Source organism: Microbacterium schleiferi (assembly GCF_020781975.1).
In the GTDB taxonomy this organism is placed as follows: Bacteria; Actinomycetota; Actinomycetes; order Actinomycetales; family Microbacteriaceae; genus Microbacterium.
On the sequence record NZ_JAJGNI010000011.1, the window covers coordinates 1 to 56,343 of the forward strand.

The 56,343-nt window shown below is 66.4% G+C and carries 58 protein-coding genes and 2 tRNA genes (1 of these 60 only partly in view); 27 read left to right on the forward strand and 33 right to left on the reverse strand.

Going from position 1 to position 56,343, the window contains the following annotated elements; genetic code table 11:
* Positions 1–326 precede the first annotated feature (326 nt).
* The 3 genes from LL236_RS12550 to LL236_RS12560 all read left to right on the forward strand — a co-directional run bounded on the left by LL236_RS12550 (position 327) and on the right by LL236_RS12560 (position 2,551).
* Positions 327–506 carry a LysE family transporter gene (locus LL236_RS12550; protein WP_005050722.1) on the forward strand — a complete coding sequence of 60 codons (180 nt, stop codon included), beginning with the start codon at positions 327–329 and terminating at the stop codon, positions 504–506.
* Between the two features lie 420 nt (positions 507–926).
* Positions 927–1,640: an alpha/beta fold hydrolase gene (locus tag LL236_RS12555; RefSeq protein WP_228179186.1), complete on the forward strand. Its 714-nt coding sequence runs from the start codon at positions 927–929 to the stop codon at positions 1,638–1,640.
* The gene (locus LL236_RS12560; RefSeq protein WP_005050725.1) at positions 1,637–2,551 is read left to right on the forward strand and encodes an alpha/beta hydrolase; all 915 of its coding nucleotides are present in this window, start codon (positions 1,637–1,639) and stop codon (positions 2,549–2,551) included. The genes LL236_RS12555 and LL236_RS12560 overlap by 4 nt, the downstream gene beginning before the upstream one ends.
* Positions 2,552–2,602: 51 nt before the next feature.
* Here LL236_RS12560 and LL236_RS12565 read toward each other — a convergent pair whose 3' ends face one another.
* The 8 genes from LL236_RS12565 to LL236_RS12600 all read right to left on the reverse strand — a co-directional run bounded on the left by LL236_RS12565 (position 2,603) and on the right by LL236_RS12600 (position 10,955).
* Positions 2,603–3,328 (reverse strand): class II aldolase/adducin family protein, encoded by a 726-nt coding sequence (locus LL236_RS12565; protein ID WP_228179187.1) that lies wholly within the window; start codon positions 3,326–3,328, stop codon positions 2,603–2,605.
* Between the two features lie 526 nt (positions 3,329–3,854).
* The gene (locus tag LL236_RS12570) at positions 3,855–4,244 is read right to left on the reverse strand and encodes a hypothetical protein (protein ID WP_175987719.1); all 390 of its coding nucleotides are present in this window, start codon (positions 4,242–4,244) and stop codon (positions 3,855–3,857) included.
* Positions 4,245–4,257: 13 nt separating this feature from the next.
* Positions 4,258–4,500 carry a hypothetical protein gene (locus LL236_RS12575; protein ID WP_228179188.1) on the reverse strand — a complete coding sequence of 81 codons (243 nt, stop codon included), beginning with the start codon at positions 4,498–4,500 and terminating at the stop codon, positions 4,258–4,260.
* Positions 4,497–6,587 (reverse strand): TniQ family protein, encoded by a 2,091-nt coding sequence (locus LL236_RS12580; RefSeq protein WP_138174602.1) that lies wholly within the window; start codon positions 6,585–6,587, stop codon positions 4,497–4,499. The genes LL236_RS12575 and LL236_RS12580 overlap by 4 nt, the downstream gene beginning before the upstream one ends.
* On the reverse strand, positions 6,584–7,741 hold the full coding sequence (locus LL236_RS12585) for an AAA family ATPase (RefSeq protein ID WP_138174604.1): 1,158 nt from the start codon (positions 7,739–7,741) through the stop codon (positions 6,584–6,586). The genes LL236_RS12580 and LL236_RS12585 overlap by 4 nt, the downstream gene beginning before the upstream one ends.
* Positions 7,738–9,873: a DDE-type integrase/transposase/recombinase gene (locus tag LL236_RS12590; protein ID WP_171024260.1), complete on the reverse strand. Its 2,136-nt coding sequence runs from the start codon at positions 9,871–9,873 to the stop codon at positions 7,738–7,740. Before LL236_RS12590 ends, LL236_RS12585 begins: the two co-directional genes overlap by 4 nt.
* A 60-nt stretch (positions 9,874–9,933) precedes the next feature.
* Positions 9,934–10,245, reverse strand: coding sequence for a hypothetical protein (locus tag LL236_RS12595; protein WP_138174608.1), 312 nt, complete (start codon positions 10,243–10,245; stop codon positions 9,934–9,936).
* Entirely contained in the window at positions 10,242–10,955 is a 714-nt protein-coding gene (locus LL236_RS12600) for a TnsA-like heteromeric transposase endonuclease subunit (protein ID WP_212743498.1), read from the reverse strand. The genes LL236_RS12595 and LL236_RS12600 overlap by 4 nt, the downstream gene beginning before the upstream one ends.
* Positions 10,956–11,245: 290 nt before the next feature.
* On the opposite strand from LL236_RS12600, the gene LL236_RS12605 reads away from it, so the two are divergent.
* The 3 genes from LL236_RS12605 (at position 11,246) to LL236_RS12615 (ending at position 12,701) form a co-directional block, all read left to right on the forward strand.
* Positions 11,246–11,569 carry a hypothetical protein gene (locus LL236_RS12605; protein WP_138174610.1) on the forward strand — a complete coding sequence of 108 codons (324 nt, stop codon included), beginning with the start codon at positions 11,246–11,248 and terminating at the stop codon, positions 11,567–11,569.
* Positions 11,570–11,746: 177 nt separating this feature from the next.
* Positions 11,747–12,073, forward strand: coding sequence for a MarR family transcriptional regulator (locus tag LL236_RS12610; protein ID WP_138174612.1), 327 nt, complete (start codon positions 11,747–11,749; stop codon positions 12,071–12,073).
* Between the two features lie 31 nt (positions 12,074–12,104).
* Complete coding sequence (locus tag LL236_RS12615; protein ID WP_138174614.1) at positions 12,105–12,701, forward strand: hypothetical protein; 597 nt, start codon at positions 12,105–12,107, stop codon at positions 12,699–12,701.
* Here the strand turns inward: LL236_RS12615 and LL236_RS12620 are convergent.
* The 11 genes from LL236_RS12620 to LL236_RS12670 form a co-directional block, all read right to left on the reverse strand.
* Positions 12,652–13,797, reverse strand: a complete 1,146-nt coding sequence (locus LL236_RS12620; RefSeq protein WP_138174616.1) for a hypothetical protein — start codon at positions 13,795–13,797, stop codon at positions 12,652–12,654. The two genes, LL236_RS12615 and LL236_RS12620, sit on opposite strands and share 50 nt — an antisense overlap.
* Positions 13,794–14,867 carry a helix-turn-helix domain-containing protein gene (locus LL236_RS12625; RefSeq protein WP_228179189.1) on the reverse strand — a complete coding sequence of 358 codons (1,074 nt, stop codon included), beginning with the start codon at positions 14,865–14,867 and terminating at the stop codon, positions 13,794–13,796. The genes LL236_RS12620 and LL236_RS12625 overlap by 4 nt, the downstream gene beginning before the upstream one ends.
* 199 nt (positions 14,868–15,066) lie before the next feature.
* Positions 15,067–16,440, reverse strand: coding sequence for a replicative DNA helicase (dnaB, locus tag LL236_RS12630; protein ID WP_228179190.1), 1,374 nt, complete (start codon positions 16,438–16,440; stop codon positions 15,067–15,069).
* A gap of 683 nt (positions 16,441–17,123) precedes the next feature.
* Positions 17,124–17,576, reverse strand: coding sequence for a 50S ribosomal protein L9 (rplI, locus tag LL236_RS12635; protein ID WP_228179191.1), 453 nt, complete (start codon positions 17,574–17,576; stop codon positions 17,124–17,126).
* Positions 17,577–17,585: 9 nt separating this feature from the next.
* The gene (gene rpsR, locus LL236_RS12640) at positions 17,586–17,840 is read right to left on the reverse strand and encodes a 30S ribosomal protein S18 (protein ID WP_195692622.1); all 255 of its coding nucleotides are present in this window, start codon (positions 17,838–17,840) and stop codon (positions 17,586–17,588) included.
* Between the two features lie 44 nt (positions 17,841–17,884).
* Positions 17,885–18,379: a single-stranded DNA-binding protein gene (locus LL236_RS12645; protein WP_228179192.1), complete on the reverse strand. Its 495-nt coding sequence runs from the start codon at positions 18,377–18,379 to the stop codon at positions 17,885–17,887.
* A gap of 5 nt (positions 18,380–18,384) precedes the next feature.
* The gene (gene rpsF, locus LL236_RS12650) at positions 18,385–18,741 is read right to left on the reverse strand and encodes a 30S ribosomal protein S6 (RefSeq protein ID WP_228179254.1); all 357 of its coding nucleotides are present in this window, start codon (positions 18,739–18,741) and stop codon (positions 18,385–18,387) included.
* 201 nt (positions 18,742–18,942) lie between these two features.
* Positions 18,943–19,605, reverse strand: a complete 663-nt coding sequence (locus LL236_RS12655) for a TMEM175 family protein (protein ID WP_228179193.1) — start codon at positions 19,603–19,605, stop codon at positions 18,943–18,945.
* Positions 19,606–19,665: 60 nt separating this feature from the next.
* The gene (locus LL236_RS12660) at positions 19,666–20,064 is read right to left on the reverse strand and encodes a DUF779 domain-containing protein (protein WP_228179194.1); all 399 of its coding nucleotides are present in this window, start codon (positions 20,062–20,064) and stop codon (positions 19,666–19,668) included.
* A 144-nt stretch (positions 20,065–20,208) separates the two neighbouring features.
* A complete protein-coding gene (exaC, locus tag LL236_RS12665; protein WP_228179195.1) occupies positions 20,209–21,759 on the reverse strand; it encodes an acetaldehyde dehydrogenase ExaC in 1,551 nt (516 codons plus the stop codon).
* A 224-nt stretch (positions 21,760–21,983) separates the two neighbouring features.
* On the reverse strand, positions 21,984–23,348 hold the full coding sequence (locus tag LL236_RS12670) for a GAF domain-containing protein (RefSeq protein ID WP_228179196.1): 1,365 nt from the start codon (positions 23,346–23,348) through the stop codon (positions 21,984–21,986).
* 106 nt (positions 23,349–23,454) lie between these two features.
* Between LL236_RS12670 and cofD the strand changes: the two genes are divergently transcribed.
* Positions 23,455–24,447, forward strand: a complete 993-nt coding sequence (cofD, locus tag LL236_RS12675; RefSeq protein ID WP_228179197.1) for a 2-phospho-L-lactate transferase — start codon at positions 23,455–23,457, stop codon at positions 24,445–24,447.
* A gap of 222 nt (positions 24,448–24,669) precedes the next feature.
* Here the strand turns inward: cofD and LL236_RS12680 are convergent, their stop codons facing one another.
* Together LL236_RS12680 and LL236_RS12685 are read right to left on the reverse strand one after the other, a co-directional pair.
* Complete coding sequence (locus tag LL236_RS12680; RefSeq protein ID WP_228179198.1) at positions 24,670–26,112, reverse strand: CCA tRNA nucleotidyltransferase; 1,443 nt, start codon at positions 26,110–26,112, stop codon at positions 24,670–24,672.
* A gap of 353 nt (positions 26,113–26,465) precedes the next feature.
* Complete coding sequence (locus LL236_RS12685) at positions 26,466–28,010, reverse strand: DUF7059 domain-containing protein (RefSeq protein WP_228179255.1); 1,545 nt, start codon at positions 28,008–28,010, stop codon at positions 26,466–26,468.
* A 105-nt stretch (positions 28,011–28,115) separates the two neighbouring features.
* On the opposite strand from LL236_RS12685, the gene LL236_RS12690 reads away from it, so the two are divergent.
* From LL236_RS12690 to trxA, 4 genes are all read left to right on the forward strand, one after another.
* Positions 28,116–30,362 (forward strand): DUF6049 family protein, encoded by a 2,247-nt coding sequence (locus LL236_RS12690; protein WP_228179199.1) that lies wholly within the window; start codon positions 28,116–28,118, stop codon positions 30,360–30,362.
* Positions 30,359–31,957 carry a murein biosynthesis integral membrane protein MurJ gene (gene murJ, locus LL236_RS12695; protein WP_228179200.1) on the forward strand — a complete coding sequence of 533 codons (1,599 nt, stop codon included), beginning with the start codon at positions 30,359–30,361 and terminating at the stop codon, positions 31,955–31,957. The genes LL236_RS12690 and murJ overlap by 4 nt, the downstream gene beginning before the upstream one ends.
* A gap of 106 nt (positions 31,958–32,063) precedes the next feature.
* On the forward strand, positions 32,064–33,047 hold the full coding sequence (gene trxB, locus LL236_RS12700) for a thioredoxin-disulfide reductase (protein WP_228179201.1): 984 nt from the start codon (positions 32,064–32,066) through the stop codon (positions 33,045–33,047).
* A gap of 75 nt (positions 33,048–33,122) precedes the next feature.
* Entirely contained in the window at positions 33,123–33,446 is a 324-nt protein-coding gene (gene trxA / locus LL236_RS12705) for a thioredoxin (RefSeq protein WP_228179202.1), read from the forward strand.
* A 109-nt stretch (positions 33,447–33,555) separates the two neighbouring features.
* Here the strand turns inward: trxA and LL236_RS12710 are convergent, their stop codons facing one another.
* From LL236_RS12710 to rpmH, 9 genes are all read right to left on the reverse strand, one after another.
* Complete coding sequence (locus tag LL236_RS12710) at positions 33,556–33,894, reverse strand: tryptophan synthase subunit alpha (RefSeq protein ID WP_228179203.1); 339 nt, start codon at positions 33,892–33,894, stop codon at positions 33,556–33,558.
* Between the two features lie 48 nt (positions 33,895–33,942).
* Positions 33,943–34,872 (reverse strand): ParB/RepB/Spo0J family partition protein, encoded by a 930-nt coding sequence (locus LL236_RS12715; RefSeq protein WP_228179204.1) that lies wholly within the window; start codon positions 34,870–34,872, stop codon positions 33,943–33,945.
* The gene (locus tag LL236_RS12720; RefSeq protein ID WP_308017280.1) at positions 34,872–35,840 is read right to left on the reverse strand and encodes a ParA family protein; all 969 of its coding nucleotides are present in this window, start codon (positions 35,838–35,840) and stop codon (positions 34,872–34,874) included. The genes LL236_RS12715 and LL236_RS12720 overlap by 1 nt, the downstream gene beginning before the upstream one ends.
* Before the next feature lie 129 nt (positions 35,841–35,969).
* A complete protein-coding gene (rsmG, locus tag LL236_RS12725) occupies positions 35,970–36,596 on the reverse strand; it encodes a 16S rRNA (guanine(527)-N(7))-methyltransferase RsmG (protein WP_228179205.1) in 627 nt (208 codons plus the stop codon).
* 24 nt (positions 36,597–36,620) lie between these two features.
* Positions 36,621–37,133 (reverse strand): Jag family protein, encoded by a 513-nt coding sequence (locus LL236_RS12730; RefSeq protein ID WP_228179206.1) that lies wholly within the window; start codon positions 37,131–37,133, stop codon positions 36,621–36,623.
* A gap of 16 nt (positions 37,134–37,149) precedes the next feature.
* Entirely contained in the window at positions 37,150–38,307 is a 1,158-nt protein-coding gene (gene yidC / locus LL236_RS12735; protein WP_374198033.1) for a membrane protein insertase YidC, read from the reverse strand.
* A gap of 6 nt (positions 38,308–38,313) precedes the next feature.
* Positions 38,314–38,664 (reverse strand): membrane protein insertion efficiency factor YidD, encoded by a 351-nt coding sequence (gene yidD, locus LL236_RS12740; RefSeq protein ID WP_228179208.1) that lies wholly within the window; start codon positions 38,662–38,664, stop codon positions 38,314–38,316.
* Positions 38,661–38,996 carry a ribonuclease P protein component gene (gene rnpA, locus LL236_RS12745; RefSeq protein ID WP_228179209.1) on the reverse strand — a complete coding sequence of 112 codons (336 nt, stop codon included), beginning with the start codon at positions 38,994–38,996 and terminating at the stop codon, positions 38,661–38,663. Before rnpA ends, yidD begins: the two co-directional genes overlap by 4 nt.
* 7 nt (positions 38,997–39,003) lie before the next feature.
* Positions 39,004–39,141: a 50S ribosomal protein L34 gene (gene rpmH, locus LL236_RS12750; RefSeq protein ID WP_193597422.1), complete on the reverse strand. Its 138-nt coding sequence runs from the start codon at positions 39,139–39,141 to the stop codon at positions 39,004–39,006.
* A gap of 296 nt (positions 39,142–39,437) precedes the next feature.
* On the opposite strand from rpmH, the gene dnaA reads away from it, so the two are divergent.
* The 7 genes from dnaA (at position 39,438) to LL236_RS12785 (ending at position 49,334) form a co-directional block, all read left to right on the forward strand.
* Positions 39,438–40,856: a chromosomal replication initiator protein DnaA gene (gene dnaA, locus LL236_RS12755; protein ID WP_374198032.1), complete on the forward strand. Its 1,419-nt coding sequence runs from the start codon at positions 39,438–39,440 to the stop codon at positions 40,854–40,856.
* A gap of 451 nt (positions 40,857–41,307) precedes the next feature.
* Positions 41,308–42,459 (forward strand): DNA polymerase III subunit beta, encoded by a 1,152-nt coding sequence (gene dnaN, locus LL236_RS12760; RefSeq protein WP_228179210.1) that lies wholly within the window; start codon positions 41,308–41,310, stop codon positions 42,457–42,459.
* Positions 42,460–42,505: 46 nt separating this feature from the next.
* Positions 42,506–43,675, forward strand: a complete 1,170-nt coding sequence (gene recF, locus LL236_RS12765) for a DNA replication/repair protein RecF (protein ID WP_228179211.1) — start codon at positions 42,506–42,508, stop codon at positions 43,673–43,675.
* Complete coding sequence (locus tag LL236_RS12770) at positions 43,672–44,169, forward strand: DUF721 domain-containing protein (RefSeq protein ID WP_228179212.1); 498 nt, start codon at positions 43,672–43,674, stop codon at positions 44,167–44,169. Before recF ends, LL236_RS12770 begins: the two co-directional genes overlap by 4 nt.
* Positions 44,170–44,290: 121 nt before the next feature.
* Positions 44,291–46,330 (forward strand): DNA topoisomerase (ATP-hydrolyzing) subunit B, encoded by a 2,040-nt coding sequence (gene gyrB, locus LL236_RS12775; RefSeq protein WP_228179213.1) that lies wholly within the window; start codon positions 44,291–44,293, stop codon positions 46,328–46,330.
* 38 nt (positions 46,331–46,368) lie between these two features.
* Entirely contained in the window at positions 46,369–48,936 is a 2,568-nt protein-coding gene (gyrA, locus tag LL236_RS12780) for a DNA gyrase subunit A (RefSeq protein ID WP_228179214.1), read from the forward strand.
* On the forward strand, positions 48,933–49,334 hold the full coding sequence (locus tag LL236_RS12785; RefSeq protein WP_228179215.1) for a DUF3566 domain-containing protein: 402 nt from the start codon (positions 48,933–48,935) through the stop codon (positions 49,332–49,334). The genes gyrA and LL236_RS12785 overlap by 4 nt, the downstream gene beginning before the upstream one ends.
* A gap of 40 nt (positions 49,335–49,374) precedes the next feature.
* Here LL236_RS12785 and LL236_RS12790 read toward each other — a convergent pair whose 3' ends face one another.
* The gene (locus LL236_RS12790; protein WP_228179216.1) at positions 49,375–50,088 is read right to left on the reverse strand and encodes a VIT1/CCC1 transporter family protein; all 714 of its coding nucleotides are present in this window, start codon (positions 50,086–50,088) and stop codon (positions 49,375–49,377) included.
* Positions 50,089–50,269: 181 nt separating this feature from the next.
* Here LL236_RS12790 and LL236_RS12795 point away from each other — a divergent pair.
* The 4 genes from LL236_RS12795 to LL236_RS12810 all read left to right on the forward strand — a co-directional run bounded on the left by LL236_RS12795 (position 50,270) and on the right by LL236_RS12810 (position 52,333).
* Positions 50,270–50,343, forward strand: a tRNA-Ile gene (locus LL236_RS12795).
* 10 nt (positions 50,344–50,353) lie between these two features.
* Positions 50,354–50,426, forward strand: a tRNA-Ala gene (locus tag LL236_RS12800).
* A 109-nt stretch (positions 50,427–50,535) separates the two neighbouring features.
* A complete protein-coding gene (locus LL236_RS12805) occupies positions 50,536–51,891 on the forward strand; it encodes an NtaA/DmoA family FMN-dependent monooxygenase (protein WP_228179217.1) in 1,356 nt (451 codons plus the stop codon).
* A 4-nt stretch (positions 51,892–51,895) separates the two neighbouring features.
* Complete coding sequence (locus LL236_RS12810; protein WP_228179218.1) at positions 51,896–52,333, forward strand: NUDIX hydrolase; 438 nt, start codon at positions 51,896–51,898, stop codon at positions 52,331–52,333.
* Between the two features lie 63 nt (positions 52,334–52,396).
* Here LL236_RS12810 and LL236_RS12815 read toward each other — a convergent pair whose 3' ends face one another.
* Positions 52,397–52,981, reverse strand: coding sequence for a DNA helicase (locus LL236_RS12815; RefSeq protein WP_228179219.1), 585 nt, complete (start codon positions 52,979–52,981; stop codon positions 52,397–52,399).
* Between the two features lie 94 nt (positions 52,982–53,075).
* Between LL236_RS12815 and LL236_RS12820 the strand changes: the two genes are divergently transcribed.
* The gene (locus LL236_RS12820) at positions 53,076–53,648 is read left to right on the forward strand and encodes a peptidylprolyl isomerase (RefSeq protein ID WP_228179220.1); all 573 of its coding nucleotides are present in this window, start codon (positions 53,076–53,078) and stop codon (positions 53,646–53,648) included.
* A 19-nt stretch (positions 53,649–53,667) separates the two neighbouring features.
* On the forward strand, positions 53,668–54,531 hold the full coding sequence (locus LL236_RS12825) for a rhomboid family intramembrane serine protease (protein WP_228179221.1): 864 nt from the start codon (positions 53,668–53,670) through the stop codon (positions 54,529–54,531).
* A 72-nt stretch (positions 54,532–54,603) separates the two neighbouring features.
* On the opposite strand, the gene LL236_RS12830 is transcribed toward LL236_RS12825, so the two are convergent.
* Positions 54,604–54,843: a cell division protein CrgA gene (locus tag LL236_RS12830; RefSeq protein WP_228179222.1), complete on the reverse strand. Its 240-nt coding sequence runs from the start codon at positions 54,841–54,843 to the stop codon at positions 54,604–54,606.
* A 111-nt stretch (positions 54,844–54,954) separates the two neighbouring features.
* On the opposite strand from LL236_RS12830, the gene LL236_RS12835 reads away from it, so the two are divergent.
* The 3 genes in view from LL236_RS12835 to LL236_RS12845 are tightly spaced (each overlapping or abutting the next) and all read left to right on the forward strand, a layout consistent with a single transcriptional unit that may run on beyond the window.
* Entirely contained in the window at positions 54,955–55,752 is a 798-nt protein-coding gene (locus tag LL236_RS12835; RefSeq protein ID WP_228179223.1) for a class E sortase, read from the forward strand.
* Complete coding sequence (locus LL236_RS12840; protein WP_195692659.1) at positions 55,752–55,907, forward strand: hypothetical protein; 156 nt, start codon at positions 55,752–55,754, stop codon at positions 55,905–55,907. Before LL236_RS12835 ends, LL236_RS12840 begins: the two co-directional genes overlap by 1 nt.
* Positions 55,904–56,343, forward strand: partial view of an anthranilate synthase component II gene (locus tag LL236_RS12845; protein ID WP_228179224.1) — the 5' portion only. 223 nt of this gene lie beyond the right edge of the window; only the first 440 of its 663 coding nucleotides appear in the window; the start codon lies at positions 55,904–55,906; the stop codon falls past the right edge of the window. Before LL236_RS12840 ends, LL236_RS12845 begins: the two co-directional genes overlap by 4 nt.

The following is a 56,343-nucleotide window of genomic DNA, read 5'->3' on the forward strand; positions in this document are numbered from 1 at the left end:
TCAACGACGAGAACACGTTGCTCAGCGAGCGGTGCTCAACCGCAATACCGATGGTGCTCAGAGGACCGAATACTCATACAGTTGGTCCGACTCAACTCAGATGCCCGCTTGCGGCAGGCAGATCGACCTAGAGTGTGTTAACGAGTGAGCAGCCGCGCCGTTCAGAGGCGAGGGCGATCGCCGACGGGGCGGCTCACTCTTCTCCTCATCCCGGTGTTGCTCAGCGCGACCGGCGTCCTCGATCTCCGCATTCCTTGGCCGTGGCTCCATGGCGAGTCCGCGGGGGATCGTCCGGTCGAGCACTCACCCCTGAGAGCCCTGTCAAGGTGAGCTGGACCGGGACAGCCGCTGGAGTGCTCTATCTCGCGTGGCTGGCGTCCGCAACCCTGCGCCCCGGCGGCAACGGGCTATTCGAGACACAATCCCACGCGCGCGACTCCCGGTCGAAGCTGTTCCGGATGGGGCTCGTCACCAACCTGCTCAACCCCAAGGCCGCTGTCATGTAACTCGCGATCATCCCGCAGTTCATAGATCACGGGCAGGGAAACACGACCGCTCAGGGATTCGTTCTCGGCGGAGTTCAGATCATCGTCAGGATGATCGTCAACTCCCTCATCGTGCTGGGCGCCGGCACAATCTCCGGATTCGTGTCGACGCGACTCACATGGATCCGGCACCCCGCTCGGCGCAGTGGCGGTCACGCTGGCCAGAGAGGTCCCGCAATGCATCTCGCCCCTGAACCGGGCGATCATGCTGCAGGACCTCCGTGAGACGCCGCTCAGATAGACCGTCCTCCGGAAGCTCGACGAGTACGAATGACCCTTTCTGAAGGGATCGAGCAGGACTGTTGTTCTGCACAGACTCTGCTAGGTAGAGTGGGATTCCATCCGACGGAACCCGCCGTCGGTGAACAAAGGAGTTCCAGAATGCGCATCGTCTTGGTTCATGGAGGTTGGCAGGGTGGTTGGGCGTGGGACGGCGTTGTCGCTGAGCTCACGAAGGCAGGCCACGAGGTATGGGCCCCAACCTTGCAGGGTCACGGTGACAACGACGACCGTGCAGGTGTCACGCTCTCGACCATGGCGGACAATCTCATCGGCCGGATCGCCGACAAGGGGTGGGACCGGTTCGTCGTAGTCGGCCACAGTGGCGGCGGCCCGATCATCCAGCTCGTAGCTGAGGCGATGCCGGAGCAGGTGGAGCAGGCGATCTTCATCGACGCGTGGGTACTCGCCGACGGCGAGTCGATCAATGCGATCCTCCCCACCGAGTTGGCGAATTTCGCCCGTGGCACAGCCGCATCCTCGCCCGACCAGAGCGTGCCGATCCCGCCGCAGCTATTCATGACGGCTTTCTTGCAGGACGGATCGGAGGAGCTTCACGCGCAGGTCGAGCCCCGTCTGGTGCCGTCGCCTGGCGGTTGGCTCGACGAGCCGATCCGTCTTCGGACGGCCGGCACCGGTGACGTGCCGAGCGGCTACATCTTCCTGCAAGAGGATCGGGCTGTGCCGCAGGAGTTGTACCGCGCATCAGCAGACCGGCTCACGAACCCGACGACCGCGAGCTCGCCGGGGAGCCATCAGGCCATGTTGACGCGCCCGGTGGAGCTGGCAGCAGCCATCGTCTCCGTTATGTCGTGACGACGTTTCGCTCTTTCGCGACTTCCGCTGGGACCGTCGCTTACGCCGAATGGCTGCCCGGCGGCCCCGCCCGTGCGACGGTGCTGCTCGTTCACGGCGGGGGGGTGGGCCCCGGTGGCTGGAGTCGAGCGATCGGCGGGCGACCCGGGTGGGCACCCCGTCTCGCCGAAGCCGGATACCGCGCGGTCGTGATGACGTGGCCTGGGTTGTCGGCTGGCGGCGCATGGGACCCCGACACGCGGCTGGATGGGGCGGCGGTCGCCGGCGCGATCGTCGAGCTAATCGCTGCGCTCGGCGGCCCGGTCGTCCTCGTGGTCCACTCCATGTCCGCCGCTTTCGGCTATCGGGTCGCTTTCCACCATCGGGATTCACTGATCGCCCTAGTCGCGCTGGCACCCGCTCCCCCCGGGGACATCCAGCCCGAGCCCGCCGTGCTGGAAGAGGACGCCGATCACATCGTCGTCCAGGGACGCCCGCTCACCTGGAGGCTTCCCCGTCGCGGCTGGTGGCATCCCGGACCAGAGTTCATCGAGGCGAAGCTGGTCGGTGCAAGCGAGCAGTTCCCACCCGGTCACCTGGACGAGCTCCGTTCGCAGCTGGTGCCAATCCCAGCCGGGCTCCTCCTCGAGCGGCAGAACGTCCGCGGTGCGCAGGTCCATATCGGCGACAGGGAGTTGGACGGCCTACCGACCCTCGTGATGGTCGGTACCCACGACACCGATCATCCGATCGAGTCGGACCGCGCGACTGCTGACTGGCTCGCCGAGCGAGGCGGCGATGTCAGGTTCGTCGCGTTGACGGCAGCGAACGTGGCTGGCAACGGCCACATGCTGATGCAGGAGTCGAACAGCGATGCGGTACTCACCCTGGTGACGGAGTGGCTCGGTCCAAATGTGCGCCTGCGGCGGTGAGGATGGTGCAGTTGATCGCGACCCGGGCTCCGGACATCTGTGATGGCCCGACTACAGCAGGAGCCGTTGCTCAGCAAGTTCCTGCAGCAGGAATCGCCAGAGATGCCCGTCGTTGAATGCGTCACCCAGGTCGGGCAGGTCGGCGAGGTCGTTGTCATCGATCGGTATAGGCTCGGCCCCTGCCTGCAGAACGGCGAGGTGCACGCGAGCGAGGCTGTCGACATTGATCGCGCGGATGACGGCCTGCGGGACGCTCTCGCCGACGGCCGTGAGGCCGTGACCGCGCAGGATGCCGACCGGCCGCGTGCCGAAATCGTCCGCCATGGCCGTCGCGCGTGCGTGGTTGCGGATCAGCGCAGACGAGGGGTGCGCGGGGATGCCGTCGCGCGCCATCCGCATAGCGGGGATGTTGAAGGCACCGACAATCGGTAGCAGTGTCCGTCCGGTTAGCGAGAACGCGACGACAGCCGGCGGATGCGCGTGGACGACGGATCGGGCCGCAGGATTGCGGCGCAGCAGCTCAAGATGCAGAGACAGCTCGTTCGGCGCCCGGTACCCGCCGGCGAGCTCGAACGATCCCTCGAGGGGCACGGCGAGGATGTCGTCGGCGGTGGTGAAACGCAGCCCCCGCTCCTGCGGTCCGCGGGCTCGGATGAGGACGGTGTCGTCGTCGACCCGCAGGCTGACGTGCCCGAGGATGTCGTCCACGAGCCCCCGGACCGCGAGCACGCGGCAAGCATTGGCGACGAGCATGCGTTCGTCGACGTAGTCGTTCATCATCCACTTCTCCGGCGACGCAGTCGAAGAAGGCGATCGAACGGTTCGCGGCGCTCTACGAAGCGGCCGGTTGGACGATTCTGCCGGAGGTCATCGAAGGCACCCGACGCGGGTATCGGATCCTCGCTTCTCACTACCCATACAAGGGCGACTCGCAGGAGTCGGATCGGCACACCACCCATCGACCGCGCTGGGACGACGGGATCCCACTCCTACACGGCCACACCCACGCCCGCGACCACGGACCGAACGGGCACCAGTTCCACGTCGGCGTCGACGCCCACGGCTACACGCCCGTCCCCTTCACCGAAATCGACGCGTGGATCCGCGGCCTCCCAGACGCCGAACCATGGCTCGACATCGCAATCCGTGAGGCCCGCCAGACCATTACCGACCTCGACGGCAGCGAAACCTCAAACTCCGACGCGCTGTTCTACACGATGGGCTACAACGAGCTACGGGTCGCGCTGGAAGAACTCCTCGGCGCGTTCGACTCCGCCCACCCCGACTCGCCCCCGGGGACTGTCTAGGCGCGGGACTTCCGCGTCGGCGTATACCGCGTGGGCCCGAGTGTAAACAGTTCGCCTGCCGCGGGACCTGATCGGAGGGTACGCGGTTCCCGTCGGAAGCGGATCCATCCGCGACGCCGCCAGTGCACCATCGTCAGGTACCGCACCGACGCCGAAGACCACGCCTCCTGACGCTCCGCGGCGTCGGGGTCGTGGGCGGCGAGCTCCGCGAACACCTCACGGAAGGTCGGCGGCTGACCACGCTCGCGGGTGTGGCGGTGGATGAACCTCACGGCGCGGCGCGCCCACACCGGCGCTGTCTCATCAGCGGTGAGTTCAGTGAACAGCGGCACGAGGTGCGGTGCCGACCACGGCTTCTCGTACACTTCACCGTCGTTCGACACCACCCTGCAGCTCCCCTCAGCGGTCATCCCAGATATACCGCCGCCGAGCCCAGCCAGGGGCGCGGGCGTCGTCAGAAGGATGATCCTCGCCAGGGGAGGATGTCAGTGTCTCGCGTGGGGCGGTCGGCGAGGATGTGCTCGGCAACGGCGCCGCATCGATGAGTGCTTGCAGTGCCGTGGTGTACTTCTCTCCGGTCGCCTTCATGCGTTCCCTGGCGGCTTGCTGCAGCCGACGGGAGGTTCGCTTCTCAGTTGTCATGACGTCCCTGCTTTCCCGCGGGGGCGGACGGTGATGCCGGCGGCGTGCAGGTGCCGGTTGATGGTCATCTCGCTGCATCCGGCAAGGTGCGCGATCTGTGCCATAGTCCTCCCTTGCGTCTCATAGTGGTCGCGTAGCCAATCGGAATCGAGGGTGAAGGTGGGGGGTCGTCCGCGACGCGACTTGGTGCCCGTGTCGGCGAGGATGCGGCCCACGGTCTGCCGGGACACGTTCACGTCCGCGGCGATCTCGTACGTCGACGCCCCCGCCGCATACGCCCGCGCTAACACATCGGGAGGCATCACGTCCGCGGCCGTTGATCGTGCTGGGCGGCTCCGCGCCCACGCCGCAGGCGCGTCCGGGACACCGTCCGAAGGCTCGGGTGTCCATGTGACGGGCTCATCGATGCCGTTGACGAGAAGGAAGTCCGCGGCGAGCTGGTCGAGTCCCGTCCGCACCGCTGACGGCAGTCCATCGGCGAAGCGGGCGACGGCCGGCGCGGTCACCCCTGCCTGATCCCACTCCGGCGGGATCGAATGGATCGGATTCCCCGACAGTGTCCGGTGCAGGAGCGCCCGGGCCAAACGCCATCGTCGTCCACCCCCAGCCGATACCCCCGCCACCCGGCACACCTCCTGCCACTGGGATTCGAGGAGGATCCCGCTGTAGTCGAGGGCGCGACGTCGGGCGTAGTCAACGGGCACGTCATGCGTATCGAGGAACGCGGCCAGCCGGAGGATCGCGTGCAGGGTGCCCACGTCATGAGAGCTGCGACCGAGGTCACGCATCACATGGGTCACCTGGCGGGCCGGCGCCTGCGGATCGAGCAATGCAAGAGCGGCGGAGTGTGTGAGCCTCGTGCCCGTGAACACCACCGCCGCCGCCAACGCCGACGCCACCACCTCACTGCCGACCCGTTGCGGCGCGTACCGGGTGATCCACTCGCCCCACAACTGTGCCGGTACCTTTCGCGCTCGTTCGACCGGGCTGACCCCTGACGGTGGTGCGGACTGCAGGAACACCGTCGGCCGGCGACGACGCCCCAGCGCGGCCGCGATCAGGGTCTGCAGTTGCGGCGTGTGCGCCGTGTACGACGAACTCTGAGCCAGCCGCCCCTGCAGCAGCGCGGCGACACTGCCCGGCTTCGCCAGTGCGGTGACGGCGAGGGTGGTGCCGACGGCGGCCCCGACGGCAGAATCCGGTCGTGCCCGTACTGCCGTCGTCCAATCCTCGCTCGCCCTAAACAGCGCCACGAGCTCCTCACCAAGCGGACTGATGTCGAGGCGATCGCCGGCGGCAATCGCGTGCCGGGCGGTACGGGACAGCAACCGAGTGTCTTCCAGCACCGCGACCGCCGGCTGCGGCGCCTCCGCATAGATCCCGAACCCTGCCCCGCCGGTGGAAACGATCCGCATCAACGCCCGCTGCGCATCCAGGACCGCCCGCGACACTGGAGTGCGGGTCGGGTCGGCCGTGAGGTCGGCCCGACACCGGTTCGCTTGCGGGCCCCGTCCCGGCCCTTGGACGGGATTGTGGCACCGGCCAGGAACGGGAACAAGCGCGAGCGGGTGGGCACGGTACCGGGCAGGACGATCACACACGGGGCACCGGTCCACGAGCAGGCGGCGGTGGCGAAAACAGGCGAACCCGAACGGGAACTGCCACGACATCCGCCACCGGCCACCCGAATCGACCAGGCACTCCGGGCAGTAGCGTCCCGCGGTCCCCGCCGCCGGGCATTGCGAACTGATCCGCCCCCGCCGGGTGTACCGGATCGCATGGTGCGCGAACCGCATTCTCGTCATCTCCTGGAACTGATCCGCCGGAATGCCCGTCGACGCCTCGAGCCGCGACGCCTGCTCATCAGTCAGCGCGGTGGCCCAACTGTCCGCCATCCACGCGGTCGCCGACACCGCCACACCCTCCTGCTGCTCGATGAGGCCGAGCGCGCAGGCCATCTCGTTCATCGTCGCCCCATAGGTGGCCGCCATCTTCTCCAGCCAAGAGTCGAACGGCTCATCAGGCAGCGGCCGCACCCGAAACGGCAGCACCCGCACCTCATAGGAAATCGTCGACGTCGTGGTCATGCGGCGGCCGCCTCGCCGTCCTGGTTCTTGCGGCGGCGTGCCTGGTGGTTTCGCAGCTGCTGATCCAGCTTCGCCTCAAGCTCGCGGCGCTCCGTCTCCGCGCCCTCATCGATGCGGATGTCGTCGAGCAGTTCCCGATCGATGACCTCCCGCCCTGTGCGGATCGCGCGGGACGCGCCGCGACGGATCAGGTCCATGAGGGATCCGATGTTGCCGGTGGTGCGGGCGAACAGGTACCGGGACAGGTCGACCAGCATCCCGGGGCGAGCACCGGTGAGGACGAGAGCTTGTTCGACGCCGAATAGCAGCCGGTCCCACTCCTCCCTGCCCCTCTTGTGGGTAAGCGTGAAGGGGCTGAGCCCGAGGACGGTCCATCGGCGGAAGGTCTGCGCCATCGCCGCCTCCCGGCCGGTCTCCCCTTCACCCACCAGGCCGCGGGCGCGGAGGGCGACGCCGGCGAACAAGAACGTCGCGTTGTATTCGTTTGCGAGCCACTTCAGCTGGTTGGCGACTTCGACCCCGTCGCGGGTGCGCATGTTCAAGAAGTGCAGGTCGTCAACGATCACCAGCCGGGTGTCATGCCGTTCGATGCACTCCGCCGCCGCCCGGGCCAGGTCCCGGCCGGCCATGGAGCGGTGCAGGATGCCGGCGGTGGCGGGGTGGGCGTAGAAGCCGAGGATCATCATGTGCAGGCCCTTGATCGTCAGCCGCCCCGTCAGCGTCACATGACACACCGGCAGGTGCCGCACGTCCCTGTCCGCGTCCAGCCATCCCCCGGCCTCCGCGATCCGCTGCTGGTGGAACACGCGGCCGAAGTTGTTCACCACGGTCGACTTCCCGAGCGCCGGCGGGGCGTCGATCGCTGCGGCTGACTTCACCCGGTCGGAGTCCTGCAGGTTGGAGTCGAGGATGTCCGCCAGCTGCAGTTCGATGTCCTCTACCTGCCGTGTGCGCAGCAGGATGTTCGCGTGCCACACCCGCCGCTCCAAGTCGTAGACGACGCGATCGCGAGCAGGCAACGACTCCAGCTGGGCGCGCGAGAGCTCCTCAGGGCGAGCGCGGGGAGGCCGTTCGGCGAAGTCTGTCCAGCCCTCGTAGGTGGAGAGGCTCCGTTGGCGGGGCGGCTGCTGCGGGGCGCTCGTCGGGCTGGTCATCGGAGCATCTCCATCGGTTCGAAGTGGTAGTCGCCGCGGATGGTGGGCTCGTCGATGTCGTCCTCGTCGTCATCATCACCGGTCTCGGGCGTGTCGACGCGTCGGCGCGGGTCGCGGACGGAGCCGGTGAGCTCGGTTCCGAGATCAGACGAGGCGGTCAGTTCCGCGTCGAGCATCCGTTGCACGGTGCGTAGCGACCACACCCCGTCCGGGTCCGGTTCCTTGTCGTTCAGCTGTGCGGCCATCCGGGCGCTCATCCGCCGCTCCGATGGCGTCAGACCACGGCCGGCGCCCCAGTCCTCCAGCAGCTGCGCGGCGACGTCGTCAACCTGGGAGGGGCGACCCTGCCGGATTGCGATCTTCTTCGCGTACTCCAACGCGTCCAGGCTGAACGGGGTGTCGAAGCTGCCCTTGTGCTCCCATTCGAGGGTGTGCCAGGTGTGGTCCTCGGGGTCGTGGAAGTAGATTCTGGTGAGGTCGTCGGGGTTGACGAAGAATGGCCACTCCGTACCCTTGTCGCGGTGGATCGACCGGGCCCGGTTGCGGTACTTCGCGACCGACTCGCCGGTGTAGCGGAGTTTGTGGATCTCCACCCCGTAGTGGTTGAACTGCCGCTTCACCACCGGCAGCAGCTCCAGCAGCACGTTCCGGTCGGTGGGCAGACGCAGCTGTCCCGCGACAGCCAGGCCCTGTTCGTATCGTTGCGCGGGGCTGAGCTTTACCCCGGGCAGGTTTGGATCCTCCAACGAACTGTGGGGACGAAGGTGGTAGACGGTGGCTACCCATTCCCGGATGATCTGCTCCAGCTGCGGCACCGTGTAGACGGCCTCTGCTTCGGGGTCCTCGCCGCGTCCGGCGACGTCCGCGCCCTTGTAGCCGGGCAGCTCTTGCAGCAGGTCGTCGAGGGTGCGGAAGAATCGTTCCACGGGGCTCTTGTCGGTGGGCTGGTAGATCCGGGCGGGTTGGATCGAGATCCCCAACCGGGCGCACCCGCTGGTGAGATGCTCCGACAGGTAGGCGGCGCCGTGGTCGACGACCAGCGTCTCCGGCAGGATGCCGGCGCGGGTGAACCGGGACACCTTCGTACGGGTCGGGTCTACCAGCAGCGTGTCGGGCAGACCGTGGTACGGCCAGCGAGCGGACGTGCCCCAATCCGTGGGCGTATCAAACGGTTGCAGCGCCTCCATCAGCACGCCGGCGACGTCGATCGATTTCGTCGAACCCGGCGTGAGCCGCAGTCCGAGGATGCACCGCGAGTACAGGTCCATCGCGATCGTGAGATCCGCTGACACCCATTTCCCGGTCACCGGGGCGACGGCGAACACGTTCAGCGGCGTGGTGTCCATCAGCACGTACTCGCCCGGCCGGACCGCCGACAACCGCCCGTAGGGTGCGGAGGGTCGGTTCGCGGTCGACCGTTTGCGTTTGGTGGGGCCGGTGAATGTGGCCCGGCCTCGATCCAGCTCAGCCAGCGCGTTGTACGCGCTCGCGCGCGAGGGGCGCTTCACTGTCCCCGGGCCGTGGACGCGCTCGGTGCGTGCATTGATCCGGTCGATGATGATCTTCTTGGAGACCTTCGCTTCGGGGGTCTGCTCATCCAGGACCGTCTGCGCGGTAGCGATCCACCGCGGGTCGAACCCGGTCAGCGCGTTTCCGGCTTGGGAGGACCGGTAGTCCATCAGGCCCGCCTCCCCGGACTCCCGGTACTGCGCCACCCAGCGGCGCACGGTCCGTTCGCCCTTCCCGAGTTCGGTCGCCTTCGCCGCAGTCCGCTGTCGCAGACTGTGCTGCGGGTGGTATTCCAGGCGCGGCTCACCCTCCCGCGGGATCTGCGGAGTGCCGGACTTGTATCCGGTGAGCACCTCGCGGACGTGGTCGGCGCGCTCCATGGTGCGTGCCTTCGCGGAGTCGGTAGCGTCCGCCCACAGCACCCCCAGCGGAGTAGCATCCCTTTCCCGCGTGTGGCCAGGGATGTGGGCCTTGCCGCCCTCGGCGGCGGGGCGCAGCACGTCGACCATCCGGAGTCGGCGGTGCCGGCCCGTGCGGTCGCGGATGATCACCGCCCCGTCAGCGATCTCCGCGACCGTGCACGCCTCCCCGTCGTAGACGAAGTCCATCCCAGGTCGCAGCATCCAGCTATCCATCATCATGCTTCCTCTCAAAGTGAGTAGTCGGGGATCGGGTGCCGGGACTCAGGCCGTGTCACGGAGGGATGAGCCGCTCTCCGCCGTCACGCGAAGATGCCGCGCCGGTGGCTGCACGACGCGCGTACCGAGCACTTGCCGCAGGTACTCCTCAACGGCGCGCAGCAGCTGGGCTGCCGCTTCCTTGTCCGCTCTCGGTGACTGCGGGGGCACCGGCAGGGCCACGGGGATGCCCAGCGCCTCGCATGCTCGCGCCGTGTCGGCCTCGCGGTCGCGCTCCGATCTCGTCGACCGCTCCGGGCCAGCCTCCTCGAAGAGCAGGGAGGGAGTGCCAGGTCGAAGGTCGTCTCGTGCGCTCATGTCAGCTCCAATACGCTCGTCGTGCTCAACAGGTGGGACAGGTCCGTGCGCAAACGCTGTGTCCACAGCAGGTGCAGCACGAGGGAACGGGCGAACCGCTGCTCTCCCGCGATCGGAGTCACGGCACGCACCGCTTCCCCGAACGTCACAGCGGCTCCCAGCACGGTCGCCGCGGCATCGACCTGCCCGGGATCGAACTGGAAGCTGCGCCGGTACCCGGCGAGGAACTGCACATTCGCCAGCAGCACCGGATCGGGCTCGGAGCACACCCGGTACTCCCAGCCATGCGCCTCGACCTCCCGCCGCGTCCAGTCCAGCGAGTCCCGCACCGCCGGGACCTGCAGCTTCGCCGCCGGCTTCACATCGACAACGCACACCAACCGGTCTGTGTGCGAGATCAGATAGTCCGGGATGTGCCTGCGGGTCGTGCCGTGATCGTCGCCCTCCATCAGGAACGGCTGGGACAGGATCCAGTCCACTCGCGGGTCGAAGTCGCACAGCAGCAGGTTCGCGTACTCCAGCCGCGACTCGTACCCCACGGGCGCCTGCATCGTCGCGGACCAGTACGAGCCGGAGAAGTGACGCTGCTTGCGGTACCAGCGGAACTCACGCCACGGCACCGCCGCCGCGAACACCCCCAACCGGGCATCCGGCAGCGAAACGACGTCGACGTGATCCTGCATCATACGGATCCGGATCGTCGACGCCACCGCGATCATCCCCGACCCGGCTCCCCGGCCCGCAGCTCACCATCGCCCGTGTCCCCGGTCGGAACCTGACAGCGGTGCGTGCGCATGAACACATGCTGTTGCCCCGCGACCGCGCAGCGGAACTCACCGACGCCACAGAAAGAAGTGAGCAGCTTTGTACTAAATCACTAAACAGCTAATCACTAGTAAATGTCACATTCACTACCAAGCTCGATGTTGCGCCTGTCAGATACACAACAAACCTCCGCCGACCAGTCGGCGGCGTCCGACGCATATGAGACACTCGGAGCATGACGGCGATCCACCCGATTGCCCCCGAAGACTCCAAAGCGCTCTTCGGGAACAGCTACATGCACACCGTGCTGGTCGAGATCACCCGGCACGGCGATGAACCGTTCTCCCCGAAGCAGATCATCGACGCCACCGGACTGCCCGGCGGGATCATCCACCCGCTCATCAAGAGGCTGAAGTCCAGGCATTTCATCGAGTACCTGGGCCGTGTGCCCGGGGAGAAGACCACGCTGTACCAGGTCCGCGACAACCCCTACATGCGCGCCGCCCGCGAGTACGCCGAAGCTGCGCCCGAGATCCCGCAGCATCGAGCCGCCAGCTAACCCACGGCGCCCCGGATCGACCCACAGCTCGGTCGCGACGACCGGTGAGCGACGTGTTCGACGTGCGTCGCGCCACCACGTGCCACCGCTGCCGAATTCGCAAGGTGCGGCGTCCAGAGCACACACTGGTGCGTTCTCCATGTTTCATGAATCTTGAATTTGATCTAGACTGGGTAGGTGCCAACCCTTGCCCGCGCGGCCGAGCTGTCGAAGGCGGTCTTCGGCAGCGAGCACATGCTTTCCGTGATGTGGCAGATCTCGCAGGCACCGGACGCAACGTTCAACGCTCCCGCCATCGAACGGGCCACGGGCCTGGCCGGGAGCATCGTGCACGGCATGCTCGCACGACTCAAACGCGCCGGCCTCATCGAGGTCGTGGGCCATCTCGAGGGAGAACGCACCCTCGCCTACCAGCGTCGCGACCATCTCGTATGGCAGGCGGCATCTCAACTCACGTCCGAGGTGACTGACACCCTGGGCATCGGAGGCCCCTATGACAGCTAGCCCCTCCACGACCGTCGCCGGGACGTCCGGGGTGAGTTGGCAAACCGGTGCCCATCGCGTCCACGTCGACCTCGAGCTTCACCTCCCGGAGATCCAGCGCCGCCGCGCCACAAACGCGGCGGGGTCTGTACAAGACCTGGACACTCTGCGGTTCCTGCTGACGCTCCCCGTCGATCAGCCCACCGCCCTCGCGGGCCTCGATGCGTACGAGCGGCGCCTGGCTCGGCGAGCCGTCCGCTGCGGGTTCGCCGAAGAGCGCGCCGTCGCCCGCAGCCAGTCCACTCTCATCCGAAGAGCGGAGCCTCCCGTGACGGTGCGGCTGATATCGGTGTTCGGCCCGTTCCGTCGCAGCACCCTGCAGTTGGCGACGACATTCGCCCCCTACGGGCGTCGTCGACTCGTCGTCCCCTCTGGACGGCTCGACGAGATATTGTTGCTCGAAGCAACCTTCTACGGTGTCGGCGTTACGGTGGCCGACGCCAACGGCGAGCGGACCGTCGCCGCGTCGGCGCCCTTCCAGCCCGCCCGGTTCACTGGCGCCTCCTGGCTGTTCGCTGAGCGCATCTACGGCCAGGCGCTCAGCTCAGCGACCGCCACCGGGCAAGTGTCGGCGGCATCGAGATCATGACACCCGTGTGCTGGGCGAGCCGAACATGCTCCGCTTCAGCCTCCGCCAGACGCTGATTCCACCACCGTGCCACTTGAGAGGTCCCCATCGAGGTGACGATACCTGCGATCTCGTCCAGCGCGGCCAGATTGTGCAGGTGAGCCCGGAGCCGATCCTCATCGGAGCCGGTGAACGAGTCCACCGCGCGTCCCTCACAGTGGCGACACGGGCACGGCCACGGAGTCGCGCTGGCGAACCACTTCAGGTGCATCTCGCTGGACCGGGCGAATCGCATCAGCTCCGGCATCAGCACGTGCGGCGTGCGATCACCAGGGCGACTCGAGTACGGTCGGCTGCCCGGCACCGGCAGGCGCCGCAGGCTCGGGATCTGCCCGATCACGGCCGCGCGAGCGCCGGACGCGAACGCATCGATGCCAGCGAAGTCCGCCCGCCACGGCACCGCACCCTTCACCTCGCCGAAGAACCGGCGATACGACTCCGGCGCCCCCTTGAGATTCAGAGGATCACCCGCCTTCGCTCCCAGCGCCAACGCCACCGGATGACGGCTCCGCGCGGCGACCGCGATCAACTGCGAGATGTGATCCGGCGTCGACCACTTCTGATGGACGGCCAACGGGAGGATCACGTCGTCGCGGTCGATATTGTCCGCAGCCGCGAGGACCGCCTTAAGCGCCCCCGGGTCTGCGACGTCCACAAACCCCGCTGGGATCACCGCGACCGCCGCGCCTGCATCGCGCTGCGCCTGGAGAGTCTCCTCCACCGTGGGCGCGATGAGCGCATCCACCGGTTCATCGATAATCAACGGGCGCTCGGCCGTCGCCGGAGCGAGCACCGAAGTCGGCTCGATAAGGAAAACCAAATCCTGATGCCGCGCCCGCAGGCGCCAGGCGGTCTGAAGAGCCGTCGGCCCCGACAACACCATGCCGCCGTGTTCCATGTTCACGTGCGGGGCGGTCTGCATCGTCTCACCGCCAGCCATCGTGAACACTCGCCCGCCCAAAGTGCGCTCGACCAGCGTGGCACCGGCGAGCGACTCACGCGTCGTCCGCGAAACCAGAGAGCTGTCGACCACCTCGATGTTGGCCCGATCGGTCATGCTGCGCTCCTCACGTAAAGGTCTTCGAACTCGTCCTGAACCAGGAACGCGTCGCGCGCGAGCTCTGCGACGCTCTCACCCTCATTCAGCCGCTGCTGCACCACCCGGTCGATCAGACCAGGATGTTCCTCGGCGATCGCTACCGGCTCTACGCTCCGATATCCGGCGCGGGAGAGCTCGATGTTCAACTGCCGGTAACGGCCCTCGCTGATCACATCCAGATCCACCGCACGCCGCAGCAGCGCCGCGATCGACACCCGCCACTTCGACTTCAACCGTGCCAAGCCCGGGATCGTCACCGGTGCCGCCGCCAGATCCATGCGCACATCCTGCGCCGGCATCAAGAACTCCGCCGCGAACCGATCCGCCTCAGACTCCTGCGTCTCCGACGGCACCTGATGCATCACCGCGTGCGCAAGCTCATGCGCCAGCGAGAACCGCTGCCGATCCGGCGGAATGTGATCTCCCAGCAGCACCACTGGTCGCTGTCCTTCCGGCCAGCTCACCATCGCATCGATCCGCTCCGACCCCAACGATCGCTTCACCACCACAACCCCGGCATCCTCCAGCGAGCGCACGAGGTCTTCCAGCGGACCGGACGCGATACCGATCGACGCACGCACCTCCTGCGCGATCTCCTCCGGAGTATCGAAGCCATCGGGCGGAAGCGGGTGCCGCACCAGCCGCACCGGCGTGTCTCCCGCGACGAGCCCCGTCACTTGCAAGTGCAGCAATTCCAGTTCTGCCCGCAACCGGTTCGCCACCGACAGGGGCAACGTGGAGCGCTTGCGATGGAACACATACGGCGCCGCTCCCTCATCCACCGGGACCGTCAGCAGCACCGGTGGAACACGCAGCACACCGCTCAGCTTCTCCAGGCGGTCGGGGTCCAACTCCACCAGCCCGGATTCCGCCTTCGACAGCACCGCTTGCGAGATCCCCGTGGCTTCGGACAACGCACCCTGCGTCCACCCACGCGCAACTCGGACCGTGCCGAGCATCACCCGGCCGGTCCGGCGATCAGAAGCAAACTCTGCCATGACTCCCATCTTAGTCAGCGCCTCCGACAATCGCGCGATCCATGTGCAGAAATATTCTCGCGTGTTGGATGTGAACAGCCCACTCTGACCGCGACCCCACGCCAGACCGGGTCGACGGAGATGAGCCGCCCGATCACGTCGATGCCAAATCCATCCACCGCACTTGGCCGAATGGCCAAGTGCGGGCCAAGTTGACACAGAAACGGCCATCTTCACGTGGAACCTACACCTATCCGAAGTCGCCGGGGGCCATGTCGGCGAAGCGCGAGTAATGGCCCTGGAATGCGACGGTGATCGTGTCGGTGGGTCCGTTACGGTGCTTGGCGACGATCAGGTCGGCCTCGCCAGCGCGGGGTGAGTCCTTCTCGTAGGCCGCTTCACGGTGCAGCAGCACGACCATGTCGGCATCCTGCTCGATCGAACCCGATTCACGCAGGTCAGACAGCGCCGGCTTCTTGTCGGCACGCTGCTCGGGACCACGGTTCAGCTGCGACAACGCGATCACGGGAACCCCGAGTTCCTTGGCGAGCAGCTTCAGCGCACGGGAGAATTCCGAGACCTCCTGCTGACGCGACTCGACCCGCTTGCCGCTTGTCATGAGCTGCAGGTAGTCGATGACGACCATCTTCAGGCCGGCGCGCTGCTTGAGTCGGCGGCACTTTGCCCGGATCTCGACGAGGGTCATGTTCGGGCTGTCGTCGATGTAGAGCGGTGCCTCATTGATGCGGCCTCGGGTGGCGGCGATCGTCGTCCAGTCGCGGGAGTCGAGCGTGCCCTTGCGCATGTTCTGCAGCGGCACGGCGCCCTCCGCACTCATGAGGCGCATGGCGATCTCGCTGCGCCCCATTTCGAGTGAGAAGAAGATCGTCGGCATGTTGTTCTTGATCGCCGCGGCTCGCGCGAAGTCGAGGGCGAGCGTCGACTTACCCATCGCGGGACGAGCGGCGATGATGATCATCTGCCCGGGGTGCAACCCGTTCGTGAGCTGATCGAGACCGCTGAAGCCCGTCGGGATGCCGGTCATCTTGCCATCGCGGCCACGCGCGGCCTCGATCTCTTCGAGTGCGGCATCGACCGCGGTCTCGAGCGGCACATAGTCTTCGGCTGCCTCGGCGCCGGTGACCGAGTAGATCTCCGCCTGCGCGGAGTTGACGAGGTCTACGGCTTCGCCCTGCCCGGCGTATCCCATTTGGACGATGCGGGTACCGGCCTCGACGAGACGACGCAGGAGCGCGCGCTCCGCGACGATCGACGCGTAATAGGCGGCGTTGGCGGCGGTAGGGACGATCGAGGTGAGCGTGTGCAGATAGTCGGCGCCGCCGGCGCGCTGCAGTTCACCCGTCTTGATGAGCTCGTCGGTGACCGTGATGACATCGGTCGGCTCACCGTGCGAGTAGAGCGTGAGGATCGCCTCGAAGATCAGTTCGTGCTTGGGGATGTAGAAGTCAGCGCCGCGCAGGGTCTCGATGACATCGGCGACGGCATCCTTCGACAGCAGCATGCCGCCGAGTGCGCTCTGCTCGGCGAGGATGTCGTGCGGCGGAGTGCGCTCGTGCTCACGGGGTCCGCCGAGCCGATCCTCCGAGATGTCCGCAATCGACATGTATCCCCCTTCACTGTGATGACGTCAACCGTCGTGCGTTCACTGCCCGCGACTCGCTGGGGCGAGCGTTCGGGCTGGTTGCCGAGGCCGTACAGCTATCCGGTTTTCGCGCCGAATGCGGATCGCCTCCCCACCGGGCAGGACCACGCTAGGGATGGGGTCCGACACCCGCAACACAGCCTGTGGATAACTTTGTGGAGAAGATGCGGGAAACGCCGTGGAGCTTGTGAGAAGTGCCTGTGGACAAAGCCTGGGGGTCTACGGAAATGGGCATGCGAATATCCACCTGATCTGGGTTTTGTTTTACGCACAGATTGTGGACAAGGTTGTGGTTGAACCTGGGATTGAAGGTTCGCTTCGGGACCGTCCACTGTGTACAAACGGCGGGGATTCTCCTACCAGGGACCCCGCGAACGTGCAAGTAGGACGAGCAAAGGGCGAAACGTCCTGCAGGGGCAAGGGGGATTGTGCTTCACGCGAATCGGCGTCTGATCCCGCGCAAATCGAGCGTTCAATGACCGGCTGTTCGGGGAGCGGAGGCGAACGATGGACACGCATCCTCAGCGGATGACGTCGGCGTCACCGCGACACTGGTCGCCCGACGCCCTGCACGCCGCTGACGCAGAAGGGCGGATGCTGCAGACTGCGTGTCTGCGGCATCCGCCCTTCGGGGCGTCTCGCGATTACTTCGCGGCGACGACCTGCAGCGTGATCACGGCGGTCACGTCGTCGCGCAGACGGATCGTGGCCTCGTGCTCGCCGACCGACTTGATCGGCGACGTGATGTGGATCTTGCGCTTGTCGAGGTCACCAAAACCGGCGGCCTTGACAGCGTCCGCGACATCCGCGGGCTTGACCGAACCGAACAGGCGGCCTTCGGCGCCAGCCTTGATGGCGAGCTTGACCTTGTTCGACTCGAGGTTCTGCTTGAGCGAAACAGCCTCTTCGTGGTCGTGGATCGCACGAGCCTCGCGTGCAGCGCGGATCGAGGCGACCTGCTTCTCGCCACCGCGGCTCCAGGCCACGGCGAATCCCTGCGGGATGAGGTAGTTACGGGCGTACCCGTCCTTGACCTCGACAACGTCACCGGCGCTACCGAGCCCGGCGACCTCGTTCGTGAGAATGAGCTTCGACATGGGGACTCCTTAGCGGCCAGCGCCGGCGTAAGGCAGGAGCGCCATTTCGCGCGCGTTCTTGATCGCGCGGGCGATCAGACGCTGCTCCTGCACCGAAACACCGGTGATACGACGGGCGCGGATCTTGCCGCGCTCCGAGATGAACTTGCGGAGGGTTGCGACATCCTTGTAGTCGATGACGCCGACCCGGATTGCCTTTGCCGGTGCTACCGGCTTGCCGCCCTTGCGCGGCTTGCGGCGATCGCCGCTTGACTTTCCAGCCATGGGATTTCCTTACGTGTGAACGGATGCCGCGGCATCCGTAGTGCTTAGAACGGGGTGTCGTCGCCGTAGCTGCCGGGGGCAGCCCAAGCGTCGGCGTTCGAGGAACCGGGGGTCGACCAGGGCTCGTCGGCAACCTGACCGCGGGACTGGCTACCGCCACCGCCGCCACCGCTGCTCGCGGCGCGCGTGACCTGAGCTGTCGCGTAACGCAGCGACGGGCCGATCTCGTCGACCTCCAGCTCGATGGCGGTGCGGTTGTTGCCTTCGCGGTCCTGGTAGCTGCGCTGCTTGAGGCGCCCGGTCGCGATGACGCGGGAGCCCTTGGTCAGCGAGCCGGCGACGTGCTCGGCGAAGTCACGCCAGACGCTCGCGCGAAGGAACAGCGCTTCGCCGTCCTTCCACTCATTGGCCTGACGGTCGAAAGTGCGCGGCGTCGATGCGATCGTGAAGTTCGCGACCGGAAGCCCGTTCTGCGTGTAGCGCAGCTCGGGATCAGCCGTGAGGTTGCCCACAACGGTGATGACGGTTTCGCCGGCCATGACGATTACGCCTTCGCAGCCCGAGCCGGTGCGGCAGCCTTGCGGGCAGCCTTCTCTTCGGCGCGCTTTGCCTCCGACGCGACCATCGCAATGGCCTCCTCGGCACGAAGCACCTTGGTGCGCATGATCTGCTCGTTCAGCTTGAGCTGACGGTCGAGCTCCTGCGCGGCATCGCTGGTCGAGGTGAAGTTGACGACGGCGTAGATGCCCTCGGTCTTCTTCTGGATCTCGTAAGCCAGGCGACGGCGGCCCCAGACATCGACGTTCTCGATCGAGCCACCATCGTTGGTGATGACTGCGAGGAACTTGTCGAGGGTCGTGGGGACCTGGCGCTCGTCGATCTCAGGGTTGATGATCACCATGAGTTCGTACTGGTGTGTGTGCGTCACTGACCCACCTCCTTCGGACTAGAACGGCTGTCGGGCATTTCCCGACAGCAGGAGGGTGTGTGCACGTGTCCGGACTGATTCCGCATGAGCGGATGCCGGACAACCTTCACAGTGTATCGGATGCGGCATCCGCGGCCCAACCGGCCGTTCTCCGCTGCCGGTGCGGCCCGGGTCTCAGGCGCGGCGTCCGGGCGTCTCGCCCCGCATCCGCATCACCAGTGCGTGCAGTGGGCTGGTCAGGAACAGCAGGAACATCCACCAGTAGTTGAGCGTCGGGACGATGAGCATCATGAGGAGCGCGACGGTGAAGAGCGCCGTGATGATGACACCGACGATCAGCCCTTCCCGGAGCCGCGACGGCTTCTCGCGGTGCAGCTCGGGGTGATGGATGAGGTAGACGCGCGTCAGGGTCAGCACCAGGCTCGTGACGATGAGCGAACCGACGTACAAGAGCTTTTCGATCGGGTCCGGCTCGAATGTGCTGGTGATCGCCGTGGCCACAGGGAGCCACACGATCGTGAACATCCACAGGATGGTCAGCCACAGCAGGGCCTGGTTCACACGCTCGACCTTCGCGAACATGCGGTGGTGGGTGATCCAGAAGTTGGCGATGAGCACGAAGCTCAGCATGAAGGTGAGCAGGCTCGGCCACTCCGCAGCCACCCAAGCTCCCGCCCCCGACTCGGTGGCGTCGGTCACACTGTCCATGAGCGGCAGGATCAGCAGCGTCATGGCGATCGCCACGACGGCATCCGTGAATGCCTTCAGCCGTTCGGCGGATGGCAGCTCGGCATCCGCCGACCGCTGCTCGTCCGCGCGAGACTCGGCATCCGTCATGCCGCCACCGTACTACCCCGCCGCACCGCCGTATCACCGAGCGGGGGTGGGGCGGCGGAGTCAGGCCGTGCGGCCGAGGCCAAAGTACTCGAGTTCGGCGTCGTTGAGCATCCGCGAACGAATGAGGAATCTCTTGCCGGTCGGACTCTCGACGCTGAATCCGGCACCCCGGCCTGGAACCACGTCCACGGTGAGATGCGTGTACTTCCAGTACTCGAACTGCGACTCCGACATGAAGAACTCGATCGGCTCGATCCCGTCGATGTCCAGGATGCCGAGCTTCACGTCACTCGGACCGGTCATGAACATCCCGACCGGGTAACACATGGGTGCGCTGCCGTCGCAGCATCCGCCCGACTGGTGGAACATGAGTGGTCCGTGCTGCCCTGCGAGTTCCCGCAGCAGCGCTGCCGCCTCCTCGGTGACCGCAACGCGTTCGTAGGTTCCAATGCTGACCATGGTGTCTCTCCCTTGAGCTAGCCGGTGCCGAATGCAGGATCACCAGGCGCCGGCTGGGTGATTCGCCGGCCGGACGGCGGTTTGATCCTGCATTCGGCACGCGGGGCGACATCCGTGACGGATGCCGCCCCGCGCTGCGTCGGTCTAGAAGAAGCCCATCGGGCCTTCGGCGTAGGAGACCAGGAGGTTCTTGGTCTGCTGGTAGTGGTCGAGCATCTTCAGGTGGTTCTCGCGACCGATGCCCGACTGCTTGTAGCCACCGAACGCGGCGTGCGCCGGGTACTGGTGGTACGTATTCGTCCACACGCGGCCGGCCTCGATTGCCCTGCCCGCACGGTAGGCGGTGTCGCCCGACCGGCTCCACACCCCGGCGCCCAGGCCGTAGAGCGTGTCGTTGGCGATGTGGATCGCGTCGTCGAACCCGTCGAAAGAGGTCACCGAGACGACCGGACCGAAGATCTCCTCCTGGAAGATCCGCATGTCGTTCGTGCCCTCGAACACGGTCGGGGCGACGTAGTAGCCACCGCTGAGGTCACCGCCGAGGTCGACCCGCTCGCCGCCGGCGAGGAGCTTGGCCCCGCCGTCCTTGCCGATCTGGATGTACGAGAGGATCTTCTCGAGTTGGTCGTTCGAGGCCTGCGCACCGATCATGGTGGCCGGGTCGAGGGGGTTGCCCTGCACGATCTTGCCGACGCGCTCGAGTCCGTCCCCGAGGAACTGGTCGTAGATCGAACGCTGGATGAGCGCGCGCGACGGGCAGGTGCACACCTCACCCTGGTTGAGCGCGAAGAACGTGAAGCCCTCGAGCGCCTTGTCGTAGTAGTCATCGTGGCGTACGCGCGCGACATCCTCGAAGAAGACGTTCGCGCTCTTGCCTCCGAGTTCGAGGGTCACCGGGATGAGGTTCTGCGACGCGTACTGCATGATCAGGCGCCCGGTGGTGGTCTCACCCGTGAAGGCGACCTTGCGGATGCCCTTGTGCTGCGCGAGCGGCGCCCCTGCCTCGATGCCGAAGCCGTTGACGATGTTGACGACGCCGGCGGGGAGCAGGTCGCCGATGAGGTCGAACAGGAACAGGATGGATGCGGGAGTCTGCTCGGCCGGCTTGAGCACGATGCAGTTGCCGGCGGCCAGCGCCGGCGCGAGCTTCCAGGTCGCCATGAGAATCGGGAAGTTCCAGGGGATGATCTGGCCGACCACACCGAGGGGCTCGTTGAAGTGGTAGGCGACGGTGTCTTCGTCGATCTGGCTCAGCGACCCTTCTTGGGCCCGAAGCACGCCCGCGAAATAGCGGAAGTGATCGATCGCGAGCGGGATGTCGGCGGCGAGAGTCTCGCGGACGGGCTTGCCGTTCTCCCACGTCTCGGCGACGGCGATGGCCTCGAGGTTCTGCTCCATCCGGTCGGCGATCTTGTTGAGGATGTTGGCTCGCTCGGCGGGAGTGGTGCGCTTCCAGCTCTGGAACGCCTTCCATGCGACATCCACCGCGCGGTCGATGTCTTCGACGGTGCCTCGCCCGACCTCGCAGAAGGGCTTGCCGGTAACGGGGGTGATGTTCTCGAAGTACTGGCCCTTGATCGGTTCGACGAACTCGCCGCCGATGTAGTGGCCGTATCGGGGACGGTAGGTGGCAACGGACCCGCGCTCGCCCGGCGCGGCGTAGACGCTCGAAACGCCCTCTTCGACGATGGTCATGCTGAGTCTCCTTCGACTGCGTCGCGACGGCCGTCGTCGCGATGGGTCGACGCTAGGTGAGGCAACGTTGCATTCCGTTGCACGGGGCTCACGGCATCCGTTGCACGTGAAACACCCCAGGCGAGTTGCACTTCATTCAGCCGAGTTGTCCCTTATCCAGCCGAGTTGTCCTGACCTGGGCACACCAACTCGGCAAGACGAACACCAACTCGGCGGGGAACGCGTCAGGGGTCGACGCGCTCAAGACGGTCGATGCGCGCGACCAAGCCGGCCCGCTTCGGAGACCTGGCAGGGAGCATGGACAGGCACAGGCGAAGCACCTCGACGTCGTCGGCTCCGGCATCCGTGTCAGCGAAGGCGAGGAGCACATCCAGGCTGGCCTCTGCCAGCATCGCTTCGCGCAGGGTCACCCGGACGGTATCGCGGAACTCCTCGACGCCGGGGGCCGCCGAGTCGGGGAGCACATCGCCGCGATAAGCCGCGAGCGCAACCCGGTGCGCGCCGCGATCAAGGAGCGAAAGCAGCTGATGCGCATCGGTCTCGAGCGGCACCGTGAGCCGGTAGGGCCGGGATTCCGGAGCGAGCGACGGCGCGATCCGCTCGAGAACCTTGCGCAGCCGAACCATCTCGGCCCGCAGCGTCGTTCCCGCATCAGGATCGCCGTACACGAGTTCACCGAGGGATTCGGCCGAGACGCCCTGGCGATGGGTCGCGAGGCACAGCAGGATCTCGGCGTGCCGCGTTGTCAGCTCACTCACCCGCAGGTGTCCGTCTGAGAGGGTCTCGAGCAGGGCGCGGTCTCGGCCGAGCACGCGAAGGGTCGCCACGACGGATGCCGAAGCCGGCCGGGCCCGCCGGGGTTTGGGTGTGTCGACCTCAACCCCGTCCGCGGCAGCGCGCGGGCCGGAAGCCCGCTCCCGCAGACGAGAGAGCAGCAGCTCACCCTCGACGGCACGGGCTGTCGCATCCACCAGCAGCTGCGCTTGGGCCGACGCGGCAGGGTCGCCTCCGGTCACGTCGATGACCCCGAGAAGGCGGCGGGTCTCGGGGTCGTGCACTGGCGCCGCGGTACATGACCAGGGCTGCACGAGCCGGTTGAAGTGCTCGGCGCCGCGGATCTGCACCGAACGATCCAGGGCGAGGGCGGTTCCCGGCGCCGCCGTGCCGACTGCCTTCTCCGACCAGTCGGCTCCGGGCACGAACCCCATATCGCCGGTGAGGGATCGCAACGTGCGGTCGCCCTCGACCCACAGCAGCCGTCCCGCGGCATCTCCGATCGCGACGATCACCCCCGATTCCTCGGCGGCTCCCGGGATCAGCAGTCCCCGGATCATGTCCATGACAGAACCGAGCGGATGCTGCGCCCGAAGCAGCTCGAGTTCTTCGGCGCTCAGGGCGAGCGGGGGAAGACCCTCGACGCCCACACGTCCGTCGCGCGAACGCCGCCAGCTCTCGCGCACGACGCCCCGCACGTCGCCGACCCGCGCATCAGTATCGTTGCCGAGCACGAACTCCTCGCGGGCGCGCTCGATGATCAGCCTCGAGGCGTCGGGGGTGGTACCCGACCCGGGGGACCACGGCGAGGGCATGGGGACTCCGATCGGCACTGATCGTGATGGGCGCGGGCGTCTGTGCGCGCCGGTGCGGTCCAGTGTAGGCGCGGCGGCGGCCGGTGTCGCCGGGTAGCGTGGCTGCGTGCGGATCACGGTACTTTCGGGCGGCGTCGGCGGGGCTCGTTTCGTGAGCGGAGTGCGCGGGTGGGCGCGGCGGGATGCCGCGGCGCAGGGCCTTCCCGACGACGACGCTCACGACATCCGCGTGGTCGTGAACACCGGAGACGACTGGTGGCTAGCGGGCCTGCGGATCGCCCCCGACCATGACTCTCTGCTGTACTCGCTGAGCGGACAGAACGACCAGGATCGGGGATGGGGTCGGCGCGACGAGACGGAGCGCGTCGCGTCAGAACTCCAAACCTGGGGTGTGACGCCAGAGTGGTTCACCCTCGGGGATCTCGACCTCGGTGTGCACATCGCGCGCACCGCCTGGCTTCGGGGCGGAGTGCCGCTCGGAGAGGTCTATCGCCGACTCGGCGCGCGCTGGCAACTCGGGGCGACCCTCGTTCCGGCGACCGAGGATGAAATCGATACCTACGTGCACACTGCCGACGGTCAGCGTATGCATTTTCAGGAATGGTGGACGCGGCACCGCGCGAGCATCCCGGCGGTGAGGTTCGAGAACGCCGACATCGAGAGGGCGCGGCCAGCCGGCGAGGCCCTCGACGCCGTCGCGGATGCCGACGTGATTCTTCTCGCGCCCTCGAACCCCGTCGTCTCGATCGGGCCGATCCTCGGTATCCCGGGGATGCGCGACGCGCTCCGCGCGGCATCCGCTCCCGTCGTCGGGGTCGCACCGGTCATCGGCGGTCGGGTCGTGCGGGGCATGGCTGACGCCTGCCTCACGGCGATCGGAGTCGATACGGATGCCGCCGCCATCGCCCGCCACTATGGCACCCGCCACGCGGGCGGCGTGCTCGATGGGTGGCTTGTCGCCGAAGAAGACGCGGCATCCGTCGCCGGGCTGACCGCGGACGGCATCGCGTCTCGCGCGGTTCCGCTGTGGATGCGGGATGCCGACACCTCGGCCACTCTCGCCGGCGACGCCATCGCGCTCGCGCAGAACCTGCGCTGAGGCTGGCGCCGCACTGCGGGGATCAGCTCACCCGCCCGGTCTTCTCTTGCCGCAACACGCCGTGTTCCTCTCCGAAGGCGCGGCGTGTCGCGACAAGTGTGCGGGGCAAGCGCCGGTCCCGCAGCGATTCACTTGCCCCAAACCGCGCAGTGCGCCAACGCTCCACGGCGTGTTGCGGCAAGCGAAGCCGTTGCGCCGAACCGACGGCGTGAGCCCGGGGGATCAGCCCCGGGCCGCCCACCAGTCCCGCAGGCGCTTCTCGGCCTCGGCCTCGCCGAGCACTCCCTCATCCAGCCGCAGGTCAAGCAAGAACCGGTAAGCCTCGCCAACCTCGCGGCCGGGACCGATACCCAGCACCTCCTGGATCCGGTTCCCGTCGAGCTCGGGGCGCATCGCGTCGAGCTCCTCCTGCGCGGCAAGTTCAGCGATCCGTCGCTCGATGTCGTCATACGCGGATGCCAGACGCGCTGCCTTGCGCTTGTTGCGGGTCGTGACATCGGCGCGGGTCAGGATGTGGAGGCGCTCCAGTTCGTCGCCGGCATCCCGCACATATCGCCGCACCGCGGAGTCGGTCCACGCCCCCTCCGCGTACCCGAAGAACCGCAGGTGCAGCTCGATGAGCGTCGTGATCGTGTCGATCGTCGCCGCATCGAACCGCAGCTCCTTCAGGCGCTTACGCGCCATCCGCGCACCCTTGATGTCGTGGTGGTGGAACGTCACACCGCCGCCCGGCTCCAGGCGGCGCGTAGCGGGCTTGCCGATGTCGTGCAGCAGCGCAGCAAGCCGCAGCGGCACGTCGGGCTCGGCATCCGGATGCCGCTCGTGCTCGAGCTCGATCGCCTGACGCACGACCGTCAGCGAGTGCTCGTAGACATCCTTGTGGTGGTGGTGTTCGTCGATCTCGAGCCGCAGCGCCGGAACCTCGGGCAGGAACTGCTCCATCAGCCCCGTCTCGACAAGCAGACGGATGCCGCGCAACGGGTCATCGGTCTGCATGAGACGCACGAGCTCGCCGTGGATCCGCTCAGCGCTGACGATCCGGATGCTCTCGCGCAACCGCTGCATCGCCGAAACCGTCTCGGAATCGACGTCGAACGACAGCTGGGACGCGAACCGGGCGGCGCGCAGCATCCGGAGCGGATCGTCGCCGAAACTCACCGCGGGATCGGCCGGAGTTCGCAGTCGCTGTGCGAGGAGATCCTCGACTCCGCCGGAAGGATCGACGAGCTTTTGCGACGGAACCCGCAGCGCCATGGCGTTCACAGTGAAGTCGCGGCGCACGAGATCACCTTCGAGCGTGTCACCGAATTCGACAGTCGGTTTGCGGGTAACCCCGTCATAACTGTCGGCCCGATAGGTCGTGATCTCGACCTGCTCGGCACCTCCACCGGGAAGCGCAATCCGCGCCCCGATCGTGCCGAAATCCCGCCCGATGTCCCAGTGCGCCGTGCTCAACGGCGCAACAATGCGCAGGATGTCGTCGGGTCGCGCGTTCGTCGTGAAGTCGAGATCGTGCGTGGTTCGGCCCAGCAGCGCATCGCGCACCGGACCGCCGACGATCGCGAGTTCGAAGCCCGCTTCCTCGAACGCCGCCGCAACTGCAGCGACGACGGGAGAGGTGGCGAGGGCGCCCAGGCGCGCGACACCCTCAGCCATGTTCAGCATGGGACCGAGCCTACCGGTGGGGGTCCGTGGACTCCGCTGCGCGTAACCCCCCCCCAGCCGAGTTGTCCCTCGTCCAGACGAGTTGCACTCCATTCAGTCGAGTTGCACCTCCCAACAAAGACCAACTCGGCGAAGCGAAGACCAACTCGACGAAACAAACACCAACTCGGCGAAACGAAGACCAACTCGGCGGTCCTGGAATCCGCTCCGCGGGGTGCGGGTCAGGGGGACATGCCCTCGCCGGCTGCGCCGGCTCCCGCCAGACCCGGTGCCAGCCCCCTGACCCGCACCCCGCTCCGCTCCGTGTTTCCGCTCGGATGCCTCGCTCGGCGAACCGGCGCCAGCAGCGAGGCTCAGGCGACGGGGTCGAGGAAGCCGAGGAAGGCGAGTTCGCGGACCCGCGGCAGCAGGTCGGCACGAAGTGCTGCGGCATCCACCTCGAGCAGCTCGGCTATCGCGTCGATGAGCACTCCGACTGGGAGGTCACCGTCGCACGCACCGACGAGCGCCGCGAGACCCGGATCGACCGTGAGCGTGCGGCCGAAACCCCGACCCTGATGCAGCTCGATGACGGTGGGGTCCTCAGCGCCGGGCACGAAATGGCGCGCTTCCGTGACGTCAGGGGCGGTCGTGAAAACGGATGCCGCGAGCCCGACGTCATCGCGGATTCCCAGCACATCGTGCACCGCGACGGCCCGGGCAAGGTCCGCGCCCAGCCCCTCCTGCGGGGAGGGCGAGCTCACGCGCTCGAAACGCGACAGGGGAGCCGTGCCCGCCCCGGGGCGGCGCAGCAGGACGTAGCCGAAGCCGATGCCGGTCACCCCGCGCTGCTCGAAATCCTGCAGCCACAGGTCGATGAGGGCTGCGTACTCGGGTGAGCCCGGCGGCGTACCGCCATCGCGCACCCACAGCTGGGCATAGTCGAGGGGGCTGAGGATCTCGCGTTCGATGACCCACGCATCCATCGGCACGGATGCCGCGGCCACCCACTCCCGCACACGATCGAGGCCATCGCGTCCGTCGCGGTACTCCCAATTGCCGAGAAACTGCGCGATACCGCCGTCCGCGAGCACATCAGCCACTCCGGTGACGACCTGCCGCACGAGATCATCCCCGACAGCGCCGCCGTCGCGGTATTCGTAGGCGGGAGCCGAGACCCCGTCGGCGGTTGCACCGCGCGGGGTGATGACAAACGGCGGATTCGAGACCACACGGTCGAACCGCTCGCCGGCGACCGGGTCGAAGAGGCTGCCGTGGCGCACATCGATGCCGTCAGCGCCGTTGAGTGCGGCGCTCAGGCGCGCGAACCCCAGTGCACGGCTCGAGATGTCGGTCGCGACGACCTGGTCGGCGTAGAGGCGCGCGCGAAGGGCCTGGATGCCGCATCCGGTGCCGAGGTCCAGCACTCGACCCGCCGGCGTGGGCAGCTGCAGGGCCGCGAGGGTCAGCGACGCCCCACCAACCCCGAGCACATGATCGGTCGGCAACGCTCCCTCGAGGGCCGCTTCGTCGAGATCACTCGCAATCCACCACTCGCCAGCATCGGCATCCGTCTCGCCGCCCCACTCCTGCGGTCTGACCAGGGCGGCCGGCACCACTGTCTCACCGTCGATCATCGCGAGACCGAGCGTGACGAGTCCTGCAGCTCCGGTGCGGGGCAGTGCACCGTCGACGGCGTTCACCGGCTGCTGCATCCCGAGTCCGAGCAGGCGTGCGAGGGTTGCAAGAGCGTCGTCGCGTGGCGCGAGCGCACGGACGGCCGGCCCCCGCAGACCGCGCCCGATCGCGGCATCGCCCACGGAACCCCAGGCGTTCCGCAAGGCCTCGGCCGTGTAGCCGGCGGCTGTCAGGTCAGACGCCAGGGCGGCGCACGTCGTGGAGTCGGGATGAAGGGGCATCGTCACGGATCCATTCAAGCGCGGACGGCCTGCGGGATGCTCCGAGGCGCGGACCGTAGAATTCCGGCGGGATCCGCACGATCAGCGGTCGTCCCGCGATACGACATGACCGCGCCCACCCCGCTCCCCGCATCCGCGCCTCCCGGCCACCCTGTGCCGCGCCGCCGCACCGGTCTCAGCGGACTCGTACGCCGCCTCTCGGCAACTGTCGCGATCGGGGTGCTCTTTGCAGCCGGCGGGCTCGCGACGGATGCCACGCCAGCCGCTGCCGCAGCAACGCCGACCCCGACGGCAACCGCCGTTGATCCGCAACTCGTAGCGGCTCCCCTCTCTGGCGGTGTTGTTTCACCCGGCGACTCGCTCGCCCTCTCGATCGGCCTCACCGCAGGATCCACGCCGCTAGCCGCGACGCAGGTGACCGTCGCGATCGGCACCGAACCCCTGACCACCAGGACCGACGTCGGTGACTGGCTCGCCTCCCCCCTGACCGAGCGCACCCCGACGATCGTCGGCACCGCGTCGCTCGACCCGGCTGCGGCCGGCGAGCGCACGAGCGCCATCGTGCGCGTCCCCGCAACCGACCCGGTGCTCACCGACCGCACCCCCGGCGTCTACCCCGTGCTCGCGAACGTCACGGTGGCGGGGCGCACCCTGCGGGCTGCGTCAGTCTTCGTCGTGCCCACCGGGGCGGCCTCGGATGTCGCGGTCATCGTGCCGATCACTGCCCCACCGACGGGCCGAGGCCTGCTCAGCGCCGACGACCTGGCATCACTGACCGCTGAGGACGGCGCACTGACCGCGGTGCTCACCGGTGTTCAGGGAACTGACGCGATCCTCGCGGTCGACCCCGCGATCCTTGCCGCGATCCGGGCCCTCGGCACCACCGCCCCGGCGACCGCTCGAGACTGGCTCGCACGCTTCGAGGCGCTCCCCAACGACCGGTTCGCGCTGCAGTTCGGCGACGCCGACCCCTCGGCCCAGGTCGCCGCCGGGGTTGTGCCGCCGCTGGCACCGACCTCGCTTGCCGCCTACATCGACCCGGCCGGCTTCTCGGGCAACGATCCCGAGCCGACCCCCACCGCCACCGCGACGCCTTCCGAATCCGACACGGATGACGAGTCCGGGCTCCCCACGCTCGACGAGCTCCTGGACGTCGGCGCCACAACCGACATCTGGTGGCCCGACGCTGTCACTGCCGAGGTCGTGGCCGCACTCGGCGCAGGCGGGGCACTGACACTCACCGACACGACAGCCATCGCAGCCCCGTCGCCTGCGGCGCATGCTCGCGCCGGCGATGCAGGCCTGCTCGTCGCCGATGCCGACGTGAGCGCCGTGCTCTCGACGGCTGCCGTGAGCGCCGATGCGCTTGACCGCGCGGCAGCCCTCGCCGAGGCATCCGCCCTTGAGGCGCTCCCCGTGACGGGAAGCGCGACGGTGGTTGCCCTCGACCGCAACCCGACGCGCAGTGCCGTCGCGCTGCGTGCTGCCATCGACGCGGCTCAGGCCCTCCCGGGCGCACGGCCGCTGGGACTCGCCGCTCTGATCAGCAGCGAATCGAGGGAGGTGACCATCACCGACCAACCCCTCGCCACGACGCGGATCGAGGTCGTTCCGACGCTGCTGGACGGTGAGCAGCGCATCGAGTCCTTCGCCAGTGTCATCGCGGAGCCGTCACTGCTGACGGGTGCCGAGCGCGCCGAGATCCTGCAGCTCCTGAGTCTCGGCTGGACGGGGCAGGATGCCGCGTGGGCCGACGCCCTCGACGCGCATGCCGAGGCCACGCGGGCTACCCTCTCGTCGGTTGCGATCCTGCCGCCGAGCCCGATCCAGCTGGTCGCCGCCGACGCCGAGATCCCCGTGGGCATCAAGAATGACCTGCCCTATCCCGTGACCGTCACCCTGCACGCCCGCAGCGATGACCTGCGACTCGAGGTCACCGAAAGCAGCGAGGTCGAGATCGGACCGCAACAGAGCACGCGCGCCTCGCTCCCCGTGAAGGCGCGGGTTGGCAGCGGCACCGTCGAGGTGGATCTGTCACTGACCAGCCCCACCGGCGTCCGTATCGGCACCGACCAGTCGCTGGAAGTGAACGTGCGCGCCGACTGGGAGACGATCGGGCTCGTCATCCTGTCGGTCCTTGCGGCGGCGTTCCTCGCTATCGGCGCGGTTCGAACCGTCCGTCGCATTCGTCGCCGCCCCGAGAGCGGGGGCCCTGAGACCGAGGGCCCCGAGACCGAGGGCCCTGAGACCGAGGGCCCTGAGACCGAGGGCCCTGAGACCGCAGCAACCGACACCGCGGGCGCCGACACCGCGACGGATGCCGACAGCACCGCGCCGAAGGAGCAGTCGTGAGTTCGATCGGGCGTGCAAGCACCCTCATCGCCGCCGGCACGCTGGTGTCGCGGCTCACCGGGTTCCTGCGTTCGATGGTGCTCGTCGCGGCCGTCGGCTCCGTGGGGAGCCGCGCCGCTGACGCCTTCACGATCGCGAATCAGCTACCGAACAACCTCTACGCGATCATCTCGACGGGCCTGCTGACCGCGGTCGTCGTGCCGCAGATCGTGCAAGCTGCCGCGCACGCCGACGGCGGCCGCGCCTTCATCTCGAAACTGTTCACCCTCGGCACCGTCGCCCTGGTTGTGACCACCGCCATTGGCACGGTCGCGGCTCCCCTCCTCGTGCAGCTGTATGCGTCGCAGTTCACGCCCTCCCAGTTCGCGCTGGCTACCGCATTCGCGTACTGGTGCATCCCGCAGCTGCTGTTCTACGGGCTCTACGCGCTGCTCGGCGAAATCCTGAACGCCCGGAGGGTGTACGGCCCGTTCACCTGGGCCCCGATCGCCAACAACGTCATCTCGATCGCGGGATTCGGCGCCTTCATCGTGATCTTCGGCGGCCCGGTCACCGAGGTATCCGACTGGACACCGACGATGATTGCGCTGCTCGCCGGAACCGCCACCCTCGGCATCGTCGTGCAGGCAGCAGTGCTCATGATCTTCTGGGTGCGAGCCGGATTGCATCTGCGCCCCGACTTCGCGTGGCGGGGCGTGGGTCTTCGCAACATCGGTCGCCTCGCCGGCTGGACCTTCCTCATGGTGATCGTCGGGCAGATCGCCGGGATCGTGCAGAGCCAGATCATGTCGGTCGTGTCTGGTGACGCGCCCGCCGCCACCGTCGCCGCGAACGCGTGGCTGCTGTACATGCTGCCCTTCTCGGTGTTCGTCCTGTCGATCGGCACCCCCTACTTCACCCAGCTGAGCGAGCATGCCGCCGCTGGCCGAGACGAAGAGGTCCGCACCGACATCGCGCGCAGCATCCGTCTTCTCGGCCTGTTCATGGTGATCTCCACCGCGGTCCTCGCCGCCGCCGCAGTACCGGCCTCCCGAATCTTCACCACCACTCCGGACTACGCGATGGATGCGTCGTGGGTGCTGCTGGCTTTCCTCGTCGGGCTCATCCCCCAGACCGTCCTGTTCATCATCGGACGCGTCTTCTACGCCTACAACGACACGCGAACCCCGTTCTTCTTCACCCTCGTGCAGGCGAGCATCGTCATGATCACGGCGGTGCTCGCACTGAACCTGCCGACAGCATTCGTCACCGCCGGCATCGCGCTCGGTCAGTCCCTCGCCGTGTGCGTCCAGCTCTCCCTGGCCACCTGGTTTCTGCGTCGGCGTCTGTCTCGCATCGGAATCCGGCGATGGATGCCGTCCCTTGCCCTGTTTGCCGCAGCTGCTGTTCCCGCGGGTCTCGTCGGCTGGGGCGTGTACCTCCTGTCCGGCGCTGAAACCAGCTGGATGCTCGAGAACCAGGTAACCGGCGCACTCGGCTCTGCTCTGATCGGCATCGTCGCCCTGGCGGTCTACGTCGGCATCCTCGCCCTGCTGCGCGTTCCCGAGCTCACGACGGCATGGCAGACCGTCCGGCGGATCATCTCTCGGCGGTGAACGTCGCTCGACTGAGCCGTGAACGACACTGCGGGCAACCAGGCCCGGGGAATGCCGCGCGGATAGCATGTGTTGAAGCATCCGGAACCGCAACGAAGGGTCGCTCATGCGCAATGTCATCATCATCGGGTCCGGTCCTGCCGGGTACACCGCAGCTATCTATGCGGCCCGGGGTGGGCACCAGCCGCTCGTTATCGCCAGCTCGGTGGAAGCCGGTGGCGAGCTCATGAACACCACCGAGGTGGAGAACTTCCCCGGCTTTCCCGACGGCATCATGGGTCCCGACCTGATGGCAAAAATGCAGGCCCAGGCTGAAAAATTCGGCTCCGAGATCGTCTATGACGACGTCGTTTCCGTGTCGCTCGACGGTGCAGTGAAGTCCGTCACCCTTGGGTCGGGCGCGACCCACGACGCTCACGCCGTGATCTTCGCGACAGGTTCCGCCCCGCGCAAGCTCGGCATCGAGGGCGAGAAGACCTTCTCGGGTCGCGGCGTCTCCTACTGCGCCACCTGCGACGGGTTCTTCTTCCGGGAGCGCGTCATCGCGGTCGTGGGCGGGGGCGACTCGGCGATGGAGGAGGCGACGTTCCTGACCAAGTTCGCCTCGAAGGTCTACATCATTCACCGCCGCGACGAGCTTCGGGCGTCCAAGATCATGCAGGATCGTGCGTTCGCCAACGAGAAGATCGAGTTCATCTTGAACAGCGAGATCATCGACATCAGCGGCGGGGACCAGGTGACTGGCGCGACGCTGCGTAACACCGTCACCGGCGAGACCTCGGAGCTCGCGCTCGACGGGATCTTCGTGGCGATCGGGCACGACCCGCGCACGCACCTCGTGCACGGCGTGCTCGAACTCACCGAAGACGGCACGATCCAGCTCGAAGGTCGGTCGTCGCGCACGTCGGTCCCCGGCGTTTTCGCCGCCGGCGATGTCATCGACCCGACGTACCGACAGGCTGTCACCGCGGCGGGCTCCGGCGCCGTCGCAGCTCTGGATGTGGAGCACTACCTCGCCGCTCTTCTCGAAGACGCCACCGACCCCCTCCCTGACGAGCCCGTCGACGTCCCCTCCGAGGCATTGGCCTGAGCGCCGCGCACGCATCGGAACAATCGCGCCCCCTGACGCGTTTTCATAACTGAACGTTTTGACGAAGGAGAACACATGAGTGCCTCAGCTACGACCTCGGCGACGTGGGACCAGGATGTCCTGCAGGCCGAAGGCCCCGTTCTTGTCGACTTCTGGGCAGCCTGGTGCGGCCCGTGTCGCATGGTCGCCCCGGTGCTGGATGAAATCCAGGCCGAGCACCCCGACAAGATCACGATCCTCAAGCTCAACGTCGACGAGAACCCCGACCTCGCGATGAAGTATCAGATCACCTCGATCCCCGCCATGAAGGTCTTCCAGGGCGGCGAGGTCAAGACGACGATCATTGGTGCAAAGCCCAAGTACGCACTGGAACAGGATCTCGCCGAGTTCATCGGCTGACCCTTCGTTCCCACAGGATGCCGCGGTTCCCTCAGGGTCCGCGGCATCCGTCATTTCTGGGCCTTGCGCGGTGTGCGTCTTCCGCGCGGGGTCGCGCTGACGGATCGCCTCACGGAACGTCGGGAAGCAGGGAATCCCACGTGCGGTGGCGCGCGGAGCCGAGAAGCCGCCACACCGCACGGGTGAGCGGCGGGTAGTCCAGCGCGATCTGCCGGAGCACCCGGTAGTGACGGATGCCGGTTGAGGGCAAGCCGGTGGTGAGGATGTTCTCGGCACGCAGCATCAGAACGACGAGTTCATCCACGGTGGGGAGATCGTCCATGAACTCCCAGGGATCTTCGCCCGCGCGCAACCGCTCCTCGACCAGAACCGACAGTTCATCAGCCGCTTCGGCGCGCAGCAGCTCGAGACTCGCCCGACGAGTCGGGGCCGAATTCTCGCGCGTCATTACTCCAGCGTACGTCGCTCTGAGGCTACGTCGCCCGGATGTGAATGATCAGGAACCGAAGCCCTCGACACCGAGCTCGGCAAGAATGCGGTTGAGGTCCTGAATACTTGCGAAGTCTATGCTGATCTGGCCTTTTTTTGCAGCGAGTGTGATCTTCACCCGAGTGTCGAGGCGATCACCGAGCCTCTCAGCCAACTCGTCGAGGTGACCGCGGCGGCCCCCAGCCTGAGGCTTCGCAGGCTTACGGCCAGCGGATGCCGCGCCCTTCGCTGCAGCTTCAGCCTCACGGACCGACAGGTCTTCGTTCACGATCTTGTCAGCGAGACGCGCCATGGCGTCATCTCCCTCGACCGACAAGATGGCGCGCGCGTGTCCGGCGCTGATGACCCCGGCTGCCACGCGCTGCTGCACGGGGATCGGCAGCTTGAGCAGGCGGATCGTGTTGCTGATCTGGGGCCTGGAGCGACCTATCCGTCCCGCGAGTTCCTCCTGCGTGATGCCGAAGTCCTCGAGCAACTGCTGGTAGGCCGACGCCTCTTCCAGGGGATTCAGCTGTGAGCGGTGCAGATTCTCCAGCAGAGCGTCCCGCAGGAGATGCTCGTCTGCAGTGTCGCGGACGATCGCTGGGATCGAGTCGAGTCCCGCCTCCCGGGAAGCCCGAGTGCGTCGCTCGCCCATGATGAGCTCATAGGTCCCGTCACCGCGATCGCGGACCACGACGGGCTGGAGCACACCGAACTCGCGCACACTGTGGACGAGCTCCGCGAGTTCGTCAGGGTCGAAGTTCGTGCGGGGCTGGCGCGGATTGGGAACTATCGTGTTCGGGTCGATGTGGATCAGCCGGGCTCCCGGTACCGTGACGAGATCCTCCGCGGGAGGCGCCTCCGGGAAGAACACGTCTACCGGCCGACTCTCGCCCTGATCGGCGGTAGGGATGAGAGCGCCGATTCCTCGACCGAGTCCCGTTCGCTTGGCCATCACTCGTCCCTTTCCTCAGCCTCGCGATCCGGGGCTGAACCCTCGGCGTCGACATCCGCGCTATCCGCACGGTGATCCCGTCGGACGATCTCCACTGCCGCCTCGCGATAGGCCACCGCCCCGACCGACTGACCATCGTAGGCGATCACAGTCTGCCCGAAGCTCGGGGCCTCGGAGATGCGCACCGAACGGGGGATGACGGTGGTGAGCACCTGGTTCGGGAAGTGCGCGCGGACTTCGTCAGCAACCTGCTGCGAGAGGCGGGTACGCCCGTCGTACATGGTGAGAAGAATCGTCGAGAGCGTCAGTGTGGGATTCAGATGCTTCTGAATCATCGACACCGTCCCCATCAGCTGGCTGAGCCCCTCGAGCGCGTAGTACTCACACTGGATCGGAATGAGTACTTCGTCTGCGGCGGTGAAGGCGTTGATCGTGAGCAGGCCGAGCGAGGGCGGACAGTCGATGAGCACGATGTCGATATCCGCGCCCTTCTTCGACAGGTACTTCTCCAGCGCGGTACGCAGCCGTCGTTCGCGAGCAACGAGCGAAACGAGCTCGATCTCGGCGCCAGCCAGATGGATCGTGCTCGGTGCACAGAACAACCGGGGGGACTCGGGACTCTGCTGGACGACCTGGGACAGCGGTCGCTCCTCGACCAGAACGTCGTACACGCTCGGGGTCTCCGCGTTGTGCGGGATGCTGAGCGCCGTGGATGCATTGCCCTGGGGGTCCAAGTCGACGACCAGCACCCGGGCACCCATGTGCGCGAATGCCGCTGCGAGGTTGACGGTCGACGTTGTCTTACCTACGCCGCCCTTCTGATTCGACACCGTGAAGATCCGTCGTCGACCCGCGTACTCCAGCGGGATCGCGTCAAGGGCCCGACGACGGGCGGTGAGGTCTGCGAGCTCGCGTGCCAAGGGGGTGTCGTAGAACGAGTCCGTCGCGGGATCCTCGTCGTGTTTCACGTGAAACGCTCCGATCGGGTCAAGGGCTTCTCTACTCTACGTGCGGCTTCCGACCCGGCCCGGGGTCGATCCGATGGCTCACCGTTCCACGTGAAACATGCTGCCGCACTCATGACTGCCTCGAGCGGCTCAGCCACCGACGGTGGCGTGAACGACACGGGTTGTCTCGTCGAGAACGCCCTCTCCGAGAGTGAGTACCCCGACGTCGGTGAGTCCGAATCGACGGATCTGCTTCTGGGCGGCTTCGATCTCCGCCTCGGCACCTCGCCCCTTGAAGAGCATGAGCCTTCCTCCGGGACGAACCAGCGGAGCCGTCATGGGAATCAGCGTGCGAAGCGCACTCACAGCACGCGCAGTGACGACATCGACGGATGCCTCGGGCGCCCATTCCTCCGCACGAGCACGAACCACGGTGACGTTGCCGAGACCCAAAGCGTCGGCTTGCTCCGTCAACCAGGCGACGCGCCGCTCCATCGGCTCGACCAACGTCCACGTGACGTCGGGTCGGGCGATAGCCAGGACGATTCCCGGGAGGCCCGCCCCCGAGCCGATGTCAGCAGCGCGCCCATCGAAGAGGGGGGCAGCGATCGCACTATTCAGAATGTGCCGCGTCCACAGTCGCGGAAGCTCCAGGGGACCGATGAGTCCTCGGGTCTCGCCCTGCTCGGCCAAAGCCGCCGTGAACTCACGGGCAAGGTCGATCCGCTCACCGAACAGGGCAGCCGCTGCGGCGGGTTCGGCCTCAAGAGTGGTCATCGATGTTTCACGTGAAACGCGCACTCAGGCGCGGCGGATCACGGTGTGTCGATCGGCGCCCTCGCCGTACGACTCGGAGACAAGGCCACGCTCGGCGACAAGGTCGTGGATGAGCTTGCGCTCGTAGCTCGACATCGGGGGGAGCGAGGCCTGCGACGCACCCTCGTCCAGCCGAGCGACAGCACGATCCACGAGGGCATCGAGCTCTCGCTGTCGCGTGTCGCGAGAACCGCCGATGTCCAGGATCAGGCGCGAGAAGCGCCCGGTACGGTTCTGCACAGCAATGCGCGTAAGTTCCTGGAGCGCCTGGACGGTCGTCGGGTCGGCTAGAGCACCCAGATCTGCCGCTCCCTCACCGCCGTCCTGCTCGATAGAGACGTACGCGCGACCGTTGCGAACGTCCAGGGCGAGGTCGCCATCGATGTCCGCGATGTCGAGGAGTCCTTCAAGGAAGTCGGCGGCAACGTCGCCTTCCTGCTCCAGGTCTTCGATCGTCGCCTCTGCGCGAGACGAAGCGGTGTCGGGGGTCGTTGTCATCTCCACCCTCTTGTTCCTACTTGTTCGATTCCGGTGAGGGTGATGGGCCCTCCGCTGCACTGCCCGTGGGGCGCGGATTCTGTGGCCGAGAGGTGGCGCCGCCAGCGGAGCGGTTACCCTGCTTCTTCGCGCGCTGCTTACTCATCGGCTGCTCACGCTTCGGAGCCTGAGCCTTCGCCTTCTCAGCCTCTTCCAGCAGTCGCTGCTGCTCGGCCAAGTACTTGTCCATCGGCACGACCTTGCCGCTGGAGTCGATCGCCTTGCCCTTGCGAGCCAGTCGCTCCTCGCGCTGCTTCGCCGCCTCGGAGCCCGGGGTCGGCATCTCACGGATGACGATGAACTGCTGAACCATCGTCCAGATGTTGCTGGTGAACCAGTAGAGCACGACACCCAGCGGGAAGAAGACACCCGAGAAGACGAACGCGAACGGCAGGACCCACAGCATGATGCGCTGCATCTGGTAGGCCTGGCCGGTCTTGGCCTCGGGGGAGAGGTTCTTGGAGATGATCTGGAGCTGCGTGAAGAACTGCGAGGCGATCATCAGGATGACGAGCACGACGAGGATCATCACGGCAGGCGTGTTGCCGGTGTTCCAGGCGTCGATGAGGGTCTCGTGCAGGGACGCAACTCCGAAGAGGGAGGCGTCGTAGAACTGCTTGGTGAGCTCCGGGCCGAGCACGCCGACACCACCGAGACCGAGTTCGGCGTTGACCTTGACGCTGCTGAGCACGGAGTACAGCGAGAAGAACACCGGCATCTGCACGAGCAGCGGAAGGCACCCGGAAACGGGGCTCGTCCCGTGCTTCTTGTACAACGCCATCGTCTCGCGGCTCATGGCCTCGCGAGAGAGCTGATCCTTCTTGCCGCGGTACTTGTCCTGGATCTTGCGGAGCTCGGGAGCGATCTCCATCATCTTGCGCTGCGACTTGATCTGCTTGACGAACAGCGGGATGAGTGCGGCACGCACGACGACGACGAGGCCGACGATCGCCAAGACCCAGGTGATGCCCTCGGCCGGAGGCAGTCCGATCGCGGTGAAGAGCCAGTGCCACGCGACGAGGATGAGTTCGACTACCCACTTCAGTGGCCACAGGATGATGCCGAACAGATCGAAGCCGCCGCCGGCCGCCGCGGTGGGCGACGGAGAGGGGGTCGCATTGGCGAGGAGATCCAGCAAGGATCAGTCCTTTCTGCGTGGCACGACGAACCCGTGCCGGGTGAGATCGAAGGGGAAGTGCTCGTGGGGTGGAACGTCATCGACGCCACCCTTCGCCCACGGATGGCATCGACTCAGCCGTGCCGCCGCGAGGGCTGCTCCCTTGAGAGCGCCGTGCTGTTGTACAGCGCCGACGGCATAGGCCGAGCACGAGGGATAGTACCGGCACACGTCGCCGTAAAGGTGGGAGATCGTCGCACGGTATCCGTGCAACAGCGCAAGCACGGCGTTGCGAGGAACAAGGGGAACAGCCCGAGCCACGTCAGCGGAATCGAGGTGCGCGTGGCCGAGAGCGTACGAGGGCAGCTGACTCATCGACGCTCTCCCGTGAGACAGCGCTTGACCTCGCTGGCGAGAACGTCGTACGGTGCGTCAGCCGCGGCGGGCAATGCGCGGATGACGACCTGGGACCCCGGGCGGACCTCATCGACGAGGCCGGCACTGATCGCCTTCAGCCGTCGACGCACAGTGTTGCGCGTGACCGCAGAGCCGACCTGCTTACTGACGATGAAGCCGAACCGAGACGGCCCGGCATCCACCGAAACCGTCGTATAGCTCATGAGGTGCGCAGCCACACACCGGCGACCCCGGCGGACGACGGAACGATAGTCCGCGCCCCGGGTGATCCGGTGGGCGCGCGCAAGCACTGTGAGGTCAGGCCGAGAGTTCGCTGCGACCCTTGGCGCGGCGAGCCGAGAGGATGGCACGGCCGGCGCGGGTGCGCATGCGGGCGCGGAAGCCGTGCTTCTTGGCGCGGCGGCGGTTGTTGGGCTGGAACGTACGCTTGCTCATGAGATCACTTCCGGATGTGGTGTCGCCGGGATGCTCACACCGGGACGATGAATCGGGGACGGCCGCGAGGGCACAAGTCAACCGACTAAGGGTACGTCGCGAAGCTCCCGAACTCAAACCGACCGGAGGGGAAGGAACATTATCCCCAGCGTCATCCACCATCTGGAGACGACACGCGCGTCGCGTCTACAGTTGATTTTGCGCTGACGGATGCCGCTGACTACCGTTGCTCCGAAAGTTATCCACAGCCGGGGACGGGCTCGCCGCACCGATGCCGCTAATGCCTGAGGGGGGCCATGGTGACCCAGGAGATTCCCGATGTTCCGGTTTGGACTGCCGCACTGGAGATCATGCGCGGGGACGATCGCATCACTCCGCAGCTCGAAGGATTCCTCAATCTCGCGGTGGCGCAGGGCGTCATGGGTGGAACCCTCTACCTCGATGTTCCCAATGAGCTGACCGCAGCGCAGATCAACAAGAGGATGCGCGCGCCGATTCTCGAGGCACTGGCTCACGCTGAGGATGGCAGTGGTGAAACCATTTCGGCGTTTCGCGTTGTCGTGAATCCGGAACTCGCCGAGTCTCACCTGACAGCGGTCATGCCGCTGGCAGCCCCGCCCGCGGCATCCGTTCACCGCGCTGCCGAGGAACCCGTCGAGTCGACGAACACCCCGTCGCGAACCGACACGCGCTTGAACCCGAAGTACACCTTCGACAACTTCGTCATCGGCCAGTCCAACCGGTTCGCTCATGCAGCCGCGGTAGCCGTCGCTGAGGCGCCGGCCAAGGCCTACAACCCGCTCTTCATCTACGGCGATTCCGGACTCGGCAAGACCCACCTCTTGCACGCGATCGGCGATTACGCGATCAGCCTCTATGCCGGGATCAAGGTTCGATACGTCTCGAGCGAAGAGTTCACGAACGACTTCATCAACTCGATCGCCAACAACCGGGGCGCCGCGTTCCAGGCTCGATACCGGGATGTCGACATCCTCCTCATCGACGACATCCAGTTCTTGCAGGGCCGCGCAGAGACCCAGGAAGCCTTCTTCCACACCTTCAACCAGCTCCATGACCACGACAAGCAGGTCGTGATCACGAGCGACGTGCCCCCGAAGCACCTGACCGGGTTCGAAGATCGGATGCGGAGTCGGTTCGAGTGGGGCCTCATCACCGATGTCCAAGCACCCGACCTCGAAACGCGCATCGCGATCCTGCGTAAGAAGGCGCAGAGTGAGCGACTCCACATTCCCGACGACGTCCTGGAGTACATCGCCACCGCGGTCTCATCGAACATCCGCGAACTCGAGGGCGCACTCATCCGGGTCTCGGCTTTCGCGAGCTTGAACCGCTCGAGCCTCGACATCTCGCTGGCCCAGACCGTGCTGCGCGACATCATCGATCAGGATGACGCCAACGTCATCTCACCGACCGACATCATCGCGGCCACCGCTACGTACTTCAAGCTTTCGGTCGACGACCTTTACGGGTCCAGCCGCTCGCAGGCAGTCGCCACCGCCCGTCAGATCGCCATGTATCTGTGCCGAGAGCGGACGAGCCTCTCGCTGCCGAAGATCGGGCAGCTCTTCGGGAACCGCGATCACACGACGGTGATGTACGCCTACAAGAAGATCAGCGACCTCATGAAGGAACGTCGCTCCATCTACAACCAGGTGTCTGAGATCACCGCTCAGCTGGGCCGCAACGGCCGCTGAGCCGACTCGCTTGCGACGAATCCGGGGCTCATAGGAAGCTCATGGATTCTCATTTGACACGACGCGGGTGGTGGCACAAAAATACGCGTTCCCCACAGTGTGGATAACTTGTGGATAAGTGTGGAAGCTGCACGCTCAGTTGTGAATGAAGCTGCGCGCGCTTGTGGAACGAGAGCTTCCGTCGCGAACGCCGACGCGTCGCTTCACGCAACTCATCCGCAGTCCCTCCACAAATGACACGAATGTGGTTTCGGCTCGGCACAAGGGATCGCGCGATTCATCCACAGTTCCCACAGCTGTTAACACCATGACAAAGAACTTCTTGAGATGAATCCGGTTCGATGACCTTCGGTGCGACGCTGCCGTCAGGGCGAGCCCCCGCGGATCTCTTGAAGTCACAAGACATGTGGGCACTAGCATGGGAGAGCCCAACCGGATCGAGGGAGCGCACGTGAGGTTCGAAGTCAACCGCGATGTGTTCAGCGAGGCTGTGTCGTTCGTCGTCAAGCTGCTGCCACAACGCAATCCGCAGCCGATCCTGGCGGGCATCCTCATCGAGGCAAGCGCAGACGGCCTGTCGTTGTCGGCGTTCGACTACGAAGCATCGGCACGAACCCTCATCGAGGCAACGGTCGATGACCCGGGGACGATTCTCGTCCACGGTCGATTGCTGTCCGAGATCGCGAACCGGTTGCCCAACGCTCCGGTCACTGTTCGCGTTGACGACGACGGTGGGATCCTGCTGACCTGCGGTTCGGCGACCTTCACGCTCGCATCCATGCCGGTTGCCGAGTACCCTGCGATTCCCGAAGTCACGGGCGAGTCGGGTCTCGTCCCCGCCGAAGATTTCGCCACCGCGATCGCGCAGGTGGCCTTCGCGGCATCCCGCGACGATGTCACGCCGGTGCTGACCGGTGTTCAGCTCGAAGTCTCCGGCAACCGTCTGAGCCTCGTCGCCACCGACCGCTACCGGGTCGCCCTGCGGGAGATTCCCTGGGATCCGGCAGGTGGAGCATCCGAAGCGGGTGCGACAGCTCTCGTTCCCGCCCGCACTTTGACCGAGGTCGGCAAGACCTTCGCGCACTCGGGGCAGATCTCGATCGCGTTCTCGGGGAGCGGCGACCGCGAGATCATCGCGTTCACGGCGGGCAACAAGACAGTCACGTCTCTGCTGATCAAGGGCAACTTCCCTCCGGTCCGCCGGCTGTTCCCCGAGCAGACCGAACACCACGCAGTCGTCAGCACCTCGGAGTTCGCCGAAGCGGTGCGCCGTGTGTCGCTGGTGCTTGACCGGTCAGCGCCGCTGCGGTTCACGTTCACCGCAGAGGGCGTGTCGATGGATGCCGCCGGCACCGAACAGGCCCGGGCTACCGAATCCGTCGATGCGACGCTGAGCGGTGACGATGTCACGCTGGGCTTGAACCCGCAGTACCTGCTCGAGGCTCTCGGCGCGGTTCGCAGCGAGTTCGCACGGGTGACCTTCACCTCGAGCGATAACGCCAACAAGCTGAGCCCCGTGCTGATTACCGCCCAGACCTCGGTCGACCGTTCGGGCGAGGATTCCTTCAAGTACCTGCTGCAGCCCAACCTGCTGCTGCGCTGATCGCCGACGCGGGTTGCGCGTCGCCGGTGGCGGATAGCCTGTACCGATGATTGTCGAGCGGCTGAGTCTCACCGACTTCCGCAACTACGCTCGTGCCGAGCTTGAGCTCTCCAGCGGACCGACGGTTCTGGTCGGAAGCAACGGACAGGGCAAGACGAATCTCGCTGAAGCTGTCGGATATCTCGCGACGGCCGGTTCCCACCGCGTGTCATCTGACGCACCGCTGGTGCGCGACGGTTCGGACTTCGCCATCGTTCGGGCAACCCTCGCGCACGGGGAACGGCGGTTGAACGTCGACGTCCAGATCAATCGCCAGGGCTCCAACCGTGCACAGGTGAACGGAACCGGCATCCGCACCGGAGAGCTCGGACGTTACGCGCATGTCGTCCTGTTCGCGCCGGAAGACCTGCAGATCGTCCGCGGTGATCCGGGCGCGCGGCGCCGCTTCGCCGACCAGCTTCTGGTGCAGCGATACCCGCGACTGTCGGCGACACTCGCCGACTACGACCGCGTTCTCAAGCAGCGCGGGGCGCTGCTGAAATCGGCCCGCGCCAGGCGCCTGGACGCTGAAGCCCTCCCGACCCTGGATGTGTGGGATGACAAACTCGTCGCCCTCGGGGTCGAGATCATCCGCGCGCGCGAGGCACTGGTGCGGGATCTCGCGGGACCGATCGCCGATGCATACGCCTCGATCGCCGGAGCCGATCACGCCCCGGATGCACGGTGGGTGCTCGCGGTAGACGGCGCCGACCCCGATGACGACGAGGGCCCGGCCGGCGTCACCGAGACCGGCGACCTGTTCGAGCGATTTCGCGCCGCGTTGCGCGAAAAACGCGCATCGGAACTGGAACGGGGGGTCAACCTCGTGGGTCCCCACCGGGACGACCTCCTACTTTCGCTTCGGGGCCTGCCCGCCCGCGGGTACGCCTCGCACGGCGAATCGTGGTCGCTGGCCCTGGCGCTGCGTATTGCGTCGGCGCACCTGCTCCGAGCCGACTCTCAGCTCGGCGACCCGATCGTCATCCTTGATGATGTCTTCGCCGAACTCGACGCGGGTCGCCGGGCGCGCCTGGCCGACATCGTGGGTGAGTTCGAGCAGGTGATCGTGACCGCCGCGGTCGAGCAGGATGTTCCCGCGGCGCTTCGGGTCGGTACGGTCCGGGTCGAGGCGGGCACCCTGAGTGGCACCGGCCCCGCTGAGCGGGACGTGTCGTGAGCACGGAGGCGGAAAGGACATCGTCGGTTCCCGAGACCATCGCCACGTACCTGCGTCTGCGAGGGCTCGCCCCCACGGCCCGCGTCGCCCGCCGCCGGAGGCGCAGGACCGATGACGAGAACGAGCCGTTCACGGCGGGTCGCGACCCGAAGGGGGTCGCCGACATCCTCACCGACCTCACGCGGGAGGCGGGATGGGACGCACAGCTGGCGCGGGAAGATGTGGTTCTCACCTGGAACGAGGTTGCCGGGGCCGAGACGGCCCGCCACACCCGTCCGGTGGGCTTTGTCGACGGCATCCTCACCGTCCAGGCCGATTCGACGGCGTGGGCTCGGCAGCTGCAGAACATGCGCTCGCAGATCCTCACCGAGATCATTCGTCGGTTCCCGGACGCCGGGGTCGAGAGCGTCCGCTTCATCGGGCCGGACGTCCCCTCCTGGAAATGGGGGCCGAGAGCCGTTCCAGGCCGCGGTCCGCGCGATACCTACGGCTGACCCACCTCCCGGGACGTCGCGGCGAATTTCATCGCGCCACAGGCCCGCAGAGCGCTGAATGCTGCCCTGGACTTGATAGACTGTCCGATAGTCCTATCGTCGATGTGGAGCGCCTCTCACCATGCCCTCAGAAGTCCCTGAAAGCGTTCCCGAAGATCCCCAGCTCGCAAACGCCGGCAAGGTCCAGAACGAATACGGGGCTGACGCCATCCAGGTCCTCGAAGGACTGGAGGCGGTGCGCAAGCGACCCGGCATGTACATCGGCTCGACCGGTGAGCGGGGCCTTCATCACCTGGTGTACGAGATCGTCGACAACTCGGTCGACGAGGCCCTGGCCGGCTATTGCGACACCATCACGGTCACGATCCTCGAGGACGGTGCCGTTCGGGTGGTCGACAACGGCCGCGGAATCCCGGTTGACATGCACCGCACCGAGGGAAAGTCCACCGTCGAGGTCGTCCTGACGGTGCTCCACGCCGGCGGTAAGTTCGGCGGCGGCGGATACGCGGTCTCCGGTGGTCTGCACGGCGTCGGCTCCTCGGTCGTGAACGCCCTGTCGACGCGCCTCGAGGTCGAGGTCAAGCGCCAGGGATTCGTCTGGCGCCAGTCGTTCCGAGACGGCGGAACTCCGCTCGCACCGCTCGAGAAGGGCGAGCCGAGCGACGAGACCGGAACGACCATCACGTTCTGGCCGGATGCCGGGATCTTCGACACCGTGCACTTCGACTACGACACCCTCCGGACCCGTTTCCAGCAGATGGCCTTCCTCAACAAGGGGCTGCGGATCACGCTGCGAGACGAGCGCCCGGAGTCCGCCTACGTCGTCGACGACCAGTCCAGCGATGCGGCCGCCACCCAGCCCCACGATGACTTCCTCTACGAGCGCGGGCTCGTGGACTATGTCGAGTACCTCAACAAGGTGCGCAAGACAGAGGTCGTCAACGACGAGATCATCGAGGTGGAGTCCGAAGACACTGACCGCCACATTTCGCTCGAACTGGCGATGCAGTGGACCACGAGCTACACCGAGAACGTGTTCACCTTCGCGAACACCATCAACACGCATGAGGGCGGAACCCACGAAGAGGGATTCCGCGCCGCGTTGACGACGCTCGTCAACCGGTACGCGCGTGCCCAGGGCATGCTCAAGGAGAAGGATGACAACCTCACGGGTGAAGACATCCGTGAGGGACTCACCGCCGTCATCTCGGTGAAGCTCTCTGAGCCGCAGTTCGAGGGTCAGACCAAGACGAAGCTCGGCAACACCGAAGCCAAGGCTTTCGTGCAGAAGGTCGTCGGCGACCAGTTGACGGACTGGCTCGACCGCAACCCCGCGCAGGCCAAGAACGTCATCCGCAAGGCGATCGATGCGGCAACCGCACGACTCGCTGCTCGCAAGGCACGCGAAACCGCACGCCGCAAGAGCGTTTTCGAGTCGGCGGCGATGCCCGACAAGCTGAAGGACTGCGTCTCCAAGGACCCGTCGATCAGTGAGATCTTCCTCGTCGAGGGGGACTCGGCCGGTGGCTCGGCTGTCGGTGGTCGCGATCCGCACACCCAGGCGATCCTTGCCCTTCGCGGAAAGATCCTGAACGTCGAACGCGCGCGCCTTGACCGGGCCCTGGGTAACAAAGAAGTCCAGGCGATGATCTCCGCCTTCGGCACGGGTATCGGTGAGGACTTCGACATCGCGAAGGCCCGGTACCACAAGATCGTGCTGATGACGGATGCCGACGTCGACGGTCAGCACATCACGACGCTGCTGCTGACTCTGTTGTTCCGCTACATGCGCGGGCTCGTCGAAGCCGGCTATGTCTACCTGGCGCAGCCCCCGCTGTACCGGATCAAGTGGACCAACTCCCCCCACGAGTACGTGTACTCGGACCGCGAGCGGGACGCGCTTCTGACCGAGGGAGCTGCCGCGGGCAAGCGCATCCCCAAAGACAACGCGATCCAGCGCTACAAGGGTCTCGGTGAGATGAACGCCGAGGAGCTGTGGGAGACCACGATGGATCCGCTGACCCGGACGCTGCGCCAGGTCACCATCGACGATGCCGCCGCCGCCGATGAGATCTTCTCGATCCTCATGGGCGAGGACGTGGAGTCCCGCCGCGGGTTCATCCAGCGAAACGCGAAAGACGTCCGCTTCCTGGACATCTGAGTACGCGAGCACATCGAAACGACGAAGTAGAGACAGACATGGCAGACGAACAACGTCCCGAGCCGGTGCACAACCACGGTCGAATCGATCAGGTCGACCTGCAGCTGGAGATGCAGCGGTCCTACCTCGACTACGCGATGAGCGTCATCGTCGGCCGCGCCCTTCCCGACGTGCGCGATGGGCTCAAGCCCGTGCACCGCCGTGTGATCTACGGCATGTACGACGGCGGCTACCGCCCCGACAAGTCGTTCTCGAAGTGCTCGCGTGTCGTGGGCGAGGTCATGGGTCAGTATCACCCGCACGGTGACTCGGCCATCTATGACACCCTCGTCCGCCTCGTTCAGCCGTGGGCGCTGCGATACCCGCTAGCGCTCGGACAGGGGAACTTCGGTACCCCCGGAAACCAGGGGGCTGCCGCACCGCGATACACCGAGACCAAGATGGCGCCGCTCGCGTTGGAGATGGTCCGGGACATCGAGGAAGAGACTGTCGACTTCCAGCCCAACTACGACGGGCAGACGCAGGAGCCGATGGTGCTGCCGGCGCGGTTCCCGAACCTGCTTGTCAACGGGTCGGTGGGTATCGCGGTCGGGATGGCGACGAACATCCCGCCGCACAATCTGCGCGAGGTTTCCGCCGGCGCACTCTGGGCACTCGAGCACCCCGACGCCACCCGCGAGGAGCTTCTCGAAGCTCTCATGGAGCGGATCCCTGGCCCCGACTTCCCGACATCCGCGCAGATTCTCGGCACCAAGGGAATCAAGGATGCCTACCGCACCGGCCGCGGATCGATCACGATGCGCGCGGTGGTCAATGTCGAAGAGATCCAGGGCCGGACGTGCCTGGTGATCACGGAGCTGCCCTACCAGGTCAACCCCGACAACGTCGCGGTGAAGATCGGTGACCTCGCCCGCGAGGGCAAGATCACGGGCATCGCCGATATCCGCGACGAAACTTCGGGCCGCACCGGCCAGCGCCTGGTCATCGTGCTCAAGCGCGACGCTGTCGCGAAGGTCGTGCTCAACAACCTCTACAAGCACACGCAGCTGCAAGAGAACTTCGGCGCGAACATGCTGGCCATCGTCGACGGTGTGCCGCGCACGCTGCCGCTTGACGGTTTCATCAGCTACTGGATCGAGCACCAGGTCGAGGTGATCGTCCGGCGCACCCGATTCCGCCTCCGCAAGGCCGAAGAGCGGATGCACATCCTGCGCGGATACCTCAAGGCGCTCGACGCGCTCGACGAGGTCATCGCCCTCATCCGTCGCTCTGCCACCGTCGATGATGCGCGCGAGGGTCTGAAGGATCTGCTCGAGATCGACGACATCCAGGCCGATGCGATCCTGCAGATGCAGTTGCGTCGCCTCGCCGCCCTCGAACGGCAGAAGATCATCGACGAAGCCACCGAGCTCGAGGCTCAGATCCTGGACTTCCAGGCGATCCTCGCCGACCCGATGCGCCAGCGTTCTATCATCCGCGACGAACTCACCGCTATCGTCGAGCGCTTCGGCGATGATCGACGCACCGAGATCCTGCCCGGCTACGACGGTGACATGTCGGTGGAAGACCTCATCCCCGAAGAAGAGATGGTCATCACCGTCACTCGCGCCGGGTACATCAAGCGCACGCGCAGCGACAACTACCGGTCGCAGCACCGCGGCGGCAAGGGCGTCAAGGGCGCGCAACTGCGGGCTGACGACGTCGTCGAGCACTTCTTCGTGACGACAACCCACCACTGGCTGCTGTTCTTCACGAACAAGGGCCGCGTCTACCGGGCGAAGGCGTATGAGCTTCCCGAGGCGGGGCGCGACGCGAAGGGCCAGCACGTCGCGAACTTCCTCGCGCTCCAGCCCGAGGAAGAGATCGCTCAGATCCTCGACATCCGCGACTACCAGGCAGCCCCCTACCTGGTGCTGGCCACCCGCAGCGGCCTGGTGAAGAAGACGCGCCTGACCGAGTACGACACCAACCGCCAGGGCGGCGTGATCGCCATCAAGCTGCGCGGCGGTGAGGGTGAGGATGCCGGAGACGAACTGACCTCCGCGATGCTCGTGGACGAAGGCGACGACATCCTGTTGATCAGCCGGGAGGGTATGTCGCTGCGGTTCACCGCGACGGATGCTGCGCTTCGCCCCATGGGACGGGCGACCGAGGGCGTCAAGGGAATGTCGTTCCGCGGCGACGATTGCCTGCTGTCGGCATCCGTGGTTCGTGACGAGGGATACGTGTTCGTCGTCACCGAAGGCGGCTACGCCAAGCGCACGGATGTGGCCCAGTATCGGGAGCAGGGCCGCGGTGGCCTGGGCATCAAAGTCGCGAAGCTGACTGAGGATCGAGGGGTTCTCGCGGGCGGCTTGATCGTCTCGGAGGAGGACGAGGTCTTGGTGGTTCTTGCCAGCGGCAAGGTGGTACGCTCTGCCGTGGCCGAGGTCCCCGCCAAGGGTCGCGACACCATGGGTGTCGTCTTCGCCCGCCCCGATGACGAGGATCGCATCATCGCGGTCGCGCGTAACGGAGAGCGGGTTGTGGCAGAAGTCGCCGCGGCCACGGATGCGTCGGATGACGCCGCCTCCCCCCAGATCGTTGAAGGAAGTCCCGACGCATGACGACGGTTGCCGACAAACTCGCCAAGAAATCCAGCAAGACCACGACGAAGCAGGTGCGCCTGCGGCTCGTTTACCTTGACTTCTGGTCGGCCGTGAAGCTGTCGTTCCTCGCGGCTGTCGCGATCGCCATCGCGACCGTCGTGTTTTTCGTCCTGATCTTCCTGATCCTGGAGAGCACGGGCCTCATCTCGCAGGCTGACGAGTTCATCGGCAGCGTGACCGGCGAAGCCTTCTCCATGTCGGCAATCTTGTCGCTCCCGCAGGTTCTGGCGTTCTCGGCGATCGTCGCGATCCTGAACCTCGTGGTCGTGACCGTTATGGGCGCCGTTGTTGCCGGCATCTACAACCTCGCGGTGAAGGTCACCGGCGGACTCCTCGTCGGCTTCACCTCGAACTGACGCGCCAGCAGTTCACGCATCGGCTCGGCGAACGCCGGCGCTAAACGACGGTGGTGCCGAGCAGGGTACCGATCGCGTAGGTTGCCGCTAGCGCCAGCGCGCCACCGATAACCAGGCGCAAGACGGCGCGTCCCTGCGACGCGCCGCCCAGGCGCGCGGAGATAGAACCGGTGACCGCCAGCGCGATGAGCACTGCCACGACGGTGACCGGCACCCGCCACTCCGGCGGGGGGAGCAGAATCGCGAGCAGCGGCAGAAGCGCTCCGAACGTGAACGCCACAGCCGACGAGAACGCGGCTTGCCACGGGCTGACGAGGTCGTCCTGATCGATGTGCAGTTCCACCTCGAGGTGAGCCGCGAGGGCGTCGTGGGCCGTGAGCTCCTTCGCGACCTGCACCGCGGTGTCGCGACTGAGACCCCGCTCCTGGTAAAGCTGCGTCAACTCTTCCAGCTCTTCCGCCGGCATCTCGGCCAGTTCGCGGCGCTCTTTCGCGATGAGTGCGCGTTCGCTGTCGCGCTGACTGCTCACCGACACGTACTCGCCGAGCGCCATCGAGATAGCGCCACCGACGAGGCCGGCCACACCTGCGAGCAGGAGCGCCGGAGTGTCGGTCGTCGCGCCCGCGACACCGACAACGAGTGAGGCAACGGAGACGATGCCATCATTGGCACCGAGAACACCGGCTCGCAGCCAGTTGAGCTTCTGGCTCACGCCGGTGGCGTGCGGCTCGTGGGCGTGTGTTGCGTCTGTCACGCCGCTCAGTCAACAACTCACCATGGCGGTGCGCAATGAAGGATCGGCTAAGCGAACTCCGACGGCGGACCGGGAGGGGCCGCGCGGAGCGCTCGCTGCGACCCAGCGCCCGGATTCGTGGAAACCGCGCCCCGTCGGGTAAAGTCTTGGAGGTTGACGGTGCGATGCGCCGACAGCGCACGGGGCTATAGCTCAGGCGGTTAGAGCGCTTCACTGATAATGAAGAGGTCCCAGGTTCAAGTCCTGGTAGCCCCACGCAAGCCCCGGGGCCTTAGCTCAGTTGGTAGAGCGCCTGCTTTGCAAGCAGGATGTCAGGAGTTCGAATCTCCTAGGCTCCACAGTTTTCCTCCGGAGGTTCCCTGCCTCTCGCAACGTCACGCGCGCGTAACAGCCGCCGCGTAGCGTTGCGACACCGCGGCACGTGCGTGCGCGGCGAAGGGAGCTGACGTGTCGACGCTGCGGTTCGGGGTGTTCGAGGTGTACGGCCCGCAAGTGGGTGGCACGCTCAGTTGGCCGCATCCGCTCAGCGACTCGATCGACTTCGCCGACCCGGAGCGCTGGGTGCGCCTTGCGAAGGTCATGGATGCCACCGGTTTCGACTTCCTCTTCTTCGCCGACGGCTATGGCTATCCGATCGTCGGGGATGACATCAGTGCCGACGCCGTTGCGCAGGGCATCAACTTCTCGGGGTACGACCCCGCAACGCTACTCCCGGTGCTCATGCGCGAGACGTCCGACCTCGGATTCGTCGTCACCGCGACCACCGGCATCGACCACCCCGTCCAGCTCGCCCGCCGCTTCTCAACCCTGGACCTGATCTCGGGTGGACGGATCGGCTGGAACATCGTCACGGGCGCCTCGCAGAACGCTGTTGCAGAACTCTTCGGCCATGACGGGATGGTCGCGCACGACACCCGCTACGCGATGGCCGAAGAGTACGTCTCGCTGGCGCGGCGCTACTGGGAGGATGCCTGGAGTGACGACGCGCTCATAGCCGACCGCGATTCCGGCGTCTACGCGCAACGGTCCGGCATCCATCGGGTGGTCTACGAGGGTGACCACTACCGCTCCCGCGGCTACTATGGCGCGCCCCCTACGCCGCAGCGCACGCCCCTGCTCTTCCAGGCCGGCACCTCTCCGGCCGGTCGGGCCTTCGCCGCGCGGCACGCCGAGTGCGTGTTCGTCCAGGCGACCACACCGACTCACACGGCATCCGCCGTTGCCGACCTGCACCGGCGCGCCGGCGACGACGGGCGCACGACACCGCTCGTGACGATGGCGGGGCTGACCGCTATCGTTGCCGAGACCTCTGCCGAGGCGAGGGAGCTTGCCGACGAGTTCGACAAGATGCAGACCGACGATGTTGTGGCGACTCTCTACGCGGGCAACACCGGCATCGATCTGCGAACCCTCGATCCCGATCAGACTCTCCACCAGGTGCTCGACGCCGGCGGACCGATCGGACAGATGGGCACCAGCAACATCGAGCGATTCCTCGGCAGCGCGGAGCGACCTGCTCCGACGGTGCGGGAGATTCTCGACGAGCTGCGCGGCCGCGGCACGCGGGGCTTCCGTCTGGTCGGAGACCCGACCGAGGTGGCTGACGGGGTCGAGGAACTTGCGGCCCGCACGGGACTCGACGGGTTCCTGATCGAGCCCGTCTTCGGAACCCGGGATGTCGAGGCGTTCGGTGACCTCGTTCTTCCGATTCTGCGCGAGCGCGGACGGCTTGCGCCGCGGCGATCGGATGCGACGTTCCGGTCCCGCATGCGGGGGATGCTGCCGGCAGCTCCCGTATCGTAAGTCCATGGATCTGCGGGTCGCGGCTTACTCGATCGTCATAGACGACGACAGGCGCATGCTGCTCGCGCACTGGAACGAAGGCGGTGCCTCCGGCTGGACCCTTCCTGGCGGCGGCCTCGAACCCGGCGAAAGTCCGGATGCTGCGGCACGCCGCGAAGCCCGCGAAGAGACCGGCTACCGCGTTGCGCTCGACGAACTTCTCGGCATCCACTCGCGCGTGATCCCCGCCCGCCGCCGACTCGTGGCCGGGTCGGATCTGCCGCTGCAGGCACTGCGCATCGTCTACCGCGCCCACGTCACCGGCGGCGAGCTGCGCAACGAAACCGATGGCACAACGGATCGAGCCGAGTGGTTCCCGCTGTCGGAGGTGCGGCGACTGAAGCGCGTCAGCCTCGTCAACATCGGCCTGCGGATGGCGGGACTGGAGTCCTTCGCGCGCTGAAGGCTTCAGCGCAAACGACTGCGGCGCCCGGAAACCGGGCGCCGCAGCACTGGCTGATCTGAATCAGGCGTCGGGAGCGCGCAGCGGGTCGTCGGCAACCCACAGCTCGTCGTCTGCCCGCAGGGTCTGCCAGGCGGCGTAAAGCACACCGGCTGCTGCGATCACACCGAGGATGATGGCGAACACGCCACCGGCGCCGATCCCCTGCTTCTGGGGCTCGAGGGCCGACAGCTTCTTGGACAGCTTCTTCGAGACATCCTTGCCGTACTTGTCGGCGAGCTTGGCGTACTTCTTGGCGTCGGGCGCAGACAGTCCACGGCCCGCAGCGAGTCTCGCGCGAGTCTCGTTTGCGGCGTCCCATGCCGAGAGGGCCGAACCGACGACGGCTCCCGTCGCAGGGATCGCTCGGTTGGTCAGGAACGACTTGGACGATGCGAGTCCGCGCTGGACATACGGCTGCGCGTACTTGCCGTAGGCCTCCTGAACCTGAGGTACGACCTGCTCGCGGCCGTAGTTGCCCAGCTGCCGACCGGCTTCCCGGGCGATGTCAGCGGCTTCGCCGACGAGCACCTGCTGCGACTCCCAAATGTCGTTCGCGTGCTTCTGGAGCTTGCGGAGTTCCTTCTTGCGCTTGCGGCTGAGGCTCACGGGGCCCTCCCTGTCGTGTCGACGTGGTCTTCCCATCTTGCCATGTGTGCCGCAGACGGGAAGTGTTCACGGCGAACTCTGAAAGAATGGCGTCATGCCTCAGCACACCGCGGTCGCCACGATCCACACCAACCACGGCGACATCGTCGTCAACCTGTTCGGGGACCAGGCCCCGCGCACCGTCCAGAACTTCGTCGGGCTCTCTGACGGAAGCCGTGAGTGGACGCACCCGGCCACCGGTAAGCCGGGCGAGGGCGCGCTGTACACGGACGTCATCTTCCACCGCATCATCGAAGGCTTCATGATTCAGGGCGGTGACCCGCTGGGCGTCGGCACAGGCGGACCGGGATACAACTTCAACGACGAGATCAGCCCCGAACTCACCTTCACCGAGCCCTACAAGCTCGCAATGGCCAACGCGGGCCTCCGCCGCAACGCGATCACCGGCCAGCCCGAGGGCACGAACGGTTCCCAGTTCTTCATCACGGTCCCCGGCCAGGGTGGCCGAGGACCCGAGTGGCTGCAGGGCAAGCACACGATCTTCGGTGAGGTCGCGGATGACGACTCCCGCCGTGTCGTCGACGCGATCAGCGCCGTTGCCACCGGCCCGGGCGATCGTCCGATCGAGCCCGTCGTGATCTCGTCGATCGACATCGCTTCGGTCTGACCGGAGGGCGGCGTCCGCCGTGACGACTTCCGACGAGTTCCGCAGCAACCGCGATAACTTCTGCTACCGGCATCCGGACCGGCAGAGCTTTGTGCTGTGCCAGCGCTGCATGCGCACGATCTGCCCGGAGTGTCAAACCCCGGCAGCAGTCGGGGTCATCTGCCCGGAGTGCCTGCGTGAGCAGCGTGCGACGCAGACCACTGCCCAGAAGAAGGCCGAGCGACGCTGGTCTCGGGCTCCGATGACTGTCGGAACCCAGCGACCGACGGCGACCTACGTCATCATCGCGATCACGGCGGCGGTCTTCGTTCTTCAGCTTTTCATCCCCGCGCTCGAGGGCATCTTCGCCTTCAACAGCGCCTTTGTGATCCCATCGATCGCATTCGAGCCGTGGCGGTTGCTCACGGCTGTCTTCTTGCACTCGAGCTTCTTCCACATCGGACTGAACATGCTCGCGCTGTGGATGATCGGCAGATCGCTGGAGCCGCTTCTCGGTCACGCGCGATTTGTCGCGCTGTACCTGCTTTCGGGACTCGGCGGATCCGTGGGCGTCGCGTTGATTGCGCCCGGCATCTGGGTAGTCGGAGCCTCGGGCGCCGTCTTCGGTCTCCTTGGCGCGCTGTTGGTGATCGGTCGTCACATCGGGGCGAACATCACCGGCATCCTGATCGTGCTCGGCATCAACCTCGTGATCGGATTCGTCCCGGGGTACAACATCGCGTGGCAGGCGCACATTGGCGGCCTTGTCGTCGGAGCACTCATCGGGCTCGTGTTCGCCCGAACCCGCACGCGGGCTCGCCAGCCGCTGCAGATCGGACTTCTCATCGCTATCGGCGTCGGCTTGTTGGCGCTGCTGGCGATCCCCGCCGTGTTCTACGTGTGATTCATCCACAGATTCATCCACACCTGGGGATGAATCACAGCGGTGTAATTCGGTGGGTACCGATCCGCGCGGCTAGCGCCAGCGTGTGGTCATGAGGAAGCCGACGAAGGCGATCCCGAATCCGATGACGAGGTTCCACGCGTCGATCCCGGGAATCGGGAACTGCATGCCGCTGATGTAGAAGACCAGAACCCAGACCAGGCCGAGCAGCATGAGCCCGATCATGACCGGCTTGAACCAGACAGGGTTCGGTGCGGAATCCGCGCTGCTGCTCTCGACGATCGGTTCGTCGTCGTTGCTCGGGCGTGCCATGCGTCAAGTCTAACTGCCAGGGCTCCTCCAGCAGGAGACGAATAGAATCGCCCGTGATGTACGACGCCCGGTGACCTGGGCCCAAACGAGGACTCAGACGAGGGGGATGCCGTGGGTGATGCGGAGGAGACGCCGCAGCTGACCCGGCGATCGCGTCGCACCACGATGCGCCGCCGCCGGGTGAGCGTCCTCGGCGTGATCGGGGAACTACTCATCACCGTCGGTGTCCTCGCCTTCCTCTATGTCGGTTGGCAGTTGTGGCTCGGAGACGTCATCCAGGGCGCGCAGAAGAACGCTGCCGGCAGCGAGTTGTCGGAGCAGTGGGCACAGGCAGCAGAGACTGGATCTCCAACGCCGGATGCTTCGGCCTCGCCGGAGCCGACCGCCACCACCGACGCCGACGTTTCCATCCCTGTTCTCGGGCAGCCCGATGACGCGCAAGAGTTCGCTGTCATGCGTGTTCCCCGCTGGGGCTCGGACTACATGGTGCCGGTCGCGGGCGGTGTGACGCGTGCACGAACGCTCGACCCGATCGGCATCGGTCATTACCCGGGCACGCAAATGCCGGGAGAGACCGGGAACTTCGCCGTCGCCGGCCACCGCACGACGTACGGCAAGCCGTTCTCCGACATCGAGACCCTGCGGATCGGCGATGCGATCGTCGTCGAAACTGAAGCCGGCTGGTACACCTATCGGTTCCGCACCCTCGAGTATGTGAAGCCGACCGAGACCTCAGTGCTCAACGCGACGCCGCAGCTGGATGTCGCAGCCGGCGATGCCTACATCACGTTGACCAGCTGCAGTCCGCGCTGGAGCATGACGGAGCGCATCGTCGGGTACGGCGTGTTCGAGTCGTTCACTCCCCGCGAAGCCGGCCCGCCCGCATCCCTCACGGAAGGAATCGCCTGATGTATGCCGCTCTCTGGCACGTGCTGCCCGGCCCGTGGTGGGCAAAGGTCGCGATTCTCACCGTGATGGCCGCCGCTGTTCTGTACGGCCTCGTGTTCTACGTTTTCCCCTGGATCAGTGAGCTGACCACTCCGCAGGACGCGACAGTCGGGTGACCGCAGATCCAGCGAGCATCGCACCGGTGCTCGTAGTCGACAACCACGACAGCTTCGTCCACACGCTCGTCGGGTACCTGCACGAGTTGGGTGCCGCTACCGTCATGGTCGAGGCAGACCAGGTCAGCGTGGATGCCGTCCCGCGGCTCGTCGGTGAACACGCCGGCATCCTTATCTCCCCCGGTCCCGGTCGCCCCGCCGACACCGCGGCCTCGCAGAATCTTGTGCGCGAGGCCGTGGAGCGGGGTGTTCCCGTGCTCGGAGTGTGCCTAGGGCACCAGGTGATCGCCGAGGCACTGGGTGCGCGGGTGTCCGTCGCTCCGGAACTGTTCCATGGCGTCACCTCGCCGGTCGCTCACGATGGGTCGACGCTCTTTTTCGGAATCCCGTCGCCGTTCATCGCCAACCGGTATCACTCGCTGTCGATTGATCCCGA

What these genes read in the sequence shown, in the direction of transcription:
- LL236_RS12680 (WP_228179198.1), bottom strand. Translation starts at nt 26,112, where the DNA reads ATGCTGAACATGGCTGAGGGTGTCGCGCGCCTGGGCGCCCTCGCCACC.
- exaC (WP_228179195.1), bottom strand. Translation starts at nt 21,759, where the DNA reads ATGACCATCGTCGAAGAGGGCGTTTCGAGCGTCTACGCCGCGCCGGGC.
- rpsF (WP_228179254.1), bottom strand. Translation starts at nt 18,741, where the DNA reads ATGGTGATCATCAACCCTGAGATCGACGAGCGCCAGGTCCCCACGACC.
- LL236_RS12645 (WP_228179192.1), bottom strand. Translation starts at nt 18,379, where the DNA reads ATGGCCGGCGAAACCGTCATCACCGTTGTGGGCAACCTCACGGCTGAT.
- LL236_RS12685 (WP_228179255.1), bottom strand. Translation starts at nt 28,010, where the DNA reads ATGCCCCTTCATCCCGACTCCACGACGTGCGCCGCCCTGGCGTCTGAC.
- LL236_RS12585 (WP_138174604.1), bottom strand. Translation starts at nt 7,741, where the DNA reads ATGACCAGCCCGACGAGCGCCCCGCAGCAGCCGCCCCGCCAACGGAGC.
- rsmG (WP_228179205.1), bottom strand. Translation starts at nt 36,596, where the DNA reads ATGACCACTCTTGAGGCCGAACCCGCCGCAGCGGCTGCCCTGTTCGGT.
- LL236_RS12660 (WP_228179194.1), bottom strand. Translation starts at nt 20,064, where the DNA reads ATGGTCAGCATTGGAACCTACGAACGCGTTGCGGTCACCGAGGAGGCG.
- dnaA (WP_374198032.1), top strand. Translation starts at nt 39,438, where the DNA reads ATGGTGACCCAGGAGATTCCCGATGTTCCGGTTTGGACTGCCGCACTG.
- LL236_RS12690 (WP_228179199.1), top strand. Translation starts at nt 28,116, where the DNA reads ATGACCGCGCCCACCCCGCTCCCCGCATCCGCGCCTCCCGGCCACCCT.
- rplI (WP_228179191.1), bottom strand. Translation starts at nt 17,576, where the DNA reads ATGTCGAAGCTCATTCTCACGAACGAGGTCGCCGGGCTCGGTAGCGCC.
- rpsR (WP_195692622.1), bottom strand. Translation starts at nt 17,840, where the DNA reads ATGGCTGGAAAGTCAAGCGGCGATCGCCGCAAGCCGCGCAAGGGCGGC.
- trxA (WP_228179202.1), top strand. Translation starts at nt 33,123, where the DNA reads ATGAGTGCCTCAGCTACGACCTCGGCGACGTGGGACCAGGATGTCCTG.
- LL236_RS12785 (WP_228179215.1), top strand. Translation starts at nt 48,933, where the DNA reads ATGACGACGGTTGCCGACAAACTCGCCAAGAAATCCAGCAAGACCACG.
- yidD (WP_228179208.1), bottom strand. Translation starts at nt 38,664, where the DNA reads ATGAGTCAGCTGCCCTCGTACGCTCTCGGCCACGCGCACCTCGATTCC.
- LL236_RS12595 (WP_138174608.1), bottom strand. Translation starts at nt 10,245, where the DNA reads ATGAGCGCACGAGACGACCTTCGACCTGGCACTCCCTCCCTGCTCTTC.
- LL236_RS12575 (WP_228179188.1), bottom strand. Translation starts at nt 4,500, where the DNA reads ATGACAACTGAGAAGCGAACCTCCCGTCGGCTGCAGCAAGCCGCCAGG.
- LL236_RS12655 (WP_228179193.1), bottom strand. Translation starts at nt 19,605, where the DNA reads ATGACGGATGCCGAGTCTCGCGCGGACGAGCAGCGGTCGGCGGATGCC.
- LL236_RS12830 (WP_228179222.1), bottom strand. Translation starts at nt 54,843, where the DNA reads ATGGCACGCCCGAGCAACGACGACGAACCGATCGTCGAGAGCAGCAGC.
- LL236_RS12620 (WP_138174616.1), bottom strand. Translation starts at nt 13,797, where the DNA reads ATGACCGATCGGGCCAACATCGAGGTGGTCGACAGCTCTCTGGTTTCG.
- LL236_RS12555 (WP_228179186.1), top strand. Translation starts at nt 927, where the DNA reads ATGCGCATCGTCTTGGTTCATGGAGGTTGGCAGGGTGGTTGGGCGTGG.
- LL236_RS12710 (WP_228179203.1), bottom strand. Translation starts at nt 33,894, where the DNA reads ATGACGCGCGAGAATTCGGCCCCGACTCGTCGGGCGAGTCTCGAGCTG.
- LL236_RS12810 (WP_228179218.1), top strand. Translation starts at nt 51,896, where the DNA reads ATGGATCTGCGGGTCGCGGCTTACTCGATCGTCATAGACGACGACAGG.
- dnaB (WP_228179190.1), bottom strand. Translation starts at nt 16,440, where the DNA reads ATGTCGATTGCGGACATCTCGGAGGATCGGCTCGGCGGACCCCGTGAG.
- LL236_RS12820 (WP_228179220.1), top strand. Translation starts at nt 53,076, where the DNA reads ATGCCTCAGCACACCGCGGTCGCCACGATCCACACCAACCACGGCGAC.
- LL236_RS12840 (WP_195692659.1), top strand. Translation starts at nt 55,752, where the DNA reads ATGTATGCCGCTCTCTGGCACGTGCTGCCCGGCCCGTGGTGGGCAAAG.
- LL236_RS12670 (WP_228179196.1), bottom strand. Translation starts at nt 23,348, where the DNA reads ATGCCCTCGCCGTGGTCCCCCGGGTCGGGTACCACCCCCGACGCCTCG.
- LL236_RS12730 (WP_228179206.1), bottom strand. Translation starts at nt 37,133, where the DNA reads ATGACAACGACCCCCGACACCGCTTCGTCTCGCGCAGAGGCGACGATC.
- gyrA (WP_228179214.1), top strand. Translation starts at nt 46,369, where the DNA reads ATGGCAGACGAACAACGTCCCGAGCCGGTGCACAACCACGGTCGAATC.
- rpmH (WP_193597422.1), bottom strand. Translation starts at nt 39,141, where the DNA reads ATGAGCAAGCGTACGTTCCAGCCCAACAACCGCCGCCGCGCCAAGAAG.
- gyrB (WP_228179213.1), top strand. Translation starts at nt 44,291, where the DNA reads ATGCCCTCAGAAGTCCCTGAAAGCGTTCCCGAAGATCCCCAGCTCGCA.
- trxB (WP_228179201.1), top strand. Translation starts at nt 32,064, where the DNA reads ATGCGCAATGTCATCATCATCGGGTCCGGTCCTGCCGGGTACACCGCA.
- LL236_RS12605 (WP_138174610.1), top strand. Translation starts at nt 11,246, where the DNA reads ATGACGGCGATCCACCCGATTGCCCCCGAAGACTCCAAAGCGCTCTTC.
- LL236_RS12580 (WP_138174602.1), bottom strand. Translation starts at nt 6,587, where the DNA reads ATGACCACGACGTCGACGATTTCCTATGAGGTGCGGGTGCTGCCGTTT.
- LL236_RS12715 (WP_228179204.1), bottom strand. Translation starts at nt 34,872, where the DNA reads ATGGCCAAGCGAACGGGACTCGGTCGAGGAATCGGCGCTCTCATCCCT.
- LL236_RS12565 (WP_228179187.1), bottom strand. Translation starts at nt 3,328, where the DNA reads ATGAACGACTACGTCGACGAACGCATGCTCGTCGCCAATGCTTGCCGC.
- recF (WP_228179211.1), top strand. Translation starts at nt 42,506, where the DNA reads ATGATTGTCGAGCGGCTGAGTCTCACCGACTTCCGCAACTACGCTCGT.
- LL236_RS12590 (WP_171024260.1), bottom strand. Translation starts at nt 9,873, where the DNA reads ATGCTGCGACCTGGGATGGACTTCGTCTACGACGGGGAGGCGTGCACG.